The sequence below is a fragment of the Ruegeria sp. CDSB029 genome, from assembly GCF_059611125.1.
Map to the genome: position 1 here is coordinate 230,686 of NZ_JBXWOX010000005.1, position 57,412 is coordinate 288,097.

The window sequence follows — 57,412 nt, forward strand, 5'->3', positions numbered from 1 at the left end:
TCGGATGCTGGCACAGGCGGTTACCGGAACGCCGGGCCACATCAACACGATGGCCGAAGCCGTGATGCACCTGCGGGGCCATTTCCCGGTTCAGCACATGAAGCCCGGCGATATCTACATGACCAATGATCCTTGGCTGGCTTCGGGACACCTCAACGACTTTCTGCTGATGATGCCCGCATTCAAAAACGGCAAAGTCGTCGGCTTTACTTCATGCACATCCCATCTTGTAGATCTGGGCGGCCTTGGAATGGGCCCCGAAGGGTCGGATATCTATGATGAGGGCCTGCTGATCCCACCCTGCAAACTGGTCGAACAAGGCGTCCCGAACGCCTTGCTTTTGGACATTGTCCGCGCCAACAGCCGCGAGCCTATTGCTAATGACGGCGACATATATGCACTGATCGCTTGCTGCGAAGCGGGCGCGAATCGCCTGCTCAATATGATGGATGAGTTCGGGATCGACGATCTGGATCAACTGGGCGGCTACATCATTGACACCTCGCGCCGAGGTACGCTTGAAGCCATCGCTGAAGTGCCCGCAGGCACCTATAGAAACGTTCTGAGGATGGACGGCTATGAAAAAGAACTGGAACTGCATGCGACCCTGACGGTCAGCAAAACGGGCATGCATGTGGATTTCACGGGAACGTCGGGTTGTTCGGGCAAGGGTATCAATGTGCCGCTGAACTATGCGACCGCCTATACAGTTTTCGCCCTGCGCTGCATCGTCGGGTCTGACATCCCCAACAACGCCGGATCGCTGGAGCCGTTTACAGTGGACGGCCCAAAAGGCTGCATCCTCAATGCACAACGCCCCGCCCCGGTGGCAATGCGGCACACGCTAGGACAGGTAACACCAGATCTGGTGCTTGGATGCCTGCATCGGGCCCTACCAGATCAGGTCCCCGCCGAGGGCGCATCCTGCATGTTCGATCTGCCGATGCGGCACGCACCCGAAGTGGCGCGTGACGGAGGTCGGGAATTCGCGGTTGAACCTGTACATAATGGCGGCACCGGTGCCCGGCCACACGCGGATGGCTTGTCTGCCACAGCCTACCCTTCGGGTGTGTTCGGATCACAGGTCGAAATCACGGAAAGCGTGGCCCCGGTCACAATCTGGAAACGCGAACTACGCCAGGATTCTGGAGGTGCAGGCAAGTATCGCGGCGGTCTCGGCCAACGGATCGAGATGACCTCGGCCAATGGCGCACCCTTCCTCGTTTTCCTGTCGGTTGAGCGCCTCAAATTCCCCGCCCTCGGACGCATGGGTGGAAAACCCGGCGCACCCGGTCGTATTCGTTTCCGCGATGGCGAAAATGATATCCCGGGCAAAGGAGAACTGCGCGTTGAAGCTGACGACTACCTGATCTTTGAGACACCCGGAGGCGGTGGTTTTGGTGACCCAGCCGAGCGAGACCCACAGGCAATCTCCCTAGACCTCAAGCGCGGTCTGATCAGCGCAGAAGGCGCAAAATCCTATGGGGCCACATCATGATCCGCCCGGTTCCCCACATAAGTGCAATGGCGGCCTATGCGTTGGCCGACCTTGGCGGCGAAAACACTATCTCCTTGGCCCAGAACGAAAGCGCCTTTCCCGCAAGTCCCGCAGCCATCAAGGCGGGTCGTGACGCACTGGCCGATCTGCAATTGTATCCTGATCCGGAATGGTCGGAGCTGCGCACAGCAATTGCAGATGTGCATGGGCTCAATCCGGCACGGGTGCTGTGCGGAGCAGGCTCGATGGAGCTGATCGGCTGTTTGACCCGCGCCTATGCCGGGCGCGGTGATCGGGTCCTTGGCACGGATTACGGATATGCGTTTATCGCCTCAGCAGCAGCTCAGGTTCAGGCCGATTACGTCAAGGCGCGTGAAGTGGATCTGACCGTATCCGTCGACGATATCATCGCCGTGGTCACACCTGAAACGCGGATCGTCTTTGTCTGCAACCCTGGCAACCCGACCGGCACCCTGATCCCCAATTCCGAAATCCTTCGTCTGCGCGATGAACTGCCCACCGATGTTCTACTGGTCGTCGATCAGGCTTATGCTGAGTTTTCCGATCACATACATGATCCGGACGACATCTTCGCGCTGACCGATCGAGGGGACACTGTGATCATGCGCACCTTTTCCAAGGCCTATGGCCTGGCGGGAGCGCGTGCAGGATGGGGGTACTTCCCGCCCGAGATTGCGGCTGAACTGCGCAAATTGCTTAATCCAAACAATATTTCCATCGCTTCACAGGCGGCTGCAGTTGCAGCGATCCGCGATCAGGCGCATATGCAAAATGTGGTTGCCCGCACGACTGAAATCCGTGAACAATTTGCCGTGGAATGTCGTGCGTTGGGCCTAATCGTTCCTCAAAGCCACACAAACTTTGTGCTATTGCGCTTTGCCTCAACGCTGGATGCGCAACGGGCAGACGCGGCGCTGCGGGCGGACGACCTACTAATGCGCGGCATGGGAGGATACGGCTTAACCGACTGCCTGCGCGCCACAATCTGCGAGACGCCGATCATGGATCGGTGCCTGACCGCCCTGAAGGGAGCATTGAAGTGACCGAAACACGAACCGCAGCCAAAATCGGTGTTCTGGTACCTTTCACCAACACCAACCTCGAACCGGATATGGAGTTGTTGAGGCCGCCCAACACCACAGTCCATTTTCAACGCATGGGCGGGTATGACGTGGATGAAATTCCCGGCTCGGATCAGATGGCGGGGTTGGGTGCATCGGATATCACTCACGACCTGCGAATGATCTCAGGTATACGCCCCGATGTGGTGCTGTATGGCTGCACCTCGGCGACGCTGACCCACGGACCGTCCTTTGATGCAGAGCTGGCCCAGCAAATCAAGGCAGGCTCGGGTGCAGTTTCGCTGACCGCTGCGGGTGCGCTGATCGCTGGGGTCAAAGCCGTCGGCGCGACAAAGGTCGGCTTTTCATCACCCTATTTGGGCGAGATCAATGCACAAGCGATGGATTTCATGGCCCTAAACGGCATTGAAACCGTCAAATGTGCCGACGTGGGACGCGAACTTGGCAATTATGGGCAAGGTGAGCTGACCCCGGACGAAGTGTTCGATCTGGCGTGCAGGGCCGATCACCCGGAGGCGCAGGCAATCGTCCTAAGCTGCACAGACATGCGCTCGGTCGAGGCGATTGAACGGATTGAGGCCGCGCTGAACAAACCCGTCATTACCTCCAACCAAGCGATGGTCTTTGGACTGCTGAAAGCGCTGAATCTACCGCGTCACGAAACGTTACCTGGGCGTCTGTTCGACACTCTGTGATCAACAGCGAAGGCAAGTGGCACTTCTACGCCCCGATTACATAAGCTGCAGTTCCCCGGCGACTGTCAGGAGTTGGTATGACGCTGCCAACCAAGCAAGCTGAAACAGGCAAACAAAATGGCGGCGACACAGACAATCGAGGGCCCGGCCGGCGTGTCGAAGACATAAGCCGCCCTCAACCCAGCCACAGCAGACGTCGCCCCAATTGCCGCTGCAATCAGGGCCATCGTTTCCGGTGACCGCGCCAGATTGCGCGCCGCAGCGGCTGGTATGATGAGCATCGCCGCTATCAACAGAACACCCACAACTTTGATGGCGACTGCCACCGTGATGGCCAGTGCAAGCGTCAATATCAGTTGTTCGCGCTTGGGATCGAACCCGCTGGCATAGGCCAGTTCCTCGTTCAACGTCGCCGTCAACAGCTGGGACCAACGCCAGGCAATCAAAATTACGACCAGTGCAGCGCCGCCCCAGATGACGGCCAGATCCGAACGGGAAACGGCCAGAATGTCGCCAAACAGATAGGCCATCAAATCAATCCGAACACCGGAGAGGAATGAAACCGCCACAAGACCAAATGCCAAAGCCGAATGTGCCATGACACCCAGCAACGTATCCATTGCGTACCCTCGACCTGCCAACAGCGTCACGGTCAGCGCCATCAACAAGGCGACGGCCAGCGCACCTGTAAAAACCGACATCTGAAACGTCAGCGACAAGGCCACGCCAAGAATGGCTGCGTGCGCGGTGGCATCGCCGAAATAGGCCATACGGCGCCACACCACAAAACACCCCAACGGCGCCGCAGCAAAGGCCACGCCCACTCCGGCCAGTGTGGCCCGGGTCATGAAATCATCAAGCATTATTCTGCGGCTTCCTGTGAGTCTTTTCCATGATTATGATGATGATCGTGGTTGTGATCATGATCATGGCGGTAAAGGGCAAGCGCTCCACCTGTTCCGGTTCCGAACAACGCGCGGTATTCGGGGGCCGAGGCCACCACCGCCGGAGACCCCTCGCAACAGACATGGCCGTTGAGGCAGATCACTCGGTCGGAGGCACTCATCACCACGTGGAGCTCGTGGCTTATCATGATGATAGCGCACCCTGTTTCCTGACGCACGTCTTCGATCTGACGATAGAAAGCAGCCGACCCGGGCTGATCCAACCCTTGCGTGGCCTCATCCAGCAACAGGAGTTCGGGTCGGTTGATCAAGGCCCGCGCCAGCAGCACGCGCTGGAATTGTCCGCCCGAAAGCTGTGACATCTGGCGCTTGAGCAGATCGGGCACACCGGCCGTTTCCAGCGCAGTCGCGCAATCCTTCTTTGACGCGCGATGGGTCAGCCGCATGAACCGTTCGACGGTGATCGGCAAGGTCGGGTCGATATGCAGCTTTTGCGGGACGTAACCAATTCTCAGCCCCAGCTTTCGCTTTACCCGCCCGGCAGACGGTTTGATTGCACCGATTATAGCGCGCAGCAGGCTTGTCTTACCCGAACCGTTAGGGCCGACGATGGTCACGATTTCACCAGGTTCGACCCCCATGTGAATGTGCCGTAACACGGTATTGGCCCCATAGCTAACGCTGAGGTCTTCTACGGTAATCAGGTTCATTTCTACGCCTTTTCGGTGCAGTCGGGGCAAACGCCTTCGGCTTCTACAACGGTCCGCTCAATCTCGAAACCCACCGCCCGCGCGGCTGCGCCCAGCTCTCCTTTCGCGGGTGTTGAATGTGCTTCGGCCACGGCATCACATTTCCTACAAATCATGAAGGCCGGGGAATGCGTTGCCCCGGGATGCGCGCAGGCGACAAATGCGTTCAACCGTTCGATTTTGTGGACAAACCCGTTCTCAACAAGAAAATCGAGGGCGCGATAAGCCACCGGCGGCTGCGATCCGAAGCCTTCGTCGCGCAATCGATCAAGGATTGTATAGGCACCCAAGGCCCGATGTTCCTGCAGCAGCATTTCCAAAACCTTGCGCCGCACGGGAGTCAGCCGCAAACCTTCTTCTTTGCACCGGGTCTCGGCAACGGTCAGGCTGCTTTCGACGCAGTGCGCGTGGTCGTGCTTTTGGAATCCGACAAGGGCGGAGTCTTCGGCAGGTGCAGGTCTCGTCTCACTTGTCATGTTATTCCATATCATATATGCCACTCGCAACGTTATAAAATCACATAGAGGGTTTGATGTCCAGAAAGCTTCTTCCTGTTTCGATCACGGCTGCGTTGATGGGGGGCACAGCAATGGCCGATGTCCCAAATGTTGCAGTTGATATTGCACCGGTGCACTCGTTGGTGGCGCGCGTGATGGAAGGTGTTGGGACACCTAACCTGATCGTACAAACCGGCGCGTCCCCGCATGAATACAACCTGCGCCCTTCTGAGGCGGCTGCCCTGCAAAATGCGGATCTGGTATTCTGGATGGGCGAGGACCTGACCCCATGGATGGAAGGCGCGGTAGAGACCCTGGCCAACGGCGCGACAGTCACCCCCCTGCAGGAAGTGGATGGCACCGTCCTTCTGGATTTCCGCGAGGATGCGCTGTTTGAGGCGCACGATCATGACGATCATGACCACGAAGAGCATGCTGAGGGTGAAGACCACGATCACGAGGCTCATGCTGAACACGACGACCACCATGACCACGCGCATGGCGATCATGATCCGCATGCCTGGCTTTCGCCCAAAAACGCCGACACCTGGCTGAACGTGATTGCCGCGCAGCTTTCCGCAGCGGACCCGGACAATGCGGGCGCATATTTCGCAAACGCGGCGGCTGCGCGCGAAGAGATGGCAGCCCTCTCTGCTGAAGTAAGTGCAACTCTGGAACCTGTACGCGGAAGAAACTTCATCGTTTTCCACGATGCCTATCAGTACTTCGAGAACGCCTTCGACATCCCCGCGTCGGGTGCGATTTCGCTCAGCGATGCGTCGGATCCAAGCCCGGCGCGGATTTCAGAAATTCAGGTGCGCATTCGCGAAGAACGGATCAATTGTGTTCTGTCAGAGCCGCAATTCAACCCCGGCATCGTCGCCACTGTTTTGGACGGAACCGAAGCAAATACAGGTGTGATAGATCCGCTAGGTTCTGATCTTGAACCTGGGGCCGAACTGTACCCGCAAATGATCCGGAACATCGCAAAAACTTTGGCGGAATGTCTATGACCTGACCGGGCAGCCCGTTTTGGCATGAAAACCCAGAACGGGCTGAACATAGCCGGGGACACCAAAGCATCTCGGACACTTGCTTTTTTTTGCGTTTCAGTGCCCGGGGTATTCGCCCGTTTGGGAACGCACCCAGATGTCTTATTGAGTTCCCAACAGAACGACGCAGTCAGAGGCTTTAGCGGTGTCCGGATTAACGATTATGACACTGGCTAGGGTCAGGCATGTGCCATCTCAGATCACGACGCGCGCCCGTAAAACCCGATGCGTTCTTCGTCTGTGAACTGAACATTTGGCCGATCATAAAAGGAAAACACGGCGATCATGCGGTCGCGGTCGCCTTGAACAGGCGAAACGCGGTGCGCCGTGTTTTTGCCTTTGAAGATGTTCAAAGTCCCCGGTTGCAGATTCATGAGCGTGGGCTCGCGCCGACCTTCCAGCAATTCAGCCACCCCGTCATAATTAGGGTTGTCATCACTACGCAGGTCCTTTTCGTACTCGAATTCACCGCCCGCTAACGGCGCTTGCAACAGCAGCGTTGTGGTGAATTCGGACCTGTCGAAATGCCAGTTCAGGGCCTGCCCGGCTGAGTAAGCCATAACATTCACGCGGGCCAGCGGATCATCCATGACAAAAAGCTTAGGCTTTTCCATGACCGCAGCCAGAAACAGCGCAAATGGCGGCCATTCATACAGGCGGATGACAAAGGCCTGCCCCAACTGATCGGCGCAAATCGTCCTGTTAGACGTTTCAAATTGGGTCAGGGCCGGATGGTCGCTACCGAGGCCCTCGATAGACGTCCTGAAATAGATGTTGTGCCGCCGTGCATGGACAAAAGCCTCTTCAGCCAAAACCGGTTGCAGCTCAGACACCGCCGATTCCAGCGCACTGTCGCGAACAAAGCCAGGCAGGTTGAAAAGTCCATTCTCAGAAAGATCGGCTTTGAAGCGTTCGATCAGGCTGTGCCAGGCCATGCTGCCCGGCTGGTCCAGTGGATACAAATCCAAGTTTATGACATCACGCATCTTCGACCCTCCCTTCCTGTTATCCTGAGCAGGGCTTGAAACAGGGTTTTATCAATGGATAGTCTTTTTGGGGAGCATAAGAAATTCAAAAGCTCTGACCGGAAACGGATTGCCGCGCGGAAAGCGCCTGTTCCTGGGGGCGCTTGTTTAGTAGAAATGGCGGCGATGGATTTACAGTCGGAGACCCTCATCAGGATGAGCATGTCGCCGATCCCTTTGCGGCAGGATTACCGGATAGCTTACGCAAAAAGACGTAGATCTCCTCCAGATGTAAAAATAGTCGTAGCTGCGCTTCATAGTTAAGGCGCCACTGAATTCAACAGTGGGGATCAATCTGGCACACTCGCCCAACGACGTGAGGTAACTGCCCTGATTTGTTGACGCAGGCTATTTGCCCGCATACGAACTTGCCCACATGCAGGAAACCCACAGCCGACGCGACACAAATTCCGCCGGGCATCCAAGGAATAACGCCATGAGCGAACATATCATCGTCAGCACTCAGGATCGCGTCACCACAGTCACGATTTCTCGCGCAGACAAGAAAAACGCGATCACTTTTGCCATGTATACCGCGATAGCTGAAGCCATCGAAGAATACGGTCAAACCGATCAAGCCCGGGCGCTGGTCATCACTGGTGAAGGCGATATGTTCACAGCCGGGAATGACCTGCAGGACTTTATGACAGGCGGGCTTCCGGCGGGTGACGTTGAAAATCCGATTATTCGGTTCCTGAATACGATCCGGGATTGTCCGAAACCCCTGATCGCCGCAGTAAACGGTCCTGCAATTGGCGTTGGCCTGACCATGCTGCTGCACTGCGATCTAGTCTATTCCGCGGACAGCGCTACATTCAGCGCGCCATTTGTCCAACTGGGCCTGGTGCCCGAGGCCGGTTCTTCGATGCTGCTGCCTGCGTCCCTCGGCATGGCTGTCGCCAATGACGTCTTGCTGGCCGGGCGGGTTTTGACGGCATCCGAGGCCCTGAATCATGGGTTGGTCGCGCGCGTCTTTGGCGACGGCGAGTTGATAAGCAAAGTCCAAGAGATTGCACAAGCCATTGCGGCCTCATCCCCGGTAGCGCTCAAACAGTCTAAGGCCCTGATCCGCAATCAGCGTGACGAAGTGGCCGGACACATGGCCGCAGAAATCAAGATCTTTGCTACGCAACTACAGTCCCCCGATTTTGCCGAGAGTATTGCGGCCAAACTGCAAAAACGCGCACCGAATTACAGCTGACCCGCGCCTTTGAGCGATTACGGCTTTCCACGCCCCGACGGCAATCCGGGCTAGATGTAACGGCAACTGAGGCACAAAGCACCGCTGAAGCAAACCCAAGCTGGAACCAACCTTCCGTCATCGACTTACGTCGCCAATGACGGAAGGATATCAACTTAATTTCATTACCGGGCTGGTCAATTCCGCCCGGCAATGGAATCAGTGCGCATCAACAAATTTTGATTCGCCCTGACACGCTTTTACAAGCCGAAATAGGGCGTGCCCTGTGGCTGTTGGATGGCGTTTCACCCGATAGCCGCGTGAAGTCAGAGGAAAAGCATGGGCCTAACCTGCTATGACGTGATGGTACCGCCTGAGGTACAAAAGACCATTCTGCCGGATGAAAGCATCGCCACGGCTTTCAACATCATCAGGGGCAGCCGGGCACGGTTTCTGCCTGTCGTGGCTGAAGACGGGACTTATGTTGGCGTCTTTACCGCCCCAACGCTGCTGAAACTGATTCTGCCGAAGGCGGCGACAATCGGTCTAAATGATGATGCGTCGCGCGTCGCGATCGACTCGCTCAGCTTCATGAACCTGACGCGGGAAGATTTCGAACAACAGATGGAGCGGCTGAAGACCGAAAAGGTTCGCGACAACATGTCGAGGCCCTCGAACATCCCCGTTGCTGCACCCGACACGCCGGTGATGGAAGGTATCTTCCTGATCTACAAATACAAACGGCACGTGATCCTTGTTGAGCCCGAAACCAACCGTTTTGTTGGCACCGTAAGCGCCAACTCGCTTTTGGATCGCGCACTCAGCTAACCCTATACAAACCGGACTAAAACTTTGGCTACGCATTCGACGTCACACGGAGAGGCCGCTCTCTCTGTTCCACAACTATTGGGCATTGATCCGCTTTGGGTCGCGACCGGAATTCTGATTTTGGTGTATGCGGTCCTGATCACGGAAAAGGTCAACCGCGCCATTCTGACGATGCTGGGCGCGTCCCTTATGGTCTTGTTTGGCATCATCAATCAGGAACAAGCTGTGGCAGGTGTGGACGCCAACACGCTGGCACTGCTTATCGGCATGATGGTCATCGTGGGGATCACCAGCAAATGCGGATTGTTCCAATATGTAGCGATTAAGGCTGCAAAAGCGGTGAAAGCCAATCCAACCGGCATCCTGATCATGCTGACGCTGATTACGGCGGTGTTCTCGGCCCTGCTGGACAACGTGACAACCGTTTTGCTGATCGCCCCGATTACGCTGCTGATCACTGAAGCCCTGGAAACGCGTGTGTTCCCGTTCTTTGTCGCCGAGATCCTGGCCTCGAACGTGGGGGGAACAGCGACGCTGATCGGTGACCCGCCCAACATCATCATTGGCTCGGCCGCAGGGCTGAGCTTCAACGATTTCGTGGTGAACCTGGCGCCTATCTCGGCCATATGTCTGGTTGTCCTGACCGGCATTATTTACCTTATGAATCGCAAGGAACTGGCCCGCATTCCGAAATCGGCCAGCGATCGGATTATGGGTTTCAACGAATCCGAAGCGGTCACTGATGTTTTCTTGATGATCAAGTCTCTGGCCGTTTTGGCTCTGGTTTTGCTGGGGTTCACGCTGGGACACAGCTACGGCATTCAGCCGGGTACGTCAGCGTTGGCCGGAGCAGGCCTGTTGATGCTGCTGGCCTACGGCCACCAAAGCGGTGAAGAACAATCCGAGTCGGTTCACCACATCTTTGGTGAAGTTGAATGGGTCACAATCTTTTTCTTCGGTGGGCTGTTCGTCATTGTTGCCGGTGTTGAACATGTTGGGCTGCTGGCATTCTTTGGTGAGAAAGTGCTGGAGCTGACCCAAGGCGACATGATGTGGACCGCGTTCTTCATCTTCTGGGCCTCTGGCATCCTGTCGGCCATTCTGGACAACATCCCGTTTGTGGCAACGATGATCCCTCTGATCGAATCCACCGCGGATACATTTGGCGGTGAAGACGCGATTGAACCCCTTTGGTGGTCGCTGGCGCTTGGGGCCTGTCTGGGCGGCAACGGCACATTGTTGGGGGCAAGCGCCAACCTTACGGTGGCTGCTTTTGCGGAAAAGGCCAAGCAGCCCATCGGCTTCATCGCCTTCGCCAAAATTGCATTCCCGATCATGATCCTGACCCTGATGATCGCGAACGTCTATATTTGGCTGCGTTACTTCTGACCTATGGCCCTTTGAACCAAACGTATTACAGGTTCAAAGGGCGTCCGACTCCGGACAGGTTTACTTGCCCGCATGTGACACGCACCGCGCTGAGGCACCGAATTTGGTTGTCTTTCTAGCCAATCCCCCCTAGTGACGGCCTCACCTCGGGGAGCACGGCCTGCCGCGCTGAGATGCTTATCAAGCGAACCCGTAGAACCTGAACCGGCTAGAACCGGCGGAGGGAAGGGTTTCGGTTTCATCCATCCTTGCCCTCTCGCCGCAATGGAGGATGACATGAAACATCTGCTAATTGCTGCGGGACTTCTGAGTGCAACTACGGCCATCGCCGCCGACAAGCCTCAGCTAACCGTTTACACCTATGACAGCTTTGTATCCGATTGGGGCCCCGGCCCGCAGGTCAAAGAAGCCTTTGAGGCAACCTGCGACTGCGAGCTGAACCTCGTGGGCGTCGAAGATGGTGCCGCACTTTTGTCGCGTGTCCGGCTTGAGGGTGAAAACTCTGACGCCGACGTCGTGCTTGGTCTGGATACCAACCTGATTGCAGCGGCCCGGGAAACCGGCCTGTTTGCGCCCAATTCCGTTTCTGCCGACTTCGCGCTGCCGATCGAATGGACCGATGACACGTTCACACCGTATGACTGGGGCTACTTCGCCTTCGTTCACAAAGCGGATGCGACCGCGCCTGCGAACTTCCGGGAGCTGGCGGACAGCGACACCAAAATCATCATCCAGGACCCTCGCTCGTCCACGCCCGGTCTGGGTCTGCTGATGTGGGTTAAAGCGGCGTATGGTGATGATGCACCCGAAATCTGGACTGGTCTTTCCGACAATATCGTGACGGTCACAAAAGGCTGGTCCGAAGCGTACGGCCTGTTCCTTGAGGGCGAGTCGGACATGGTTCTCAGCTACACGACATCTCCGGCCTATCACCTGATTGCCGAGGACGATGGCAGCAAGGCTGCGTCCGCTTTTGACGAGGGCAACTATCTGCAAGTTGAGGTTGCGGCAAAGCTGGCCGCGACGGATCAGGCCGAATTGGCGGATCAGTTTTTGCAGTTCATGGTCTCGGATGCGTTCCAGCAAATTATACCGACAACCAACTGGATGTACCCGGCCGTAACCCCGGCAGAAGGTTTGCCTGCAGGGTTCGACACCCTGACAGTGCCGGCAAAGTCGCTGCTGTTCTCCCCCGATGAAGCCGCCGCCGTGCGGGATCAGGCCCTGGCAGAATGGCAGAACGCGCTCAGCCAGTAAGCCCATGGCCCGGTATCGGTGCGGCAGCTCTGGTCGCCGCGCTGATCCTGGGCACTCTTGCGGCGGTTGCACTGCGTGCTGAAACCAGCGGCGGGTTCACTCCCGCCGACTGGGCTGCGCTGCGGTTCACGCTGACCCAAGCCACACTGTCCGCATTGTTCAGCGTGGTGTTGGCCGTGCCGGTCGCGCGGGCTTTGGCACGTCGGAGGTTCCCCGGCCGACGGGCTTTAATTGCGCTTTTGGGCGCGCCCTTCATCCTGCCGGTCATCGTTGCCATTCTGGGCCTGCTGCAAGTTTTTGGCCGGTCGGGGTGGATCTCGGACTTCCTTGGCATTTTCGGCCTGCCGCCCATACGCATCTACGGCTTGCATGGCGTCGTACTGGCGCATGTGTTCTTCAATCTGCCCCTGGCCACTCGCCTTGTTTTGCAAGCCTGGCAAGAAATTCCTGCCGAACGGTTTCGCCTGGCCGCACAACTGGGCTGCAACGGCATGGCCATGTTTCGACTGATCGAGATGCCCATGCTCAAACGGACCCTGCCCGGGGTTCTTGCAGTAATCTTCGCCATCTGCCTGACCAGTTTCGCCGTCGCCCTCACCTTGGGCGGAGGACCACGGGCCACAACGATCGAACTGGCAATCTATCAGGCTTTTACCTACGATTTCGACCTGGGCCGCGCCGCCCTGTTATCCGCCCTGCAACTTGCCCTGACAGCAGCGACCGCTTTAGCGGCGTTGAAGTTTTCGCGCGGGGACGGTTTCGGAACAGGTCTCGATCGCGCCTTGCGCCGCTGGGACGGGGGTGCGCCGACGATAGATGTATTCTGGATCGTCGCAGCGGCCGTCTTTTTGCTACTGCCTTTGGCATCGGTCGTAATTTCGGGAGCTGCCGGGTTGTTTGACATGCCCGCAATCGTTTTTCGGGCCGCGCTGATCTCGGTCCTTGTTGCCACTGCAAGCACCGCTGTCCTGCTTTTGCTTGCTTTGCCTATGGCCACCGCCGTCGCAAGCGGCCGGCACGGGCTTGTGGAACTCAGCGGCATTTTGGGTTTGGCGGCTTCACCACTGGTCATCGGTACGGGCCTGTTCATCCTAATCCGGCCTTTGGCAAACCCGACGACATTGGCTCTGCCTGTCACTGCTTTGGTGAATGCTGCGATGGCCCTGCCCTTTGCTTTACGCATTCTGGTCCCCGCGGCGCGCGACATAACCGCTAGGCACGGACGTCTCGCGCTTTCATTGGATATGACAAAATGGACGTTTTTCACGCGCATCTTGCTACCACGCATGCGTCCGCAGATCGGGTTCGCCGCTGGTCTTGGGGCGGCTCTGTCAATGGGTGATCTGGGCGTGATCGCACTGTTCGCCGATCCGCTGATCGCGACCCTGCCCTTGCAAATCTACCGCCTGATGGGCGCCTATCAGATGCAGGCGGCTGCCGGCGGGGCATTAATGCTGTTGCTGCTGTCCATGGGCGCATTCTGGCTATTGGACCGAGGAGGGCGCTGGCATGCTGAAGCTTGATGACTGTGTGATCGAAAACGGGAATTTCACCCTAAACGCCGATATTCAGATCGGGGTTGGCGCGCGCGTTGCCATTGTCGGCCCGTCCGGCGCGGGCAAGTCCACATTGCTGGAGACTATCGCCGGATTTCGGGATCTGAAAAAGGGCCAGATTTTTTGGGGTGGGCGACAGATTTCCAACCTGCATCCCGGCAAGCGCCCTATGGCGATGCTGTTTCAAGACGGAAACCTGTTTCCGCATCTGACGGCTGAACAAAACATCGCCCTGGGCCTGCGCCCAAATGGTCGGCTGTCAAGGGACGAGGATGCACAGGTTCAGTCCGCACTGGACCGGGTTTCATTGCAGGGTATGGGCGCGCGTAGACCCTCGGAACTGTCCGGAGGACAGCAAAGCCGGGTTGCCCTGGCCCGCGTACTTGTGCAGCGGCGCGAACTGTTGCTTTTGGACGAACCGTTTGCCGCCCTTGGGCCAGCCTTGAAAACCGAAATGCTGGATTTGGTGGCCGATCTGGTGGCCGAAACCCAAACGACCCTGTTGATGGTCAGCCACGATCCGCAGGATGCACGCCGTATTGCCGACCAAACCGTACTTGTTGCAGACGAAACGGTGCATGCCCCCGTTCAGACAGCGGAACTCTTTGACAACCCGCCGCCAAGCCTGCGTGCCTATCTTGGCTAGCGGTGATCCCGCCTCAGAAGTCAACGAGGCGTTGTAACGGGTCGCCAAGCTAAATATCGTTCAAAGATGGTCAACGAAGACAAGCATACGCAGCACACTGGCGTGATCGACAAAAGCGCCCAGGCGCAAAGCAACCGCCAAACAAGGTTGAAAATCCGAATTTCCACTCTGCTGGCGCTGACCATTGGCGGACTGGTGGCAATATCGGCTGGCGCAGTTCTGTTGGTTTCGACTTATGCCAATTTTCAGAACACGACGGAACTGTTGAATACGTCTGCCGCGATGATCGTCGAATCCATCGAAGACGATATCTTTAGCCTGACGACACCGATCGAGGAACTGGCACAGTCCCTGCAAGAAGACGCAAGCACGGGTGAAGTCGATCTGCACGACACCGATTTTCTGAAAGCCTACTTCAAAGGCGTGGTGGCTTCGGTCCCGTATCTGACAGATCTTGCCATCGTGTATCCTGACGGCAGTCTGTTCATTTCAACACATATCACCGATGTTGAGGGGCCACGGTTAATAACGTCATACGAGCCTCCGGCTGCAGGCACGCTTCAGTATCTTAAAGATGTTAAAGGCTATGATGGTTTGTTCTGGAACGAACCCTTCTTTGACCAGGGCCGGACACATATCTCAGCGACTGTACCTGCCTATAAAGACGGTATTTTCCTCGGGGCCGTGCTCGTTTCTTCTACCGTTCACCATTTCTCGGGCCTGGTCGACGAGTTAAGCGGGAAATACGGGGCAACCGGTTTTGTTCTGTACGGTGACAACCGCGTTCTGGCCCATCCCAAATTGCTGAACCTGTCTGCAAACACGTTAAGCTCAAACGCCCCCTTGCATTCGGTCGCAGCACTTGATGACGCGGTCATCTCACAAATGCTGATGCAGCCACCCGAGTTTCAGGGCAACGATGGAACATTTGTCGGATATGTGGTCGAGGCGCTGGACGGAGAACACCTGGTTTTGACAAGCATCGTCAGCGGCTTCGGATCTGAGCCGTGGGTGATCGGGCAGTATTCTCCACTGAGCGATTGGAGCAACCAGTGGTCCCGGCTGAGTGATGCCGCCCTGGTCAGTCTTGGTTTACTGATCGCTTCGGTCATTGCGGCGCTTGTGTTGGCCAGACGATTGGCGGCACCCATTCACAGGTCGACTGAAGAAGCCATCAAAATCAGCGAGCTGAATCTGAACCAGATCGACCACCTGCCCCCCTCTCGGGTCTCAGAACTGAACCTTCAGGCTGTTGCCTTCAACAAGATGCTCGACGGGCTGCGCTGGTTTCAAACTTATTTGCCCCGAACCCTTGTACGGCAAATGTTAAAGACCGGAGACCCTAACCTTGTGTTGCCGCGCGAAGTCGAACTGACCGTCATGTTCGCCGACATCGTGGGATTCACACCCGCATCCGAGGCCATGACGCCACAAGCCACGGCAGCAATGCTGAATCGGCATTTCGAGATCCTGAACCGATGTATCGAAGCCGAGGGCGGAACGCTCGACAAATACATCGGCGACGCGGCGATGGCGTTCTGGGGCGCGCCCCAGGACCAGACGGACCATGCCGAACGCGCCTGCCGGGCTGCAATGGCAATCAAGCGATCTCTGGCTGAGGCTGGCGTCGAGTACGGCGTCAAAATCGCGGTGCACACCGGACCGCTAATTGTCGGCAATATCGGGGCCGTCGACAGGATGAATTACACGGTGATCGGCGACACAGTGAACACCTGTGCCCGGATCGAGACCCTGGTAGGCGAGCTGCCAAGTGACGAGCAAACCACGATTTTGATCAGCGATGCCACAGCCCGACTGATCAGCCCGGCTTTTCATCTGATCGACTGCGGCGAATTCACGGTCAAAGGACGTTCAAGGAAAGTGAATGTCTACCGCCTTTGCGATGCAGATAAGACCCTTCGCCCCTCAGCATAACCTGCCAGGAATTCCAGTGGCCGTATAATGGTCACTCCGTGCGCCGCAGTTGTTTTGGTGTTTTGCCGTATTCGGCCTTGAATGTCTGGGCAAGCGTAGAGGTTGACGCAAAACCGCAGGCTATGGCGATGTCAATAATCGGCATTTGCGAGTTCGAGACCAGAGTAAACGCTTTTTTCAACCTGATCTTTCTATAAAATTTTCCGGGCGATGTGCTCAGGTGCAGCATGAACTGACGCTCTAACTGCCGGGTAGATACGCCCACGCGGCGGGCAAGGCTGGCCGTTGGCAACGGGTGTTCGGTGTTTTCTTCCATGATGCGGATCGCGTTTTGCAGCCGCTTTTCCAGGAAATTCGGGTTCGCGCTCAGACCTTTGGGTTGCTCTTGCGCGTGGCCCCGAACGTCGTTCAGCATCAATTGACAGGCCAGTTCCGCCCTGTCCTGAGGTTCCAGCACATCTGCCAAAATGCCGATGATCGCCTCGGCAGTATGCCCGTGCCCGGCGCATGTCATCACAGATCCGTTGCGGGCGACAAGGTTTTCAGAAAGCATGGGGTAATCCCCTATCTCACGCAGCAAACCAATGTCGCGCCAATGTGCCGTGACCGGCCCGGATTGTTGCACTGTCGCCTTGATGTATTCGCGTGCTGCATCCGAAAACAAGGCAACCGGTCGTTTGTGTTTTTGCATTGCCCGGACGCGTCGCAGCCATGTGCTGACATTTCCCAATTGACCGCCCACGACGCACAGGCAATCGCTCAGATACTGGTCAGAGATGGCAGGCGTTGCACGCACAATCAGGTCTGAACAGCTGGTCACCAGACCGGGCGTGTCCGACGTAATCTGCCACCGAAAAAGATCGCGGTTGAGAACATCGTTTGCCGTCTGCAAAACGGCAATGATGGATGACAGCTCCAGATAGGCAAATTCCGCCTGAACAAAAATCTCGAAAGTTATCTGCTGTTCGGTCTTCGATTTGTCTGTGGGTGCTAACATTCGACGAGATCTTGTGGTTCTTTATCAGCGTGATAGCCCCTTAAATGACCCGATCAATCTTTGGGGCAGCCGAACATCAATTGGCGAGGACCTAGTTTGAACCGATCGTGGGGTTGAAAGCAAGGAACAAGTCCGCAGGGGTTGTCGCGGCCATGCGTTTCCGATCGTAGTCGTAAAATCGAAACGCAGGGTCTGAACGACCCCGCGCCAAGTGATGCCTGGTCTACCTTGGTTTATGCCGCTGCTATCTGGCCTGCCTTTTCGACCAATACTTCTGCCTGACGGATCGAGGCATAGTCGATCAATCGTCCATCCAGCGACACGGCACCTTTCCCGGATGCCTCGGCCTCGGACATGGCGATAAGGATACGCTGCGCTTTGTTCACCTCAGCGTCAGATGGGGACATGACCTCGTTGGCCAATGCAATCTGGCTGGGATGGATGGCCCATTTGCCTTCGCAGCCCAGAACGGCCGCACGTTTTGCCGCAGCCTTGTAGCCGTCAGGATCCTGAAAGTCTCCGAAAGGCCCGTCGATTGGGCGCAGACCGTTAGCACGGGCAGCAACGACCATGCGGGCTAGTGCATAGTGCCACATGTCGCCCCAATGAGTCAGACGGCCACCATCAGCATCCGCGTCTGTCAGAACCGAATAATCCGGGTTCACCCCACCGATGATCGTCGTCCGCGCGCGGGTAGAAGCGGCATAATCGGCAACCCCAAAATGCAGGCTTTCATTGCGTTTTGAGGCGGCCGCGATCTCGCTGACGTTCTGCATGCCCAATGCAGTTTCGATAATGTGTTCAAAACCGATCCGCTTCTTGTATCCTTTGGCATCCTCGATCTGAGTGACAAGCATATCAACAGCATAGACGTCTGCGGCGGTGCCTACCTTTGGGACCATGATAAGGTCCAGCCGCTCACCAGCCTGTTCGACCACATCGACCACGTCGCGATACATGTAATGGGTATCCAGCCCGTTGATCCGAACCGACATGGTTTTGGAACCCCAATCGATATCATTCAGTGCCTCGATGATATTCTTACGCGCCTGTTCCTTTTCGTCCGGGGCAACAGCGTCTTCGAGGTCAAGAAAAATGACGTCCACATCTGATTTCGCGGCCTTTTCGAACATACCAGGCTGGCTGCCCGGAACGGCAAGTTCGCTGCGGTTCAGGCGGGCGGGTGCCTGGTCGATGGAATGAAAGCTCATGGTTTGGGTCCTTCGTCTTTTGGTTCAGAGTGATCGGGGTTGGCCTCAGATCACGCGATCTCGGGGCGCGCGTCCGGCGAAAAAGTCGTTGAGGTTATCGAGAACGCGAAACCCCATCGCTTCGCGCGCCTCGCGCGTGGCGCTGCCCAGATGCGGCAGCATCACGAGGTTGTCGCATTGCAACAGGTCCGGGCTGATGCGGGGTTCGCCATCGAAAACATCCAGCGCCGCTCCGCCGATCATGTCAAACATCAGCGCCTGGATCAGTGCCCATTCGTCGATCACCTCACCGCGCGCGGTGTTGATCAGAAAGGCGTCGGGTTTCATCAGGCTTAACCGGCGCGAGTTGATCAGGTGCCGGTTCGCAACACCACCAGGGCAATGCAACGAAACGAAGTCACACTGCGGCAACAGATCGTCAATCGTATCTACCTGAGTTGCGTTGCATCGGGCCAGTACATCCGGCGCCACCTTGCTGCGGTTGTAGACAATGATATCCATCCCGAACCCGTGGTGCGCCCGGCGGGCCATCTCTTGTCCGATGCGGCCGTAGCCGATGATGCCCAGAGTTTTGCCACTGACCTTGGTGCCCACCAGATGTGTAGGCCGCCATCCGGTCCAGTTGCCCGAGCGCAACTCACGCTCTCCCTCACCTGCACGGCGCGCCACCATCAGCAGCAACGTCATCGCAATATCAGCAGTGCATTCGGACAGAACGTCAGGCGTGTTTGTCACCGTCATGCCCAATTCGCGGGCTGCGGGTTCGCAGATGTGGCTGTAGCCGACCCCGTAATTTGCAAGGATCCTGGTTTGCGCCGCTGAAACGTCCAGTGCCTCGGCGTTCAGCGTATCTGTGACAGTGGGCAACACCGCATCATAGCGTTTCAAGGAATCCCGTATTTCAGCCGGGGACATGGGCTTGTCCCCGGTATTCAAAACGACGTTGTAATTCTCGGCCAACTGCGCCTCGACGGCAGCAGGCCAGCGACGGGTAACAAGAACCGAAGGTTTAGCCATTACGCAGCCTTTCCCATGACGCGGGCGATGGTTTCGCCGATAACAGCGGGATTTTCAGCGACCGTGACGCCGGCTGCCGAAAGGATTTCGACTTTCTCGGACGCGCTTTCGCCAAAGGCCGAGATGATCGCGCCCGCGTGGCCCATCGTACGGCCTTTGGGTGCGGTCAAGCCTGCGACATAGGCGACGACGGGTTTGGTCACATGATCGCGGATGTATTCCGCGGCCTCGGCCTCCTGTGGGCCACCGATCTCGCCGATCATGGCGATGACTTCGGTGCTTTCGTCCTGTTCGAACCGTTCAAGGATATCGCGGAACGAAGATCCATTGATCGGATCACCACCGATACCCACGCTGGTCGAAACGCCAATACCACGTTCCTTGAGTTGGGCCGCAGCCTCGTACCCAAGCGTCCCCGAGCGGCCAATGATCCCAACGTTGCCCGGCAGATAGATGTGTCCGGGCATGATCCCCAACAGCGCTTTACCTGGGCTGATTGTACCCGCGCAGTTTGGTCCGGTCAGAACCATGCGTTTGTCTTTGGGATAGCGATACATGTAGCGCTTGACCCGGATCATATCCTGCGCCGGGATGCCATCGGTGATGCACACGCAATAGCGAATACCTGCGTCGGCGGCCTCCATGATGGAATCCGCGGCGAACGGTGGGGGTACGAAAACAAGGCTGGCATCAGCGCCAGTGGCTTCGACGGCCTGTTTGACGGTGTCAAAAACCGGCACACCCTCGACGGTTTCGCCGCCTTTGCCGGGGACAACACCGCCAACGACGTTTGTGCCATAGGCCAGCATGTCCTTTGTATGAAAGCGCGCCATGCGTCCGGTGATGCCCTGAACGATAACCCGTGTGTCGCGATCGAGAAGAATGCTCATTACACAGCCCTCATCTTGGTGTTTTGGGACAGATCGTTGCGCCACGCGCCGACAGCGCGTTCTGCGGCTTCCATCAAAGTAGTGGCGCGGATGATCGGAAGGCCGGATTTGGCCAGAATTTTCTGACCCTCTTCGACATTCGTTCCAGCAAGGCGCACAACGACCGGAATGTCGATCTCGATCTCGCGCAGTGCCTGCACGACGCCTTCGGCAACCCAGTCACAACGGTTGATCCCGGCGAAGATGTTGACCAGCACCGCCTGAACATTGTTGTCCGACAGAACCAGCCTGAACGCCTTTGCTACTCGTTCTGGAGACGCTCCACCACCGATGTCGAGGAAGTTTGCGGGCTCTCCTCCGGCCAGCTTGATCGTATCCATCGTGGCCATAGCCAAACCAGCGCCGTTCACGATGCAACCGATATTGCCTTCCAGCCCAACATAGGAAAGACCACGATCCGCCGCGCGGCTTTCGCGCGGGTCTTCCTGGCTTTTGTCGCGCAGTTCAGAAATCTGGGGATGCCGGAACAGGGCGTTGTCGTCAAAGCTCATCTTGGCATCCAATGCCAACACGCGGTCGTCACCTGTGACGACCAGCGGGTTGATTTCAACCATCGTGGCGTCCAGTTCGCTGAACGCGGCATAGCAGCCCTGCAATGTCCGCACCATTTGCTGAACCAGACGCGGTTCCAGCCCAAGGTTGAACGCGATCTCGCGCGCCTGAAACTCTTGCAGGCCCACAGCGGGTTCCACAATAGACCGCACGATGCTGTCGGGGCGCTCGGCCGAGATATCTTCGATCTCCATCCCACCTTCAGACGACGCGACGATCATCACCCGCTGGCTGGAGCGATCCAGCACGAAGCCCAGGTAAATCTCGCGGTCGATTGGTACGGCGGATTCGACATAAACGCGGTAGATACCCTTGCCCTCGGGGCCTGTCTGATGTGTCACAAGCTTGCGGCCAAACAGGTCGTCACAGGCTTGGTAGATCTCATTTTCGGTGTTGCACAGCTTGACGCCACCCGCCTTGCCGCGGCCGCCGGCATGAACCTGCGCTTTGACAATCCACTTGTCTCCGCCCAGTTCACGCGCGCGGTAGGCCGCCTGTTCAGGGCTGTAAGCCAAAGCGCCCGACGGCACGGCAACACCGAAATTCGAAAGAACCTCTTTCGCCTGATATTCATGAATATCCATCTGCAATCCTCCCGTTCATGCAGTGTAATTAAGCCGCGATCGACGTGCCGTACCGGCTTTCGAGCAGCGCCTCGATCTCTTCGAAATCGACCTGACAGCCCAGTTCCCGGATGGCCTCGGCAAATAGACGCACGATGCGGCTGACGGCCTGTCGGTTGAGCTGATTGAGAATGCCAATACGAACCTGAACCGGCGCGCTCAGCGTCGGCCAGATGCCAAAGCCCTGTGCCCGGCAATTCTGCACCAATTCCATTTCGCGACCGGCCAGTTCCGACGGCAGGTTGAGCACAACAAGGCTGGGCATATCCGAGGTCACCTCGCACCCCATGGCTGTCACGGCGTCGCGCAGCACGCGCTCGTGGGTCTTGTAGGATGCCGACCGTCTGGCCAGACCTTCCTGCAATGTCAGACGCAGGGACTCATGGAACGCGGCGACGGCGTATCCGGAATGCGTTCTGTGATATGTCCCTTTTTCAACATCCTGACCGTCTACAATGCCCCAGTGCCGGGCTTCGAAAATCGGATTGTGTACGTAAGTGTAAGCGCCATTGGTCCTGAGGGCTTCGATATAGGTGTCCGTAAAACTGACGGGCGCATATGTCAGAGGCAGGCAACAAAGACCCTTTTGTGGGCATGAGGCCCAACCAGCGATCCCCGGATAGTCGTCAATCGAAAAGTCCTCGACGCCCATCGACGAAACCGCATCGATCAAACCCATGACGCCGTGGCGTTCACACGCCTCCGAAAACCCGCGCAGGTCGTTAACACGGCCAGACCCGGTTTCCCAATGCGCCATGAAAGCCCATTTGGGCTTGTGTTCCGCCAACGCGTCCTCGGCCATTTCACCAGTCACCGGCTGACCATGCGGAACATCAATCACTGTGACACTTGCTGCCTGAGGATCCAGCGGATTGGCGGCATGTTCCTCTGGTGTGGCCGCCTTGATCCGCAAAGTCAGCGCGTCGATCCCGGAGAAGGTTCCGTTGGCAAAGGCCACGACCTTGTCACCGGGCATGACGGCAGAGAACATGGTGTCCAGCGCGCTCCAACCTGTCCCAGCGACGGCGAAAGTATATGCGTTTTGGGTGCCCCAGACCTTGCGAAGCATGTGTTTGCATTCAACCATGCCCCTGAGAACATCGCCCTGCATGTGATCGGCCACGCCCGCGTTGGTGAAAGCTTGCAGAACACGTGCATCCGTATTGCCCGGCCCGGGACCGGCGGCCAAGGTCTCGGGGATCTCAAGCGGAGGGAAAATCTGAAATGTCATCGGTTGACGTCCTCGGCATTTGAAGGGGCATCTGGGCCCAATGGGTTGCATTGCCAATTAGGAAACGCGGACTTGCCTCGTGACACAACGTAACTTACTACTGCTTTAGGATGGCTATTTGTGTGGGTAATTTCCCACCCTTTTAGGTAAAAATACAAAGGTATACTAAAATTTCACCTACCTATACGGGTAGTTTTTGCGGAAATTGGACAGAAATCAGATGGTTGAAACCGTACAGACACCGATTGACGTCATGCTGGCCGACAGCAATCCTCTGGTCCTGTCGGCCATGTCGGAGATCTTTGAACGCGACTCACGATTCTCGCTTGTTGCGACCTCGGCGACGGCCGAAGGCTTTTTGGGGACGGTGATGCGGGTTCCCGTGAAAGTCGGAGTTATCGACTGGAATCTTCCCGTTTTGGGTGCAGCCAAACTGATTGAGGTGCTGCGCGAACAGGCCAATGCACCACGGTTTGTCGTTTACGGCGATACGTCCGGTGACGTTCCAAGACTGGCAATGCAAGCGGGGGCCGCCGGGTTTGCTGCGCGATCTGGCGAGGTCGAAGGCTTGCTGAAAACCTGTGCAGACGTCGCCGATGGCAAGATGGTGTTTCCCTTCGTTGACGTTCGCAAAATGCAGCAGGACCCCATCCAAAGCCTGTCCCGCAAAGAGCGCGCGATTCTCGAGGCTCTGGCACAGGGTATGTCCAACCGGGATTTATCGAAGGAGCTTCAGATTTCCACCAACACGGTCAAATTTCACTTGTCCAACATTTATGAGAAACTGGCCGTAAAGAACCGAACCCAAGCGATTGCATACTACTATTCATCTCGGTTGTCGCGCGAGTAAGCCAAGCGTTTCCCGGCTTAGCCGGCCATGAAAGTGCTGTTCAGATCACCGCCGAGGCAAACGATCGGGTTCGTCGCCAGTCTCTTGCACCTGATCGGGTTGAAAAGATATATTCCGGATTTCAACACACAGTGTCGACGTCTAAAGACGCTGAACGTGAGAATACTGTGTCATTGTTCCAAAGGTCCATTGAAACCCGCGGTCGATCGAGCTGCAGCAACGTCAAAGATGCTCGCACGTTGCCGAAGTTTCTGGATCAAATTCCACCAGAATAGCCAATCGGCTCTGTCACGACCGAACTGTGCGCGGGTAATCTGGACTGAGACACAGCCTCAATGGTTGTCACTGTACATGAGGCACTTTGCGAGAAACGCCAATAGATCGGATTGGTGATGTCCGGCAAAAACCGAAAGGTGGTCGCTGAAACTTTGAAATTGCAATCCTGTCAAGCCGGGCCTTTGCAATGGCCCTGCGCCGCAGGCATAGTCCTGACAAAGCCAGTCGCCAAAGGCCGAAAAGAATGGACAGGATCAAAGTAAATCTGATCGGAGCGGGCCGGGTCGGTCAGACATTTCTGAGCCTTCTCAGCTCTTTGACGGATTGCGAAATACAGGATGTCCTTAGTGCAAGTCGGAACTCGGCAGAAAACGCTGTTCAACGCGTCGGCGCAGGTCGGGCCGAAACTGACCTATCAGATATGCGGCCAGCCGATCTCTGGGTTATCGCAGTACCAGACACGCAAATCTCTCGCGTCGCCTCCGACCTTGCCGCGACGCAGACAGCGATAAAACAACGTCCCACAGTCTTTCACTGCAGCGGATTCTTCCCGGCTGATGAACTGGCCGCGTTGCGTAGGCTGGGCTGGCGTTTAGCCAGTGTGCATCCGGTCCTGTCCTTCGCTGACCCTGATACAGCGATAAAACAGTTCACGGGCACCCTGTGCGGCCTTGAAGGTGACGCCGATGCATTAGCTATCCTTCAACCTATTTTGGAAAGAATGGGGGCCGAGTGCTTTTCGATCCGCTCTGATGGCAAGAGCCTTTATCACGCGGCGGCCGTGATCTCGAACAACTTTGCCGTCGTGCTTCAAGCCATCGCGCGCGAAGCCTGGGCCGAAGCCGGGGTCAGGGCTGATGTGGTCCCACTGCTGAACGCAAGGCTTCTTGAAAGTACTGCGGAAAATGTCGTTGCATTGGGACCGCAACAGGCATTGACGGGCCCGGCTGCGCGCGGAGATGAACGAGTCGTGACCACTCAGGGACGCGACTTGGCAAACTGGCACCCCCAGGCCGGAGAGGTTTATCGCGCCTTAAGTGACATGGCCGGGTCTTTAAAAAAGACCGGTTCGACCGATGCCACCCTTAAGTTGTCAAAAGAATAAGCCGCATCGCTCGCGTACTGAGGCCCGCGCAATTCAGTTGGCACCAGTTCGGGGTGTCTTCAACACAGAGATCCCCCTCTCCTTGGGTTGCCAGCTCGGCACGAGCACGTTGACACCCGACATCTAAATCGGCCGTCACCTGTCGCAAAGGTGTGTAGGTTACAGTCAACTGGCTGCGAGGCTGATCAGAACAAACAGGCACAACTGAAGGAGCACATTTCCCCCGTCTTCAGTGCTCGACAAACCCCGCTAAATCGCTTTGAACAGCAGCGTTTTCCCAGTTTCGTCGTCTCTTATTTGGCCCGAGGCGATTTGGTGGCAATGCCGACGGAGTGGCATTCTAGGGGGCACTAAGATCTGCGCATAACCTGACCGATACATTCGATGCCGCTTCGGAATTCCTGTGATAGCCTCACAGCGCTCAGGGTCTTGAAACGGCACCGTACGCCATTTCATGAAGCCGTTCCAGGAAGGATGCATTCAGAATAATGATTGAGCGATCCTGGATTCGAATTGCGTCGGCGCGCTCCCACTCTTTCAGGCCTCGATTCACGTTGCTGCGGGTACTGCGGACCATACTCCCGATATCGGATTGCGTAGCAAACGCCCCGATCCTGATCGCCTGCCGTCCGTCGACCGAGATCGGCTCGCCGATCTGACTGGCAACGCGCAACAAAGCTTCCGCAAGGCGCGCCGACAGGCTGTTCATTGTCAGACAACGCATGGCGTCAACGAATATTCGGAACCTTTCCGCGACCAGATCGCTCAGGGCCAGACAGGTCGACATATTGGAGCGGCTGAGCATGTTCAGAACATCTCTGCGAATGCGGTAGACAGTGACAGAATTCAGCGCGGTTGCGGTGCCTGCATATTGGCTTTTTTGGAATACACCCAACTCACCAAACGTGTCACCGGGGCGCAGAATAGCATAGGTAAACTCGGAACCGTTCCGTGTCAGGCTGCTCAGGCGGACATAACCATCGGCCAGAAAGTAAAGGTAGTTCGCGTCGTCTTATCGCTTTCAACGATCAAAAAACGACTTGCGTTGGTCTGTAATCAACTTAAACAGAAAAAATGAAATGCCACCAAAACCCCACCTTGCTTGAACTAGGAAACAGCCCTGTTATCGCGAAGGGAAACAGGCAATTCGTGTATGAACACCCATTTGATAAGGGGTTGCTGTTAAAGGTCCCACAACCTCATACGATGGATGCAGGTTCGAGGCTTGTAACCGACAAATGGTATGACCGGCTGTTTCGTAGAGCTACCGCTTTTAAAGGTTTCATGCGTGAGTTTGATGAATCCTTTTTTCTGATGGTCCGCCATCAGGAAAGCCCGGATGTTATGCCCGTTTGCAGGGTGTTTGGCACTGCACCGACAGACAAGGGTCTGGCGCTGGTCTATGAACGCATTTCTGATCCGGATGGGCAGCTTTCCCCAAGTCTGTCTCAGTTAATAGCCGAAGATCGTCTCACCCCTCAGCATTTGAGCGATCTCAATAGACATTTTGACCAACTGTCAGATGAACGTGTCATCATTAGCAACAAAAACACTGGCAATCTTGTCTATCAAACATGGTCCGACGGATCCGGGCGATGGGTTTGGATTGACAGCTTTGGGTCTAAACAAGTCATTCCTCTGCGAAGATGGGTTCGCAGTTACAATGACCGCAAGCTCGGCCAAGTTCGAAAAAAGTTCTTTGATTTGATTGGCGCCGCAAAAGGCTAATCGTCTGGCTAACCCAGTTGATCGGAGTCAACAGGTCCTTGTTTGGTTCGGGCGGGAAGGCGCCTATTCGGTTGGTGGCTTATGAAGCGAAGCCAAATCGACGCCAGTAGTTGGTCGCAGAGCGGGTGTTACTAGCTCAGACCAAATGCCTGGCCCATGCGCGTCCGACGACGCTCGATGGACTTGCGGAATGCTAAATCAGAAACCAGCGTCAGCGGAAACAGCACTCGTTCGCCCAAACCATCGATAACGACCAGTTTCCCATCGCGTTCTTGCGCCCGCACAATGTTTTCAAAACTCAGGTCGCCCACGATAATCCGGCCACGTTCAAGGTCGTCCATGAGTTCCATAAACTCACCGTGCAGCTGTTTGCGCTCTGACAAATCATCGCCCAATGCGGCCCGTTCAGACTCCAGCGTTGGTGCCAAATCACCATCTGGGCCGGTCATCTTTTCGACCACCAGTGCTGGTCCTTGAGATGTCGCAGCATACCCCATAAAATCCGCAAGGCGTTCAATCTCGGGGCAGCCTCGAGTCAGCGCGGCTAAGTATTCGTTTGCTTCCCGGTTCCACTGGCGGAGGTTGCCATAGCGTCTCTCGGCATAACGAGGAATCACGTGGTTGCGCACCGGTTCATCCACTCTGACTTTCAACAGCGCGCGCTCAACAAACGGATGCTGATAAATCTCGTAGTTGCGGCTTCTTCGCATTGGCCGAATTTTACTTAAGTCTATCATGTTGTTTTGCCGATCCTAATAAAGAAGATCACTGATTACAGCGATCCTCTCAAACCAAAACCTCCAATTAGTCCTTTTCATTATTGAGGACAACCAGATGTCGAAGCCAATTGTTTAGTACCGGCATCCGGTGGACCGAATCGAGAATGAATCGATACGGTTCTTAAGTCCAGATTTTGCAGATTTTTCGTATGGAGCGAGGCGACTTGGTGTCTTCAATCGGTGGCGCAAGTGTAGGCATCATGGATTTCAGTCAAGTTCGAGCGAAGCTGGTTGTTGCAGCTGGCTGCCATTGACGGTCAAGGTGGTGTTGATATGGCAGGGAACCGTTTCGAGTAGGTGCTCCAGAAAAGCCTAAACTTCCTTTGTGTTTACGATTTCCACCAGTTGAGCCGCAGCAAAGACGCAGGTCCGGTCAATGGCCAAATGTTTGTAACAGATCTCTTAACGATACCGTTCGACCGGTTCCTGAGAAGATTTGCGATTGGCCTCTAAATTCATTGTACCGCCTCTCATTCCAATGAAAATTCCCCGCCATCACACCGTGGGATCAAACACCTAGACAAATCCCCCTGCGCATAAGAACCTGTGACCAAACAAAAACAGGGAGAAGATTGATGAAACTGATTGCTGGCCCAGCTCTGGCCTTACTTTTCTCAACAACCTCGGTGCTTGCTGCGGACGATGGGACCTGCGCCAAAGGCAAGACCCTAACAGAGGGCACCCTGACAATCGCAACAGGTAATCCGGCCTACTATCCTTGGGTAATGAATGACGCGCCCGATAGCGGCGAAGGATTTGAAGCTGCCGTTGCTTATGCCATCGCCGAAAAAATGGGCTTTGGCCAGGAAAATGTCACCTGGGTTCGCACAAGTTTTGACGAGGCGATTCAGCCCGGCGCAAAGAACTTTGATTTCAACATGCAGCAGTACTCGATCACGCCCGAGCGCGAAGAAATGGTTGATTTCAGCCTGCCATATTACACCTCGGCCATGGCGGTTTTGACAACCCAGAACGTTGTCGATTCCGGTGCAGAAGCGACGTTGGACGGCCTTAAGGATTTGAAGTGGGGCGCTGTGGCCACGACAACCGCGATCCCGATGCTGAACGACGTGATCCAACCGTCGAGTGAACCGCTGCTTTACAATGACAATGCTGATGTGAATGCGGCCATCATGGCTGGCCAGATCGATGCCGCAATTTATGACCTGCCTACGGCACTCTATCTGTCGGCTGTCGTGGTCGAAAACGGTGCATTGCTTGGCCAGTTCCCTCCGGAGCAATCCGAAAGTCCTGATCAGTTCGGCCTTTTGATGGAAGAGGGCAACGCCTTGAAGGAATGCGTCAACGCGGCCATCACAGAATTGACCGAAAGCGGCGAGCTCGCGGCGATTGAAACCCAATGGCTGTCCGAGGCTACAGGTGTGCCGGTCATCGAGTAGATGGAAGAAACGTCATTGCAAAAAGACTCGGTTGAGCACTCTGCCGCGACGCCAACGCGTCGCGAGGTTTATGAAGCCGAGGTACGGCGTCGCTCAAATCGCATCGCGCTGATTTCAGTGGTCAGCGTGGCTCTTGCCATCGTCGTCCTCGTCCCGCTCGCCCCAGGTTGGGAGGCCGTACAACGCTCGTTTTTCAACGGCCGGGTCTTCGCCGAGACGTTTCCCGGATTGCTCGAAGCCTTTCTGATGAACGTGATGATTTTTGCCTGGTCTGCACCGCTGATCGCGATCACGGGACTGGTTATCGCGCTGTGTCGGGACACGCGCGCACCTGCGCTTTTTCCGCTGCGGCTGTTCGGCATTGCATATACGGACATCTTCCGTGGCCTGCCAGTGGTTCTTGTAATCTACATTATTGGCTTTGGCGTGCCCGGGTTGGGCCTGCCGAGACCCTGGAACAGCCCCTACATTTGGGGCACGCTGGCGCTGGTTTTGGTCTATTCAGCCTATGTGGCCGAGGTGATCCGCTCGGGCATTGACTCGATCCATCAGTCGCAGCGATCCGCCGCGGCCTCGTTGGGGCTAAGTGATCAGGACACCATGCGCTATGTGGTCCTGCCGCAGGCCATACGAAACGTCGTTCCTGCCAATATGAACCTGTTCATCGCTTTGCAGAAGGACGTAGCGCTATTGTCCTTTATCGGCCCGGTTGAGATTTTCCGACAGGCTGGTGTTTACAAATCGCTCTATGCCAATTTTACGCCTTATGTGGGCGCAGCGCTTATCTTTCTTGCGCTGACCATACCAGCCACGCGGTATGCGGACTACCTTATGAATAAACAGAACAGGGCCCGTACATGACAGCAAAGTTATCCTTGCGAGGGGTGCGGAAACGGTTCGATGATCACGAGGTATGCAAGGGCATTGACCTGGACGTAGCTGAGGGCGAGATGGTGTGCCTGATTGGCGCCTCAGGCTCTGGCAAATCCACACTCTTGCGCTGCATGAACCTGCTCGAACCCATCGATGACGGGGAGATCTGGCTGGATGGAAAGGACATCTCTGAACCGGGGCTGGACCCACAGCCGGTGCGTCAACAGATCGGCATAGTCTTCCAAAGCTATAACCTCTTTCCTCACATGACAGCGGCAGAGAACGTAATGCTCGCGCCACGCCGTGTACGCGGGCTGAGCAGAGATGACCTGCGCCCGCGGGTGACCCAGCTTTTCACGCGCTTTGGGCTGGGTGAACGGATGGAGCACTATCCAGACCAACTATCGGGCGGTCAGCAGCAGCGGGTGGCTATCATCCGTGCGCTGGCGATGGAGCCGCAGATCATGCTGTTTGACGAGATTACAAGCGCACTGGATCCCGAGCTGGTAGGCGAGGTTCTGGACGTGCTGAGGGACCTGCGAAAGCAGGGTATGACCATGGTACTTGCCACCCACGAAATGGGCTTTGCACGCGAGCTGGCGGACAAAGTGTGTTTCCTGGACGCCGGACGCATCCTGGAGCAAGGCCCGCCAGAGGTGCTCTTTTCCCAACCAAGCGAACCGCGCACCAAGGCATTCCTGTCGCGCGTGTTGTGATACCGCGGATATCGTGCAGCGTCACGCCTGGGGCCTATGTTAAACAATGTACCGGTATTCCAAACCGATGCTCATCTGCGTTTCCCACCCACGTCCAATTCGTAGGTTCTGCCAAGGCAGGCGGCTTAAATTACATGAATGAAAAGCCTATTTTGCGTGACACAATATCGACACGCTATCGATCAGCGACAGCGGATTGTTAGCCAGTGCTTGCACTAGGATTTCACGTTCACCAGACAAGGCATAGTTTCGAGGCAGAGGCATGCACAATGGAAACCGACCGACGCGCGCCAGTCCTTCATTCTTGATTGTGGAACCAAATTCTCAGATTGGCAGCGTCTAAGTGACGGGATCGGCGCGGATGACTGGTTTTGCGACCCACAAGCGGCTTATCAAAATGCACCGTCGAAACCACTCACGATAGGCTACGAAAATAGTTTCGAAGGTCAAATGACCCGTCGGCGCTGAAAAATCGATACCTTGTCATCCCATCATTTCTAAGCCGTGCAAATGTTTCGGTTACGGAACATCTGCAGAAGTCTTCGAAAGCAACCCGATGGAAACACTGAACTGGATGACCCGACAAGATACGTCCGAGATCGCGCTTCAACGTGGGTTCACGTGAATTTATCTGAATGAATTGGGGTTTTCACCCTGCCGACCGGGCAATTCGCAGTTTGTTCAGCGGCTACAGTGCAGCTGTCCAGACCCGGTAACGCCCCTGCCCCGTTACCTCTCGGATCAAACCCCGGTTCATAAAACGGTCGATATTGCGTTGCACCGCAGCGCGCGAAGCCTGTGTCAGGTCCTCGGCCAGCGGTGCCGACACCATGGGCCATGCGGTCAGCGCGTCGATCAGGCGCGGTGGCGTGCGGCCGCTCAGGTCACTTGTCGCCTCGCGGGCGCGCTGATCCCAGGCGCTGACCCGATCCAGGTGCAACAAAGCCGCTAATATCGACTGCCCTGCCCCCCTGATCCAGGCCGCGAGTTTTTCTTGCGGCTCACCAACCCCACGCAACGCCCCCGGACCCGACAACGCCAACGGCATGAAGATCGCCCCACCCCGCCCCATCGACGCAGCATGTCGGGCTGCAATGATCGCTGCCTCAGTGTCCTGACCAGGGCTTTCCGAAAGGGCGCGCCAAGCATGAAACCCGATGGCTGCCTGCGTGACGGGATGCAAGCCTTCCACATTCTGCATAATCTCAGCCAAATCGGCGACGGCCTCTGGCATGTCTTCGATGCCCTGTGCCATGCGATCAAGAAAAGCGGTCAGGCCAGTGGCCCAGCCGCCCTCTGATGGCCCAGCCCCTGCAGTTAGTCTGCGCACAGCCCAGCCTGCCCGGAACATCGCCTGGACATCATCGCCGGTTGCGCCAATCCGTAATCCCACCCACAACGCAAGCCGGTCGACACCGATCCTATCCCCTGTCCACCAACCCAGATCAGACACATCCATCAGCGCCAGCCGGTGTCCCCACCCGGTCGGGCCTGCGCGCAAACGTTCGTCCAACGCCCCGAACGTGGCTGCCAGTTCGGCCAGTTCATAAGACAGCTCGGCCTGGGCCGCACGCCAGTCCCTTGGATCAAACAGCAGGCGGCGATCGACCACCGGACCGGGCGGCAGAAAAACATCCTGCGCCAGGTCCTCATCCGGGGGGAGGAACCAAAGATCATCATCCTCAGGCGGATCTGTGTCATAGATGCTGGGAGGACCAACCACATCGTCGTCTTCCGGGTCCGGCATCACAGGTTTCGTCGTCATGCCCGCTATATTTCGGACATTTCGTGCGGTTCACAAGACGTATTTCGCCCTGCCCCCGGTTAGCCGGCGAATGTTGTCGTCAGAATGTCCAGTTGCTGGTCAAGATCGGTCTGCTCGCTGCTGCCGATCAGCATATATCCATATCCATCCTGCGCCCATGTCGCAGTGGCAACACCACTTATCGCCGCAAGTTTGACATCCTTTGCTGGCGCGCCCTCACCCTGGCGGATCACACAAAACGCCAACGGCTGACCCTGATCATCCGCAAAGACAACCTGAATCAGAGGTTTCCCCTTAAAAGACAGAACCTGAGCGCGTTTCAATTCCAATCCAGGCAGCGTTTCAAGCGCATCCCGGTTAAGCGACCGGCCCAGCTGTGCCTCAGCCCGCGCAAACTGCGCATCAAGCGCAACCGGAGAATTGTCCAATGATGCAATCGTGTCCGGTGAATAAAGTGACTGGTAGATTGCCGCCTGTTCGGCCCACCCCATCGGCTCGGGGCGTGTGGCCCAGAACGTTGCGGACACGGCCACGACCGCCACTGACGCCGCAACTGCCATCAAGCGCCAGGGGCCGCCCGAGGTGCGGGCCGTACTGACCGGCATTGGTTGCGGCAATTCAATCTGTGGCGCGTCTGCAGGAATGTTTTCGAACACTGATTGAACCACAGGTGCCAGCAGGTCCAGTGTCATCAGGCGTTGTTCCAGCGCAAGATCGGTCTCGATCGCCGCTTCGATTGCGGCGGCCTCGGCTGCATCCGCATTGCCTTCCAGATACGCCTTCAGCGTCTCGTCGGAAAACTTCATTTGCCACTCCGTCGAACGGTGTCTGCCGCATCATGCTGCATCACGTTTTTCAGTTTCTGCCGGGCGTTAGACAACCGGCTCATAATAGTCCCTATCGGAACCTCCAGCAACGCGGCGGCCTCGCGGTAGCTATATCCCTCAACAAACACAAGCATGACTGTCTCCCGCTGCGCTTCTGGCAACTGCATCACTTGTGTAAACACCTCAGCGGCGAAAATATTCGTTTCTGAATCCGGTCCGACCGAAATTAATTCGGCTTCGGGCGTCACGGACAGCGCTTGGGCCTTGCGCACCGAGCGTGCGCGCACCTCGTTCAGCCAGATCGAGCGGCAGATCGTCATCAGCCAACTGTCCAACCGATCATGCGATGTGACCTGATGATGACGCTCCAACGCGCGCAAACACGTCGATTGCAAAAGATCATCTGCAACGTCCGACGCCCCCGATAGTGCAAGACCAAACCGCCAGACCCGCTTGGAATGCGTCTGGATTGCGCCGCGCACGGCCTGTTCGGAGTTAATTTCGGGACTCATCGAATAAATCGCGACCTGTGTGTGTTTGTCATTCACGGACCGGGCCCGCGAGGTCAGGACTGACATAACCCGAGGAGGAAAGAAATGAAACTTCTGTTGAAGGCAGTCACAATCGCGTCGGCAATTGTTGCAACCCCGGTTCTTGCGCAAACTTGGACGCTGGACCCTGAAGGCTCGCATCTGGCCTATGGTTCGATCAAAAAAGACACCGTGGGTGAGGTAAACTCTTTCACAGGTCTCTCCGGTCAGGTTGGACCCGACGGAAAAGCCGATATTGAAATTGACCTGTCATCGGTGGAAACCAATATCGACATTCGCAATGAACGTATGGTCGAATACGTGTTCCAAAAAGCGGGTACAGCATCACTGACGGCGCAGTTCGACATGGCAGATGTAACGGCCCTGAGCGTTGGCCAAACCACGATTGTCGATGTCGATGCGATGCTTTCGCTGGCAGGCACAGATGTAGCGTTTGATGCCGAGATGTTTGTGGCGCGCCTGTCTGAAACATCAGTCATGGTTTCAACAAATGACATGGTGTTCATCAATACAGAAGATGCAGGCGTCGATGCGGGTGTGGATAAGTTGATGGAATTGGCCGACCTGCCCGGCATCACACGGACCGTACCCATTACAGCGCGTCTGATATTCAACCTGGACGAAAAGAAAGCCCAAGCCGAACCTGCCGCCACAGCCGTAACTGCTGCGGTTGCTATCGAAGGTGACGTCAAAGCAGGTAAGAAGGTGTTCCGCAAATGCAGCGCTTGCCACAAGTTGGACGAAAACCGCCATACGGTGGGCCCATCGCTTCACCGCATTATCGGCGCTACGGCGGGTCAGGCTGACGGATTTAAGTTCTCGGAACCTCTAAAGGGGTCGGGTATCGTATGGACAACCGACACCCTGACCGCCTTTCTAGCGGATCCCAAAGGCACAGTTCCGGGCAACAAGATGCAGTTTCGCGGCCTGAAAAAGGAATCCGATATCGTGAATGTGATCGCCTATTTGCAAGCCGAAGCACAGGGTTAAACCTGAACCAATCTAATAAAGCGGGTTCCCTTTACACGCATCGCCACGCTATCCCTTGTCTGACCTCAGACAAGGGAGACGCGCGGCATGAGCGACACGGTCAAACTGACACTGGACGAGATCCGGAACCTCAGCCTGTCCATCCTGACCAAGTCGGGGTTTGGCCCGGAACACGCGGCCGCAATTGCCGATGTATTGACGACCTGCCAGGTCGACGATTGCCAATCTCATGGGTTGTTCCGCCTGTTCATGTGCAATGACACCATGAAGACCGGCAAGATTGACGGGCATGTGGCCCCGGCTCTTGCGCCTTCGGATAATGCCATTGTTCGTGTTGATGCGCGCGGCGGCATGTCTTTGCTGGCTTTCCGTGAAGCGTTGCCTGTGCTTATCGAAAAGACCCGCACCCACGGCATTGCTGCAATGGCAATCAACCGCTGTTTTCACTTCTCGGCCCTTTGGCCCGAAGTGGAAAGTCTGTCTTCAGAAGGTCTGGCCGCGATGGCGATGGTGCCCAGCCATAGCTGGGTCGCACCGGCTGGGGGAACTCGGGGCAGTCTGGGTACGAACCCATTGGCTTTCAGCTGGCCGCGCCAGGGCAAAGATCCGTTTACTTTTGATTTTGCGACCAGCGCCTTTGCCCGTGGTGAGATCGAGCTCTATCGCCGGGCAGGCAAGCCCCTGCCCGAAGGCGTGGCCATAGACAAGGACGGCAATCCGACCACCGATCCGCAAACTGCGATGGAGGGCGCGATGCTGACTTTCGGCAGCTACAAAGGGTCTGCCCTGTCGATCATGATCGAACTGTTGGCTGGTCCGTTGATCGACGACCTGACCAGCCTCGAAAGCATGGAATTTGCGGAAGGCCAAGGCGGAGCGCCCTATCATGGCGAGGTCATTCTGGCCTTTGACCCCGCACAGTTCAGCGGTGGTCGTGCTGCAGCAAATGATGAGCGCGCCGAACGCTTGTTTGCCGACATCGTCGATCAAGGCGCGCGTCTGCCGTCGCAAAGACGTTTCGAGGCGCGAGCGCGCAACACGACCCGCGGTTACGTTGAGATCGCAAAAACCCTGCACAAAGATTTGCTGGTTTTGGCCGAACAGGCTTAACAACTTCGATCGTCTCTTTCCCTTGGCGGAGCGGCTGGCCAAGAAGTGCCTCCCAAATGAATTCAGGGGGCATCCTTGGACCGCATCGCCCGCACCATCGCCACCGAAATCAACGCCCGCCCTGAACAGGTCGATGCAGCGAATGGCGGAAAATCGGGCTGCGCCCTCAGCATCACGGTTGGCCGCTGGATATCGGCTTTATTCACCAAGCATTACTCTTCTAAAAGTTCACGAATATTGGTATCTAACTGCGCCGTGAAACCTTTGTCATTGCCTGGGTTGGCAGCGCAATGGCCCCAAGGGGATTTGTAAGGGCGGAAGATGGCGCGAGGTATGTGGTGGGCCTCAATTTCATTGTCCTCTGGAGGGAAATAGAGGTCCTGAGTACAGGGCATCAGAATGGCACGAGCCTTGATGGCGCTCAGCGCCAGTTTGTAATCCCCATTGTAAAGCGGCCCGGCTGAGATGTCGCCTGCCTGCCAAGTGGCAAGCTTGGCCAGCAGATTGTTGGCATCCCAGCCCTGCACATGGTCCTGCTCCCAATCCTGCATCAGTTCTTCAATGGATTGAAATCCCAGCTGCCGATATAGCCCCTCGCGATAGAAGGTCTGAGAGAAGGCCCAGCCTGCGTAAACCCGGCCAAAGGCTCTAAGCCCGGCCTCTGGTGGGCTGTCATAATTACCGCCGTTCCAATTCTGATCCGCGCAAAGGGCGGCCTTGACCCCCTCGAGGAAGACAAAATTATGCGGTGAGGTTTTGGCTGAGGCGCAGAAAGGCAGGATCGCCTGCACTATGTCCGGGTATTGCGCCGCCCACTGGTAGGATTGGCAGCCCGCCATTGACCAGCCCGCGACAAGGGCGATTTTATCGATCCCCAGGTGATCATGGATCAACCGATGCTGGGCAGTGATGTTGTCCCACATCTGCACCAAGGGAAAACGCGGGCCGTCCTGCGGCGCAGGCGCATTCGATGGCGACGACGAACGACCATTGCCGAACAGGTTCGGGCTGACGATGAAATGGCGGCTTGGATCAATCGCGCGACCCGGGCCAAAGAACCCCTCGTTACGGGAATTAGTGCCGGTATAAAACGTGGGCAGAACGATGACGTTGTCACGGGCGGCCGACAATGTGCCGTAGGTCTGATAGGCAAGCCTGGCATCCTTCAATACCTCGCCCGACAAAAGTGGAAGGTCGCCAAGCTCGTATATCTCAAAGTCCGACACCATCTGGTCATCTCCTGCCTCAGTAGAGTCGCAAATATTCCTGCACTTCCCAATCGGTGACCGATTGGTGATACCGCTCCCACTCGTCGTTTTTGTATTCGAGATATGAATTACGCATCACCGGGCCCATCACATGTTCCGCCATGGCATCGCCACGCAAGGCCTCGATCGCGTTAAACAGGGTCCGCGGCAATCGGCGGATTCCGAGCTCGGCAAGTTCAGCTTCGGTCTTAGAATAAAGATCAAAATCCGTTGGTTCGCCCGGATCGGTCTTTTCTTTGATCCCCTTCACACTGCAGCTCAGATGCATCGCCATTGCCAGATAGACGTTCATGGTCATGTCGCAGGCACGGTTTTCGATGCAGTGACGGCTTTGCGGCAGGCGGAACTGGGCCGAGCGGTTGTTGAAGCCATATGTGATATTGGTCGGAGCCCAGGTGACGGTGCCGCCTTCAAAACCGCCAACGCGCGGCACCAACCCGTTATAGGAATTCACGGTCGGACAGGTGATCGCCGTGATTGCTTCGGCATGCTGCATCAGCCCGCCTACGGCCCAGCGGCTTTCGTCGCTCCAGTTGCCATCGGGTGTCTCAAAAATGTTTTCGCCGGGGCGACTTTCATGCTGCATCGACATGTTGATATGCGCCCCGGACCGCCAGTCCCCCACAGTTGGCTTGGGCATGAAGGTCACAAACAACCCATGCTGTTTGGCCACCTCTTTCAACGTGATGCGCAGAAAAGCCAACCGGTCGGACATTTCCAGCAGGTTGGTATAGTGGAAATCAAGCTCAAACTGGGAATATGCACCCTCGGCCACCACGTCATGCAGGTTCCATCCCAAACCTTCGATGATGTCGATCAGGGTTTTAAGGAATGGCATCGAGTCGATGGAATACTCAACATCATAGCCAAATGCCTGACGACGCGGACGAAGCCCATCTGCAGGGTCATCGTCAAATGCCTTTACCGGCTGCCCGCCGTCGTCATATTTCATCACGATAAACTCGGGTTCTACCCCGGCGTAACCAGTGTACCCTTCCAGCGCGGCCTCGTGCATGGCGCGTTTCAGGGCCTGACGCGGACAAACGTTGTAAGGAGCGTATTCCCAGTAGAGATCCGAGAAGATGATCGCCATCGATGTGTCCCACGGACAGACGTAGACGGCATCGAGATCCGGAACCACCACCTGATCGCTGTCGGCGGGGCTTAGCTCGGGCACGTAAGAAATCGAATGCACCGCGAACTGTGGCCCTTTCCCAAGGCATAGCAGTTCAAAATCACTCATTGGTACGGGTTTGGTTTTTGGAATACCGTGCAGGTCAATCCAGGCGGCCATCACGTATTTGACACCAGCCTCCTCCAGACGTTGCCGTACCTCTGCGATACGCGGGCGGTTACGCTCGACAGCGTCATGGAAAGTCTCGTAGTAGATGCGGGTGCTGGCATTATCTTTGGGCATTCGGCGTCCTCCCATCGAATGGCAATCAGATTTGGTTCACCGAGGGTGACCCCTCAGTGTTGGTGCTGGTTTCGGTTGTTCTGTCGCTCAGCGAAAAGGTGTTCAGCCGGGGACAAAATCGTCTGGGTCGATGCCCGGAACCTGCGTGATCCCGGCAAGCTGTTTCCAGTTGTGAGGGTAGGCGGCATAGAAGATCACGCATTTGCCGTCCGACTCGTAGGAAATGTGGTTGTCCTTGGGGACAAACAGCACGTCACCACGATTGCAAACATAGCTTTTGCCATCGCAAACAAGTCGGAACGTGCCCTCAAGGCAATAAATGATCTCGTCGCAGGTCAGATCCCAAGGCACCTTGATGTTGTTCAGGACGTTGATGCCACCGCACATGGACTTGCTGAATTCGCTGGTGACCATCGGTTTGATGTAGGTGTCGCTGTCGCCCATCGAGTCGTAGCGATTTTGAACCAGATCGAATTTGAAAAGTTGAGGTGTGTCACCCATTTGGTCAGCCTTCCTGTGCCAGGTGTTTCAGTATGGATTCGTTCAATTCGACCTTGTAACCATCGGGGTCCTCGCAAAAGGCGATGACCCTTGTGCCGTTTTTCATTGGCCCCGGTGGGCGTGTGATGTTTACCCCCGCCGCAGCCAGCTGTTCACACGCGGCATAAACATCCGGCGTTTCGATGCAGATGTGACCCCAGCCGTCGCCTTTGTCATACGGCGTGCCCTGATCCCAATTGGCGGTCAGCTCCAGCGTAGGAAACTCGGCCTCAGGCCCATAGCCGATAAAGGTATTGGTGAATTTGCCTTCGGGATAATCCGTGCGCCGCTGCACTTTCATACCCAGAATTCCGCAATAGAAGTCCAGTGACTTCTCCATGTCTGTGACCCGCATCATCGTATGGGCCAGACGAAACCCTTTGGATATGGACTTGTTCATCGTTATTGTTCCTTCTTGCTTAGGCACCAGCTACGTCGCGCTCGATCAGATCCTGAAAGGCGCGCACGCTGTCTTCCCAAGCGGGCGACAACAGGCCTCCATCCTCGGCGACTGGTGACTTGCGGCCCTCAAACATGCGTTCAACCATCTCGTGATCTTCCTTGTGGACATCCCACCATAGGTTTCTGAGGGCTTGTATTTCATCAGCGCTCAGTTCCTGGCCTTCTGTCGTGTAAAGTGCTCGGTACTGGCGCATTTTTCCGGGGCCGATGGGCACGTTCAGATAGACGCCCAGTTGGTCCGGGAAATAGCGGCCCAGAATGAAATTGGGGTACAGGGTCAGATAGCGAGAGCTGACACCCAGACTGCCGGATGTGCCCAACTCTTCGTTCAGGTCCACGGCGCTGCCAATGCAGGTGCCATCGGTGATGGTATAATGGTTCTCCAATGGTTGATCAGTGGTTGAGGCATGGACAAACTGAACGTGGTAGGGCTCGATAAAGTTCTCCATGATCAGCTTCCAGTTGGTGCCAATCTCACCAAAGTCGAGCAGGCCAATTGGTTCCACTCTGGTGAAATCCATCCCCTCCAGCCGGCTAATCAAAGGCGCAGCATAGTCTTCGAATTCAGGCGCGTTCCCATCCAGATTGACGAAAATCCAATCATGCCAGACATGGGTGCGTACAGGCTTGAGGCGATGATTTTTGATGTCAAAGCCGTCGAACTCCTGCTTACCGGTTCCGGCAAAATGAGGTGCGGCCCGCAGGCGGCCATCCAGGTCATAAGCCCAAGCGTGATAAGGGCAGCGGATCAGCTTGCCGACGTTCTTAGGCTTGTCGACCAATGTCATGCAGCGGTGCAGGCAAACATTGTGAAACACCTGAATATCGCCATCACGACCGCGCACCGCCAGCAGTGGCAAGTCTGCGCAGGTGATTGGATGTGCATCACCGGGGTTGGCCATCTGATGGGCAAAGGCGATGAACACCCAGTTCTTGGCCAGGACAGTCTGGCATTCCCTCTGCCAGAACTCTTCGCTGCGATACGCCCCGGCGGTCAGCCCGTGCTGAGGCCCTCCAATGGCCTGGGCTCTATCCTCGGCAATTGTCATTTGTCCTCCCTTCGACACTGCCACCTGTACCCGTCAGTCCAACGACAGGCGCATGGTTTTTCCGTTTCTCGCGGTCTTCCTACTTGCCGGCTCTGTCTCGCCGCGCCGGGACTTGAGGTTTTGACTGCGAATATCGAATTTCTCGTCCAGTTTTTTCCGTTTTTCGCGACTAATTGGAATTTTGAGGCAAGAATCAGAAATGATCTGGTCAAAAAACGGCATAGTGGTGCGAATTTCGCATAGCGGGATCGTGTGGATTGCGAAAGGCGCAATTCCAACGGAATTTTACAGAAAATCTGGCAATCGACTCGCGTCACCGTCCTTGGAATCTACGGTGTCGAGGGCAATGGATGTCGTTTTCCGCACTTCCCGCCACAGAATTCACAGGGGAGAATTGCGGATTTCGATGTCCTCACCTAGTCTCAGCTACGAATGCAGCAATCGAGCATCGGGTATATGGCAGTCAAAAAGCAATCAAACATGCGCGCCACCGCACAGAGCATTAGGTCCCCAAAGGATGACTTGAACCAACAGATCATCCGGCTACTGCAGCAAGATGGCCGGATGGCCTTTTCTGAGATTGCGCAGCAGTTGAACGTGTCCGAAGGAACCATCCGCAACAGGGTGAGCGGTCTGCGAGACAATAACATGTTGCGGATCGTCGCGATGTCCGATCCTGTGGCCACAGAGTACACAACCGACGCGATGATCGGGTTGAATGTGGCTGTTGGTGTGACCCCACGCCAGGTGGCGGAGCGGCTTGAAAAGAACCCGAGGGTAGTTTTCATCCTGTGGGTCGCGGGCCGTTATGACCTGATTATCGAACTCGTCAGCGACGACGGTGACGCACTAAAGGAATTTCTTGAACATGAAATCCACGCGAGTGACGATATTGCCAAGGCCGACGTTATGCCGGGGCTGCAAAATTTCAAGAACCAGTTCCTGCTGAAGCAGGGTGTGAGGGAATGACTAGGGAGCTGTCCACAGATGGAAATGCCGGCGACACATAGTTCTGCCTCCAGCGAATGAACTCATCCATTTTCGCAGCGCGTCCTTCATCCAGCATCTAAACCGATTTCTTTGATCCTGACCTCGATTTGGCAAAATTGGCGCTGATTTGTAGATCAGACGCCGAAGACGACTGTTCCTGTTGATCTGCCACGTGGCGGTCGCGGATACCGTTCATCGCCACGATGCGAGGGCCGGATTTCGGAGCCCCCGCGAGATTGTTCGCACCCGAAAAAAGCGGATCGGTGAACCAAGCGGAAAGGCGACGACCGGAAAAAACCGCTGTCGCAAGTTCGTATCGAATCGCAAAATATGTTAGGATTTCTCATCAAGAACGCCGGTCTATTAACCTCAATTCTTCAACCAGTATTAGTTTATCGTCGCATCTCTCCACTTGTTCTTGGAGGTCATATGTCAGCCGATTCAACACTTTACAACTTTGCCGTAGAATTCTTGCGAAACCAGGACGAGCGGCCCAACACACCAGATACCGTTCCCGATTCCAATGCCCTGGACGTGCGGCGTGCAGCGCTGGCAGGGTCGAGCGAAGCCTTCGCTGCGGCGCTTTCAGGGGCTGCTCCGGCGGAAATCAGCGTAACCGAAGCTGAGGAAGCGGCTGCGGGCCTTCGAACACTTTACGTCGATAGCGCCCAGGATCGCGATACGCTTGCAAGTCTTGCAGAGCACGGGCTTTCTTGGGACCGGATCGACGGCGCGGAGAGAGTACTGCGCTCCGGCTCCGACCGTGTGGTGGCGGTGCGCCGGGTTCCGATCTTCAGTACGCAACTGAATGACGCTCTTCCGGCCTGGACCAGTGGCTTGGCGGCCGAAGCGGTCATCGGGCCAGTACGTGATGCTTTCGGTCGTGACATTTGGATCCATATATTCCGGATCGTCCGCCAGGTCCGATTTGTCCGTGCCCCCGGCGGTGTCCCGTTCCTAAGCGTCCCGCACGTCCAGTTTGCCTCAGTGTTCCATTCCGCCGCACAAGTCGATCACGACCTCGCGGGCGGCAGCTTTTGGATGGCAACGAACCTATTTGCGACTGTGGCTGGCGACACCTACACTGGCATCCGGATCAAAGGCGGCTCGCTGTCTTTTTCTTCGCCGATTGCGGTCAATGGCGACGAGGTCGTCGTCCCGACCAATGTCACCTGCAAGCTCGATATCTTGCTGGATCCGCCCGCGCGGGGCACTTCGGGCGCCCCATTGGACCACGCCGGCGCCGACGCGCGCGCCTCGATCTTCGATCCACCAGAAGCCCTACAGATCGTCATTGGCTCTGGCGGCAATCAGATTGAAGCGACGGCAAACGCCACCATTGGTGCCTTCGGTGAAGAGGTGGAATTAACGCCTGCGCAATCCGCAGCACTGTACCTGCCGGAATTCAACCGCCTGTTGGTGCCAATGACCCCGACCGAAACGGAGTTCACGGTCACCGCCTCTGATGCCAAGGACTTTGCGATCGCGGGCGAGGCCCCGATCATCGGCGGTGGCCTTGCACTGCCGGCCGCGCGGATTGCCCCCGCGCTTTTGGGCGAGGCCGCGGGAGTCGGCGCATTGATGCTCCAGATCGACCCCGGACTTTCGGCTCAAATCTCTTCTGAAACCGCGCCCGGACAGCTTGGGCTAACCACTTTGATGGTCGATCAGGAGCGACTTGCACTCACCGCCCTGCAAGCCGAACAGGATGGTCGCCGCACACTGATCGAGATTGGCGACGTGACACCTGCGTCACGCGCTGAAATCGAGCGCGCGACCCAAGGTTCGGTGCGTTACTTCGCCCAGACTGGCGGGCAGGAGGCCGTCCAGTATGTGGCCGATGTCAGCCTGCGCCCGGACCTTCCGCGCGATGTCGCAGGCGATCGTGTGCCGCTACGCTTACTGGATGCGGTCGTCATCATCGCTCAGATGGGGAATATCGGCGCGCTCGCAATCTATGGTCGAAACCGCGGGGACAGGCGACGGTGCTTTCAGATAAAGAATGGTCTCCTGCGCACCAACGACCCGATCAACGCCCTTCTATACGGCTTTTTCGATGGCGAGCGCATAAACTCCGGTGCCCTTTGGGCAGGCTACAGACTGGAGGGGATCGTACCGACATTGCCTGACCCTTATGCCGCCAACGTCGGTATCCGCGACACGTCCGAGAAACGGGGCGCTCAGCTTCTGATCAGCCGGTTCGCCGTCCAGCCAGGCAGCCGGACACTGGACTTTTTCCTCCCGGGCCCAGCGCCTGTAGCGGCCCCCAACGATGGCGACACCGGCGCATCCATGAACCTACTGTCGAACTCCGTTGCGGCTGTTGCCTCGGTCACCGACATCTCCATCGCCGCGCGTCCCAACACCGCCGCGGCCGCCGCTGATCCGAGTTGGGGGAAAGCGCTTGGCGATGCGCTAGACTTCGAATTTGTCCCTAAGATCACCCTTCTCGATGTCTCCAGTGGCGCGGGCCAGTTTGGTGTCGCGCTGCGCCCACCACGTGGCCCGCGCGATCCTATCGGAGTTTCCAGCACTGCACCGACGACTGCAGTCAACCAGGTCGTCGCCATTGAGGACCTGGCTTTCGAGGTGGATCCCAATTGGATGGTGCTGCTGACCCTTCCTGCGGTTCAATGGGAACCCGCGGTCGTCGTTCCGCCGGAGCCTGCGGACGCCATCGCCTTTCCCGAACGTGTGGTGTTTCTCAATTCCGGCGTCCCTGCGGTCATCGACCTGCCCGACGGAGACCGCGTACCGTTCGCACCGGTGCCCGCCTATGACGCGATCCTCGACCGACTTCGCGGCGACACCCACCCGTCTAGCCGGGCGCGAGTCACCCTCCCCTTTGGAATGATCGCCTCCGCTCGATTGACGGCGCCGACCGATACCGAACGCGGTGTGCGGGTGCAGGAAACCCGCCCGGAGGCGCCCGATGACATGCAAGGCGCCCACCAGCTTTCGCTGCGCGCGCGGGACCGCACGCTCGCAGATCGACAGACCCCGGCCATGCCCGGCCATACGGTGCAACTTCCCGTGGCCGTGCCTGCGAATGTACCCGGTGCGCCGGTCAGCATCCTGGGAACCAGCGCGACGAGCATCTTCAACTCTAGCCTTGGTGCTGGCTCACCCAGCACTGCGCTCGTCCCCGTCACGCGGCTCGACCTTTCGGGCTATGGCGAAAGCATCTTCAGCAAGTGGAACAACCCACTGAACGCCACAACTCAGGTCGAGAAGGTCGAACTGGACGTGCCCGTCGGACGCACCGCGCGGGAAGTCGTCACCGTCAAATCGGTTCTGGTTCCCTACGGCGTGCCTGTTGTGCGCACGATCACGCTTCAGCGTAAGGCAGACGCCATTGTCGGTCGCAGCGACACCGGCTGGGTTGCGGGCGGCGATGGCCTGTATGACTTCCCAGGTCTCGGCCTGATCACTCATCCCGGAGTCGTAAGCCGGATCACAAATGTCACCGAGATCGCCGAGACCGGCCAAATCGTCACCGCCAATGGGCAGGATTTCATGGCCGTCTACTTCCAAGGCGATCTGGTCATGGATGGCGCCGACGCTCCTGTACCGGTCAAACAGCACCTGGGCTACGTGCGCATTACCGCCGACCCGCCGGCCTTCGACGTCGCCACCTACACCGACCTGATCAATCAGGTCGGGCCGATGTGCGGCCCTGTCGAAGCGGTTTGTGCCGTCGCAGGCGGAGAGCAGAAGATGCGTATGAACCGCGTCGGCATTGCTGTCGCGGGAACCGAGTTCGCGATGACTGCATGGGGCAGCCTCGTCTTTCCCGGCGGCGAATGGTCTGTGCTCGAGACGCTCGACGCCAGCGGCGCCCCTTCGCCGGTGCCTGAGGATGAAGGCTTGCCGCTGATCCGGCGCGGCGCAGCTGGCCTGCCGACAGGAGAACCTTACCGCTTTGCCGACGCCGAGGATCTCTTCGCCGTCAACCCGGCCAAGGATTACGGCATCCTGCACTCCATGGGGATGCAGCGTGCCTTCTTTCGCCGACCCCGGATCGAGCCGACCGAACCCAATCGCATCGTCTCGACCGAACGCCCGATCATCGCCGATCCTTTCGTCCTCGCCGACTCGTTGTCCATGTTCCCCGAGCAGTCCGACTGCATCCCCTTCCCGAGTGCCAATTTCGCATTGGTGGCTGATAGCGGCAGCTTCCGCCTTGACGGTCCCGGCACTTTCAATGCGGGGATCGGGCGACGCACGACCGCGTCTGCCGGAAGCGTGCAAAGCGACGTTGATTACACCAACTCAGAGGTCACATACGAAGTCGACACCAGTCAGCCAACTCCGTGGGAGTTCCGCCTAACCAACGCCACCCGCATCATGGCGCATACTGATATGGGCGATGTGATCACCACGGTTGCGCAGGTCAGCGCCCTTGGTGACCCCGACACCCGTTTCGAAGCGCCCGAACTCCGAATGGGCGGACCCGTACAGATCGTGCAGGACCTTCTGACAATCCTGCAGGAACTGGGTATCTCCGGCGAACCGGATGTCCGGATGGAGAATAAATGGAAATTCACGTTCGGAATGAAAGTTCCCTTCAAAACCAGTAGCGGCGCCGATCTTCAGATCCCGCCCTCACCGCTGCCGGGAGACATCATCTTTGCGGACACCGGCGTAGAAGTTCTGGTTACCTTGGCGAAGGAAAAGACCAAAGCGAAGTTCTCGCTGGGCGGCAAACCGATGTTCGCGATCAAGGCGGTTCCCGGCCTATACGCCGTTGCGATCATCAAGTTCTCACTCATCATGTCTGTGAAGGACGGCACGACCTTCGTGGTCACTATCGGCTTTGGGATTGCCTACATGAAAAAGGTCGGACCGGGCGACTTCCTCAAGCTTAAGGGTATGGTTGGGTTCACCTTCATCGCCATTATCGGTGAAACCGTAATGGGTTGGGGCGGAGGGATTCTGCTACAGGCCGAGGCAGCCATCAAACCAATCATATCCGTCGCCATCCGGTTCGAGGCAATGGGGGCCCGACTACTCGCGCAACCGGGCACCGGCAACGAGACCGTGTTCTTCGTCTCGAAAGTTACCGTATCGATCGACATCTCGGTCTTTCTGGTCCTGAGCTTTTCCGCCTCCTGGGACGCAAAGATGGTTGAAATCACGCGCGGCCCCCTCGGCAAAGAGGATGCTCCAGATGTACTGTAATGATCAAAAGCGGAGGATCGCCCGATGACTGCCGCGTCCCGCCTTGTGCTGCTGCCGTTCCTCCAGAATTGGGATGGCGCAAATCTCTCGCTACGTCTGATGGTGACCCCCCAGACCGATCCGACCTCGGCCCCCGCACCGGGCCTGCCACCCTATGCGACAACGGATTTCGACGTTGTTGTTCGCACCATCGCGGACCCGACGGTGCTGCCGTCACCGGCCAGCGCCGCCGCCGGCGAGACTGCGATCACTTTGCCCGCAATGCCTCAGGCCGAAACGCTGTTTCTATCACTGGCGTCCGAGCTCCCCATCGACAACTCCGTCACGCCTACCGACCCACGCACCGCCTCGATCCGGATCATGAAGTACGCGCCACCGCCCTATCGCGAGGCCACAGGCTATGGCCAAGGTGCCAATCCCTTCCTTCTGACCGATGACACGTATCGCTGCGCGCTCAAGGCCGTTCCGCCCGCAGGCACGTCCATCGCCGATACGGCCCCACCGTTGTCGTGGGGCCAGGTTCTGGCCGGCGTACTTCGCCAGCCTTTACTTGCCGAAGCGGTAGGTCTCATTCGCACAATCGACATCCCTCTTCCTGCAGACGTCGTCTCACAAGGGGGCTGGGTCTATGTCGATCTCGCCCCCGGCAGTCCGTGGCAGTCGCTTGCCGGCATTCCCGGAGCGCTGCGTCTCTACGCCGCGCGGCTGTCCCCGCTATCGGGGCCACGCCCGCTGTTCACGGCCGTACAGTTCCCCGTCACAGCAGCACCCATCCCGGGCTACGACGATATCTTCGCCGAGGCCGTACGTTATGACGACGGCTTCGCCAAAGAGGTCTATGGCGCGCAACCGGCCTGGGCCGACCCCTTCGACGAGGACGGTGAGGACGAAGCGGAGCGTCCCGCGACAGAACGCGGCCTGCATGTCGGGTGCGACGACTCGCAGCTAGTCACCTGGTTCAACCGTCAGATTAGCCCCGGTGCTGCGCCGTTGGATGCGCCGATGGGCGTACGCGGCTATCGCATCGACGCCCGGGAAACCGGCAATTCCGACTGGGTTCCCTTGACGATGGGGGAAACCGCTCTTGTTCTCGGCGGCAATGACCTTGGTAGTGTTCAGGCCAACTTCCCCGTCGAGGTCGGACCGAACAAGATCCTCGGCGATCCCACTGCCAACATGTGGCTTCCCTCGTACTTTGCTGCCTGGAACGGCCGGCCGCTTGTGGGGGTCGACCGCTTCGCCGACCGGCTGATGGGCGGCGACGATGAACCTGAACCTGTCATAGGCGTGCCCCCCGATATCCCGTTGCGCTATGGCACCACATACGATCTGCGCATTCGACTTTGCGATCTTTCCGGCGGTGGCCCCGGCATCGAAACCGAGGCCCTGAACCCTGGCGCACAGCCTGTCTACACCGCAACGATGAAGCGCTACGTCCGGCCCGCTGGACTGCGTACGACGCCCGCCCTGCCTTCGGCAGCCGATCCCACCGACCCTCCAGCCTCGCTCACAGTTACCAAACCCCGACTGCACTACCCCGCGTGCCTCGTGGCCGGCGGAACCGAGGCCGAGCTTGAGGCAGATATGCCCCAGGCCGCCGCCGAGCAGCGCGCACCTGGCCTTCCGGACCCAGATGTGGACATCCTCGAGATCTCGGTTGAAGTGCTGCGTCCAGACGTGAACCCGGAAGACGATGAGCCGGTCTACGAACAGCTCTACACTATAGAGCGCGCCTTCGATGCCGATGGTCAGGCCCTGCTAGATCTCGAATACGTTGACACCGCCGACATCGGGACCATGGCAATCCCCACAGACGGCGCGATCACTATTCCGACTTCGCGTAATGTGCGGCTGAACCTGACCCCTATCTGCTCGGACAAACCCAACTACTTCGGTGCCGATGACGTGCGCCGCGGCGAAACTGCGCGGCGCTACCTACGCAGCCCGGCCCAGGACGAACGCGGCCTCATTAGCCTGCCACGCGGATGGGTAGCCGAGGGTTTCTACCTGCAACCTACGGAACCGGGAAGTCGGGCGCTTGTCAGAGCCAACCGTGCCGGAGGTCGTACCGGTCAGGGGGCCGAGAACCCGATCGCGCGGCTTGCCTCCGCGCTCGACCTCGATCATGTGGGCGCAAGCCTGCGCGCTCGCCCGGGACAGCGATGCCTATTCGGGCTGCACTCAAGTCTGAACGCAGTTATCGGTCCCGACGGCGGTTCAGTCCGCTTCGCAACCAAATCCGAAGTGACCAGCCAGTGGATCGTCGCGGTCATTGTCAACATCGAAAGGGACTGGACATGGGATGGGCTAAGTGGGTTGCGCATCGAGCGTGACGGCAACCAAGTGGGCCGCGTGAGCTGGCGGCAGTCCGCCCCCCACGAGGTCGCCCGTGCCGCCGCCAATGGAGAAACGACGCTGATCTTCCTCGATGCGATCGACCCCGACCCCGCGGACGGCAGCTTCCCGCGTCCTTTGCAGTTAAAATACACCGCCATCCCCGAATACAAAGTTGACCCCGCACAAGAGGACGGTGCCGAAGAGGTCGATCTGACCTTGCCCGTCGCCCGGCCTCCGCGCCAGGTGCCCAAAATTGTCTCGGCTGGCATTGCATTATCACCCTACTTGCGCGACCCAGCGTATTCCCACTCCGAGGAACGAACCCGGCTGGTCTGGCTCGAGTTCGACCGCCCGCCCGACGATCCGAATGATAGCCTGTTCGCGCGCATGCTCGCCACCAGTCCGGATCCGGTACTCACGGGGGATCTTACCGGCGATCCGACGCTGGGTAACACGCCCCTGCCCATCGACCTTGAACTGATCCGCACGATCATACCCGAGCAGGCCGATGACCGCAGCGGACTGGGCGCGATGCAGAAGCTTTTGCCCACGAACAGTCCCCGGCACTTCATGCTACCGCTGCCCCAAGGGCTGCCGCCCGAAGCGCCCGAACTCTTCGGTTTCTTCCTTTACGAATTCCGTGTCGGTCACGCCGAGATGTGGAGTACTGCGCAAGGCAGATACGGGCGGCCCCTGCAAGTCGCAGGCATCCAGCACGCGCCTCCTCCGCTTACCTGCGGCGTCACCCGCTCGACCCAGCGGTTGACCGTCAGCGCCGAATTCGCCGACCCGGTCAAGAATGGTCGCTCCGTGCAACCTGTGGTGCCACGCACCGACCTTTGGGTGCTGCTTTACGTACAAGCGGTGCAAGCTGATGACGAAGACCGGCGCAACGTGCTTCTGGGTCGTCGCCAGCTTGCAGCTCCGCGCCGCCCGCGCCAGCCCTTCGATGACAGAAGCTTTGGATTTACCGCCACAACCGAGCCCGCCGGCCAGACAAGCTGGTCGGCCGCAGAGATCACGAGTCTTCTGGCCGACATAACGCTCGGCCCCGATGCACCGCTCAGCTGCCTCGTTGTCGAGACCCTGCCCGGCGAGGTGCCACACAAAGATCCGCTAGGTGCGCATCTTGGTTACGAACGCATTCTGCGCGCATCACCTCTGACGAAGGTGCCCGAGGTCTGTTAGGCCCAAATTTTTCTGCCTGCGACTAATCGCACGGTTTGGCGACGTATACTGGGGTCCCGGTCGGATCGGATACCTGCGGTAAGAGGACTGTTGCGTTAATTGGTTGAAGCTGGGTCAAGTGCAGCGCATGCGGCCGGACTATACGCGCTCGAACAGTTTGAGATGAAGCCGGTCTCTCCTCGAACACCGGTCTATTTGTGTCAAATGTGACCGCGCTTGTTGGTCCGGATCGTCTCTATCCCACTCAGTGTTGCCCTCACGGTTCGCAAGGCTCGAATGCTCTGACGGTACCTAAGTAGGCGCTTCATTGCGACATGGTCACTTTCGACCAAATTGTTCCGCCACTTTCGATCAATTTGCCTGTGCAGTCAAAATCCGGATCGTATCGGTGGTTGATTTCGCAGATGATACGCCGATAAGCGTAGGCCTTGGGAGCCTTAACGTCTCGCGAACCGAGAGCCGGAAAGCGGACCGTGGTTGGGCTCAGGACACATTGATTTTTGGTTTCAGCGTGATTCACGTTGCCGAAAACAAGCGGTTACCATGCCTGATCTTTTCTGGCTGAGCGACGAGCAGATGGCGCGCCTTGAGCCCTTCTTTCCTAAGTCTCATGGCAAGCCACGTGTAGATGATCGACGTGTTCAGAGTAGGATTATCTTCATCAATAGCAATGGGTTGCGCTGGTGCGATGCGCCAAGGAATACGGGTCGCACAAGGCGCTATATAATCCCGATCGCGGCTCTCGTCATTTTTGGGTTACGAGGCCCGACCCTAACTGCACATAACCTAAATCAACAATTCAAAATTTTTGACTTCCGATACTGGACAGACGCAATTTAATCGCGTCTATCAGACCATCCTCTCCGGAAAGAAGTTGGCGCCTCGCCGTAGCGTTTCTTGAATCGTACGGTCAGCTGAGTAGCGCTGCTAAAGCCAGTGGCTGCCGCAATTTCGGCGACCGACATCTCGGTTTCGCTGAGCAATGCGTATGCCCTCGCGACGCGCAGTTCGATATAGAACTGGACCGGCGAAGTTTCGACATATTTTTGAAAAAGCCGTTCCAACTGACGACGCGAAATCTGCACGGCCTCCGCAATTTCAAAGATATCCAGCGGCTCTTCCAGGTTTTCATGCATGATCTGCATAGCATTGATCAGGTATTGATTGCGGCTGCCCAAGGCCACCGAGAAGGCCGATTTCTGAAGCGTTTTGCTATTGTTGGATCGAAAGTGGATGCACATGTCTGATACGATGACCGCCAGATCGTTTCCGAAATCGGATTCGATCATGTCCAGCATCATGTCGGTTGCGGCATTTCCACCACCACATGTCATAAGCTCGTTGTCAATCTCGTACAGGTTTGCCGATGGCTCCAAATCGACAAAATTTTCAATGAAAGCCGGGTGGTTTTCCCAGTGCAACGTAAACCTTTTTCCCGGCAGAACCCCGGCCTTAGCCAGGGCAAAAGCGCCGGTGCAAATTCCACCCAGATTGCAGCCAAAGGTTCTCTGTCTACTGATCCAGGACAGGACTTTGGGGTTCGTACTTTCGGCTGGTTCAATGCCTGAGCAAACAAACAACCGCGAGGATCGCGGAAGATTGAGCAATGCAAAGTCCGGCGTAATTTCAATCCCGTTGGAACAGGAAACCGGTGTCCCGTCTTCGGTGATCAGAAACCACTTATAAAGCTCTTTGTTGGTGACCTGATTGGCGATCCTCAGTGGCTCTACCGCAGCACTAAAGGCCAGCATGGTCAGTTTCGGCAATAGCAAGAAGTAGATTTCTTTGGCCGACCCTTCATGGTCTATGCGATAGCTGGCCGCACCTTTTGGAACAAAGTTTCTCGGGTTCATTGTCTCTCCTCCCAGTATCGACCAAGGCGGATGAAGTGCACCAACACCTGTTGCGGTGTTGGTGCGGTACGGTCAGGCGCTCATCTGGGCAACAGGCTCGCCGCTTTCCTCCCACGAGCGGATCTCATCTTCGCTCGCCTTTGGTGAGAAGAGCCCGGTCATGGCATAGATGATACCGATGACCGGTGACAGCCAGCAAGCAAATGCGAGCGGGATGTACAGCAGGTTCTCAAAGTTCCCATCCGCGATCCCCAGGCCCAGTGCCGTGATGACAAAGGCGCCACCCGCATTCCATGGGATCAGAGGGGACACCAGCGTTCCGCCCTCCTCGACGGCGCGGGACAGGTTCAGCGGGGAATAGCCCATCGCGCGATAGACAGGCGCATACATTCGGCCCGGCAGTGCGATGGATAAGTATGGATCGCCTGCAACGGTATTGGTGGCGACAGACGTCATGATAGCGGAAATCTGAATGCCGGCAAACGACTTCACCTTCGATATGACGACTTTGATGATAGCCTGAAGGCAACCCACGCGTTCAAGCGCTCCGCCGAAACCCAGGGCAAGCAGCACCAGTGAGATGGTCCACATCATCGACTGAATGCCCCCGCGGTTTAGCAAAGGGTCTATCTCCGGAACCCCGGTATCGATTGAATAGCCGCTGTTGGCAAAAGTGAACATTTCATGAAGCCCGGCCCCCTGACAAAAGATTGCCATAACACCGCCCGCAACAGCCCCCGCAAACAGCGACGGGATCGGAGGTTGCTTCATGACAGCCAAAACGATGACCAGAACCGCCGGAAACAGCATGATCGGTGAAATCCAAAATGCGTCGTCCAGCGCGGTTGTGATCGCGTGAATACGATCAAACGAAACCTGCGACGTGTCGATCAGTGTGAAACCGACGACAAAGTAAATCACCAGCGCGATCAGCATCGAAGGAACAGTGGTCGGAAGCATGTTCCGAATGTGATCGAAAAGATTGGTCCCCGTCACGGCTGGGGCAAGGTTAGTTGTGTCCGACAAAGGCGAGATCTTGTCGCCGAAGAACGCGCCAGAGACCACCGCCCCTGCCGTCCAATACATTGGAATACCAAACCCGGCACCAATCCCCATCAGCGCCAAACCAACTGTACCGGTTGTTCCCCACGATGTGCCCAATGAAACAGAGACAATGGAGCAAAGGACCATTCCTGCGGCAAGGAAAAGCTCGGGCGACAATATCTTGAGGCCGTAATAGATCAGCGTCGGGACGGTGCCGCTTGCGATCCACACGCCAATGATCATACCTACCGTGATCAGTATCGAGACCGACGGCAGGGATATACTAATGACGTGGAACACGCCTTCTTCGATGCTGGGCCATTTGTGACCCAACATAAGGCCAACGATGCCGGTGATCGCGATCCCGAAGGCCAAAGGGATGTGCGGGGTAAAATCGCCGAAATAGAATAGCTGCAGCCCAAGCACACACAGGGTCAGCACGATTGGCACAAGCGCCAGCACTAAGCCGGGTTGACGTATGTTGTCTTCATTCGCAGACATATGGGTCTCCTCCATTGGAATGATCCAGAAGCGGTATGATCTGCGGAAGAAACCAAGTTTAGCAGTGTGGGACCGTCGGTCAGAGCGCACATCCTATTAGAATTTGCGACACAGATGCGTCGGGGTTCGGCTTCTTCGGGTGAACTGAAGGCCGACCAACGCGATCAAGCGCAACAAATTGGCTCCAATTACTGCGCACTCCCAAGCCCCAAACGACAGCAGGCTGTACTACGGGTATTGGCAACAACCTTTGGCAGACGTCCGCCTCATTGATCGTTGCTGCGGTACGGCAGCCGTAAGCCTGACGTTTTTCTGCAAAGCAGGCTTGGAAGGTGGTTTTGCGGATAGCTTACAAACGTGACTTTGTCGTTTCATGTAAATGCGCCCTTCGAAATTCCGAAGGTGTCATTCCAGTTTGAGCGCGAAAGGCGCGGTTGAATGGCCCCAGTGAGGAAAACCCCACATCGTAAGCGATGCTCAAGACCGAGCGCTCTGCCAGCTCGGGCGATGATAACATGGATTGCGCCTCTTGAATGCGGAACGCGTTCACGAAGCTCGCAAAATTCCGGTGCCCCAAGCCTTGATTGATTGCGGACCTAATGCGGTGTTCCTGTGTCCCAAGATGTTCGGCCACTTGGGCAACGGTCAGCCTTTCGCTGCGCCACAGACCCTCAGACATCGCGGCTTCAATACGCGTTATGAGCGCGGACTGCGCCGGGTTGTCTTGGTCATCCCGCTTTGGAGTGCTCGGTATCCAGATGTCTGGAACCACGCGAACCGACCACAGCAGGAACGCGCTTGCAGACAGGAAAAACGCACTTGCCTGTAGTGCAAATACCCAGACAGGAAGCGCTTTATCCAGATGGGTGATTTCAAATCCGGTAATGAGAATTCCCAAACTGAGGATCCAGACCAGAAACCAACGCCGAAACCGGCGACGGGCCTCGATCAGATCCCCTGCCTGACCTGAAACTACGATCCACAGGCCATGGAAAAAGAAGATCAGTACGCAGATACCGCGAACTGCACCAAGTTGCAGCTGTAGTTGAGAAAGCCATGCCAACCCGACTATCAACGCAGCGGTCAAGATCTGCCAAGGTCGAACAAAAACGTCATCCTGGAACAGCTCAATCACGGCCCAATAGAGCAAGACAGGGATCACACCTGCGATCATCACAAGCACAATCCGAACCGGGCTGTCGGTTAGATCAATGCTTGGTGAGGACACAATCAAGTAGGGGCCAAAACTGAGGCACAGCAAGACTACTGCCATGCTTTTGCGCTGGAATCCCCCGTTTCTCATGAAGACAGCGGCGCATAACGCGAGTGTGCCGATGGCACTGCCGCGCAGGAAGATATCCAAAATCATTGGGTCTGACATAACAGGCGCAATCGAAGTCGGATTTACCCCGCCGGTCAACGGTATAGCCATACTGAAACTGAAAAATCCTCGCCGATTTTGCAAGAAACGGATCGGTTTTCAAATTCAGCGCGCTCTGATTTGCGTCGCCAGCCAGTGTCCGCCACATGTCAATTCGCATTCGGAGCAGACAATGACTCAGTTAGCCACACTCTTATCCATCTACACGGATGTCTTCGGCGGAGACCTCTTACGGTATATTCTTGGCGCCGGCGGCACGTATCTATTGATCAATATCATGCTGGCACGGCGTCTTGGTGCGCAGAAAATTAGACCCTCTGCAGTGCCACAAGGTCAAATCCTGCGCGAGATTCTAACGAGCCTGCGCACAGTGCTTATCTTTACTGCCGCAGGGACATCCATCGCGCTAGGCGCGAGGGCAGGTGTCATCACAATCTACCAAGACATAGCCGCATATGGCTGGACCTATTTCGCGTTCAGTATCGCGGTGCTGATTACCCTTCATGATGCGTGGTTCTATTGGACGCACCGTGCCCTGCACTACCCGCCCCTGTTTCGCCGGTTTCACCGCTTGCATCACAAGTCACACCAACCGACTCCCTTCACCTCCTACAGCTTTGACGTTGGCGAGGCCGTGGTGAACGCCGTCTACTTGCCTTTGGTTCTTATCATTCTGCCAACACACCCTGTCGCGCTTTTCATCTTTGTGACCCATATGATGTTGCGCAATGCAATCGGGCACTGCGGGATCGAAATCTTCCCTGCCAATGCAAAAGGCAGGCCGGTCTTTGGCTGGCTCACGAGCGTTACTCATCACGATATGCACCATGCACATGCGGGCTATAACCACGGGCTCTATTTTTCGTGGTGGGATCGGTTCATGAAGACCGAGCATCCAAGATACTTGACCGAATTCGCCCGCGTCGCGCCGCGATTGCGCATCCGAATGGTCAAAACAGCTCTTTTGGTGATTGCGGTTATCGTGGGTATGTTGGCCACCCAAGGACATGCCTTTGACCTAAAAGGCCACTACGCGTCCCCCGGACTCGGCGTGATCGTCGCGTTTGAAGATTGCACATCGAATAAAGCAATAAAGTGTGGACGTCTTGTTTGGGTTTGGAACAAGGACGATACGCCCCATGCGCAGGTTGGTGATATGATCCTGACCGAATTGGTCTTTGACGGCACGGTATGGAAAGGCGCGCTACGCGATCCAGAAACTGGACGGACATATCGTGGATCCATCCAGCAATCGGCCAAGCATCAGTTGACACTTAAAGGCTGCGCCGGGGTATTCTGTGCATATCAAACCTGGCATTCGACCGAGTACCTCAGAACTGTGCTCAGGCGTCATGGAAATTAGGTGCAAGGCCATCCCTAAAGATGGCCCATTCCGGACCTTCACACTGCCTTAACAATTCTGCGCTCGCAGTTCGCTTACCGGTCATTCGCTGCAGTCGCGAAGACACAGCCCAGTGTGGATGTTTGGGTCGTTAAGGTCGTTCTGCCGGACCACCCTGATACGCTTGTTTTCTCCGCAACCGGACCTCGCGGTCACCAGCTGCTTGATCAAGAATCCAGTCAATCCCGCGCAGAAAGTCATCTGTTGTCAGGGGATTGTTTTCTCCGCTGGAGGCAGAGAGTACAAACCCATGTGCATAGTCTATTAGCACGTGAACAAGGACGTCGCCACCATCGCTGTTTTCAAGCTGGTCCGTGCTGGCCTTTAATTCCCCGGACACGTTTATGAGATCCACGCTCATCAGCGTCACATCCTCAAGGATCGCGCGCAGAAGGTTGGCGTTCTTCAAGGCGTATCCATAGTAGGTCATCATGATGCTTTGGGCGCGTTCAACCGGAGTATCTCCGTCCACGCCATCCAGAACGCCGGCGAAAGCATTTTCCACCAGACCGGATAAAAGCTGTCTCTTGGTGCCAGCGTGATAGGTCACCGCCATCGGGGTGACCCCAAGCTGATTGGCGAGCATGCGAAACGATAGCGCGTCAACGCCTTTGCTTTGGACAATCGGCAAGGCAGTCTTCAGGATCAGCTGTTTCGAAAGGCGCTGCTCAGCCTTTGGCGGCCGCCCTGGTGGGGAAGTTTTCGTCATCCGATTTTCAATCTGTAATCGAGATCCACCAGACCGGAGGGAAAGCTGCTAACCGACACCAGTTCCAGATCAACGTCACCTTGTGTCTCGCCGAATATCCGAATGCCTTCCCCGATTAGGATGGGAATCAAGGTGATCCGCATGTCTTCAATCAGCCCGGCTTTGAGGAAAGAGCGAACGATTGCTCCGCCATCCACATAAACTCGACTGAAACCACGCGCGTC

General features: G+C 56.8%; 50 protein-coding genes, 3 pseudogenes and 1 riboswitch (2 of these 54 running past the window's edge). Of the genes and pseudogenes, 25 read left to right on the forward strand and 28 right to left on the reverse strand.

Features of this window, described 5'->3' with window-relative positions; translation table 11 throughout:
- The 3 genes in view from AC2FI8_RS08440 to AC2FI8_RS08450 are tightly spaced (each overlapping or abutting the next) and all read left to right on the forward strand, a layout consistent with a single transcriptional unit that may run on beyond the window.
- A protein-coding gene (locus tag AC2FI8_RS08440) for a hydantoinase B/oxoprolinase family protein (RefSeq protein ID WP_496778442.1) crosses the window boundary here: on the forward strand, positions 1–1,498 show its 3' portion. The gene continues 155 nt to the left of window position 1, outside the view; only the last 1,498 of its 1,653 coding nucleotides appear in the window; the start codon falls outside the window, past its left edge; the stop codon is at positions 1,496–1,498.
- Complete coding sequence (locus AC2FI8_RS08445) at positions 1,495–2,562, forward strand: pyridoxal phosphate-dependent aminotransferase (RefSeq protein ID WP_496778444.1); 1,068 nt, start codon at positions 1,495–1,497, stop codon at positions 2,560–2,562. The genes AC2FI8_RS08440 and AC2FI8_RS08445 overlap by 4 nt, the downstream gene beginning before the upstream one ends.
- A complete protein-coding gene (locus AC2FI8_RS08450; RefSeq protein ID WP_496778446.1) occupies positions 2,559–3,296 on the forward strand; it encodes a maleate cis-trans isomerase family protein in 738 nt (245 codons plus the stop codon). The genes AC2FI8_RS08445 and AC2FI8_RS08450 overlap by 4 nt, the downstream gene beginning before the upstream one ends.
- Positions 3,297–3,361: 65 nt before the next feature.
- On the opposite strand, the gene AC2FI8_RS08455 is transcribed toward AC2FI8_RS08450, so the two are convergent.
- Genes AC2FI8_RS08455 through AC2FI8_RS08465 form a run of 3 tightly spaced genes read right to left on the reverse strand, consistent with a single transcriptional unit; the run spans position 3,362 to position 5,426 of the window.
- Entirely contained in the window at positions 3,362–4,159 is a 798-nt protein-coding gene (locus AC2FI8_RS08455; RefSeq protein WP_058272042.1) for an iron chelate uptake ABC transporter family permease subunit, read from the reverse strand.
- Complete coding sequence (locus tag AC2FI8_RS08460; protein WP_496778448.1) at positions 4,159–4,911, reverse strand: metal ABC transporter ATP-binding protein; 753 nt, start codon at positions 4,909–4,911, stop codon at positions 4,159–4,161. The genes AC2FI8_RS08455 and AC2FI8_RS08460 overlap by 1 nt, the downstream gene beginning before the upstream one ends.
- 2 nt (positions 4,912–4,913) lie before the next feature.
- Positions 4,914–5,426, reverse strand: a complete 513-nt coding sequence (locus AC2FI8_RS08465; RefSeq protein ID WP_496734856.1) for a Fur family transcriptional regulator — start codon at positions 5,424–5,426, stop codon at positions 4,914–4,916.
- Between the two features lie 56 nt (positions 5,427–5,482).
- Between AC2FI8_RS08465 and AC2FI8_RS08470 the strand changes: the two genes are divergently transcribed.
- Positions 5,483–6,460, forward strand: coding sequence for a zinc ABC transporter substrate-binding protein (locus AC2FI8_RS08470; RefSeq protein ID WP_496778450.1), 978 nt, complete (start codon positions 5,483–5,485; stop codon positions 6,458–6,460).
- A gap of 239 nt (positions 6,461–6,699) precedes the next feature.
- On the opposite strand, the gene AC2FI8_RS08475 is transcribed toward AC2FI8_RS08470, so the two are convergent.
- Positions 6,700–7,485 (reverse strand): HalD/BesD family halogenase, encoded by a 786-nt coding sequence (locus AC2FI8_RS08475; RefSeq protein WP_496778452.1) that lies wholly within the window; start codon positions 7,483–7,485, stop codon positions 6,700–6,702.
- A 475-nt stretch (positions 7,486–7,960) separates the two neighbouring features.
- On the opposite strand from AC2FI8_RS08475, the gene AC2FI8_RS08480 reads away from it, so the two are divergent.
- From AC2FI8_RS08480 to AC2FI8_RS08510, 7 genes are all read left to right on the forward strand, one after another.
- A complete protein-coding gene (locus AC2FI8_RS08480) occupies positions 7,961–8,725 on the forward strand; it encodes an enoyl-CoA hydratase (protein WP_496778454.1) in 765 nt (254 codons plus the stop codon).
- Positions 8,726–9,043: 318 nt separating this feature from the next.
- The gene (locus tag AC2FI8_RS08485; RefSeq protein ID WP_496706134.1) at positions 9,044–9,532 is read left to right on the forward strand and encodes a CBS domain-containing protein; all 489 of its coding nucleotides are present in this window, start codon (positions 9,044–9,046) and stop codon (positions 9,530–9,532) included.
- Between the two features lie 24 nt (positions 9,533–9,556).
- On the forward strand, positions 9,557–10,921 hold the full coding sequence (locus AC2FI8_RS08490; RefSeq protein ID WP_496778457.1) for an ArsB/NhaD family transporter: 1,365 nt from the start codon (positions 9,557–9,559) through the stop codon (positions 10,919–10,921).
- A gap of 137 nt (positions 10,922–11,058) precedes the next feature.
- A riboswitch (TPP riboswitch) is annotated at positions 11,059–11,164 on the forward strand.
- A 33-nt stretch (positions 11,165–11,197) separates the two neighbouring features.
- Positions 11,198–12,178 (forward strand): thiamine ABC transporter substrate binding subunit, encoded by a 981-nt coding sequence (gene thiB / locus AC2FI8_RS08495; RefSeq protein ID WP_282119270.1) that lies wholly within the window; start codon positions 11,198–11,200, stop codon positions 12,176–12,178.
- Positions 12,154–13,701, forward strand: a complete 1,548-nt coding sequence (locus AC2FI8_RS08500; RefSeq protein ID WP_496778459.1) for a thiamine/thiamine pyrophosphate ABC transporter permease ThiP — start codon at positions 12,154–12,156, stop codon at positions 13,699–13,701. Before thiB ends, AC2FI8_RS08500 begins: the two co-directional genes overlap by 25 nt.
- Positions 13,688–14,380 carry a thiamine ABC transporter ATP-binding protein gene (locus AC2FI8_RS08505; RefSeq protein WP_496778460.1) on the forward strand — a complete coding sequence of 231 codons (693 nt, stop codon included), beginning with the start codon at positions 13,688–13,690 and terminating at the stop codon, positions 14,378–14,380. The genes AC2FI8_RS08500 and AC2FI8_RS08505 overlap by 14 nt, the downstream gene beginning before the upstream one ends.
- 102 nt (positions 14,381–14,482) lie before the next feature.
- Positions 14,483–16,315: an adenylate/guanylate cyclase domain-containing protein gene (locus tag AC2FI8_RS08510; protein ID WP_496778462.1), complete on the forward strand. Its 1,833-nt coding sequence runs from the start codon at positions 14,483–14,485 to the stop codon at positions 16,313–16,315.
- Positions 16,316–16,346: 31 nt separating this feature from the next.
- On the opposite strand, the gene AC2FI8_RS08515 is transcribed toward AC2FI8_RS08510, so the two are convergent.
- From AC2FI8_RS08515 to AC2FI8_RS08540, 6 genes are all read right to left on the reverse strand, one after another.
- A complete protein-coding gene (locus tag AC2FI8_RS08515; RefSeq protein WP_496778464.1) occupies positions 16,347–17,312 on the reverse strand; it encodes a GlxA family transcriptional regulator in 966 nt (321 codons plus the stop codon).
- A 233-nt stretch (positions 17,313–17,545) separates the two neighbouring features.
- The gene (locus tag AC2FI8_RS08520; protein WP_496724917.1) at positions 17,546–18,523 is read right to left on the reverse strand and encodes an HpcH/HpaI aldolase/citrate lyase family protein; all 978 of its coding nucleotides are present in this window, start codon (positions 18,521–18,523) and stop codon (positions 17,546–17,548) included.
- Between the two features lie 45 nt (positions 18,524–18,568).
- Positions 18,569–19,540, reverse strand: a complete 972-nt coding sequence (locus AC2FI8_RS08525; protein ID WP_496724919.1) for a 2-hydroxyacid dehydrogenase — start codon at positions 19,538–19,540, stop codon at positions 18,569–18,571.
- On the reverse strand, positions 19,540–20,430 hold the full coding sequence (gene sucD, locus AC2FI8_RS08530; protein ID WP_496766196.1) for a succinate--CoA ligase subunit alpha: 891 nt from the start codon (positions 20,428–20,430) through the stop codon (positions 19,540–19,542). Before sucD ends, AC2FI8_RS08525 begins: the two co-directional genes overlap by 1 nt.
- The gene (locus AC2FI8_RS08535) at positions 20,430–21,626 is read right to left on the reverse strand and encodes a malate--CoA ligase subunit beta (RefSeq protein WP_170559666.1); all 1,197 of its coding nucleotides are present in this window, start codon (positions 21,624–21,626) and stop codon (positions 20,430–20,432) included. The genes sucD and AC2FI8_RS08535 overlap by 1 nt, the downstream gene beginning before the upstream one ends.
- A gap of 28 nt (positions 21,627–21,654) precedes the next feature.
- Entirely contained in the window at positions 21,655–22,896 is a 1,242-nt protein-coding gene (locus tag AC2FI8_RS08540) for a pyridoxal-phosphate-dependent aminotransferase family protein (RefSeq protein WP_496778466.1), read from the reverse strand.
- Between the two features lie 220 nt (positions 22,897–23,116).
- On the opposite strand from AC2FI8_RS08540, the gene AC2FI8_RS08545 reads away from it, so the two are divergent.
- The 3 genes from AC2FI8_RS08545 (at position 23,117) to AC2FI8_RS08555 (ending at position 25,127) form a co-directional block, all read left to right on the forward strand.
- Positions 23,117–23,746: a response regulator transcription factor gene (locus tag AC2FI8_RS08545; protein WP_496739152.1), complete on the forward strand. Its 630-nt coding sequence runs from the start codon at positions 23,117–23,119 to the stop codon at positions 23,744–23,746.
- A 27-nt stretch (positions 23,747–23,773) separates the two neighbouring features.
- Positions 23,774–24,139, forward strand: a complete 366-nt coding sequence (locus AC2FI8_RS08550; RefSeq protein ID WP_496778468.1) for a transposase — start codon at positions 23,774–23,776, stop codon at positions 24,137–24,139.
- 127 nt (positions 24,140–24,266) lie between these two features.
- Complete coding sequence (locus tag AC2FI8_RS08555; protein ID WP_496778470.1) at positions 24,267–25,127, forward strand: Rossmann-like and DUF2520 domain-containing protein; 861 nt, start codon at positions 24,267–24,269, stop codon at positions 25,125–25,127.
- A 421-nt stretch (positions 25,128–25,548) separates the two neighbouring features.
- Here AC2FI8_RS08555 and AC2FI8_RS08560 read toward each other — a convergent pair whose 3' ends face one another.
- On the reverse strand, positions 25,549–25,932 hold the full coding sequence (locus AC2FI8_RS08560) for a Crp/Fnr family transcriptional regulator (protein ID WP_496778526.1): 384 nt from the start codon (positions 25,930–25,932) through the stop codon (positions 25,549–25,551).
- Positions 25,933–26,127 (reverse strand): annotated as a pseudogene (locus tag AC2FI8_RS08565) (cyclic nucleotide-binding domain-containing protein); the annotation flags it as partial.
- Positions 26,128–26,201: 74 nt separating this feature from the next.
- Here AC2FI8_RS08565 and AC2FI8_RS08570 point away from each other — a divergent pair.
- Entirely contained in the window at positions 26,202–26,855 is a 654-nt protein-coding gene (locus tag AC2FI8_RS08570; RefSeq protein WP_496778472.1) for a YrbL family protein, read from the forward strand.
- A gap of 131 nt (positions 26,856–26,986) precedes the next feature.
- Here the strand turns inward: AC2FI8_RS08570 and AC2FI8_RS08575 are convergent, their stop codons facing one another.
- A complete protein-coding gene (locus tag AC2FI8_RS08575; protein WP_496724932.1) occupies positions 26,987–27,592 on the reverse strand; it encodes a YrbL family protein in 606 nt (201 codons plus the stop codon).
- Between the two features lie 614 nt (positions 27,593–28,206).
- Between AC2FI8_RS08575 and AC2FI8_RS08580 the strand changes: the two genes are divergently transcribed.
- Genes AC2FI8_RS08580 through AC2FI8_RS08590 form a run of 3 tightly spaced genes read left to right on the forward strand, consistent with a single transcriptional unit; the run spans position 28,207 to position 30,623 of the window.
- A complete protein-coding gene (locus AC2FI8_RS08580) occupies positions 28,207–29,034 on the forward strand; it encodes an ABC transporter substrate-binding protein (RefSeq protein WP_496778474.1) in 828 nt (275 codons plus the stop codon).
- Complete coding sequence (locus AC2FI8_RS08585) at positions 29,035–29,895, forward strand: amino acid ABC transporter permease (RefSeq protein WP_058273739.1); 861 nt, start codon at positions 29,035–29,037, stop codon at positions 29,893–29,895.
- Positions 29,892–30,623: an amino acid ABC transporter ATP-binding protein gene (locus AC2FI8_RS08590; RefSeq protein WP_496778476.1), complete on the forward strand. Its 732-nt coding sequence runs from the start codon at positions 29,892–29,894 to the stop codon at positions 30,621–30,623. Before AC2FI8_RS08585 ends, AC2FI8_RS08590 begins: the two co-directional genes overlap by 4 nt.
- A 688-nt stretch (positions 30,624–31,311) precedes the next feature.
- Here AC2FI8_RS08590 and AC2FI8_RS08595 read toward each other — a convergent pair.
- Genes AC2FI8_RS08595 through AC2FI8_RS08605 form a run of 3 tightly spaced genes read right to left on the reverse strand, consistent with a single transcriptional unit; the run spans position 31,312 to position 33,727 of the window.
- Positions 31,312–32,388, reverse strand: coding sequence for a helix-turn-helix domain-containing protein (locus AC2FI8_RS08595; RefSeq protein ID WP_496778478.1), 1,077 nt, complete (start codon positions 32,386–32,388; stop codon positions 31,312–31,314).
- 59 nt (positions 32,389–32,447) lie between these two features.
- Positions 32,448–33,194 (reverse strand): anti-sigma factor, encoded by a 747-nt coding sequence (locus AC2FI8_RS08600; RefSeq protein WP_496741138.1) that lies wholly within the window; start codon positions 33,192–33,194, stop codon positions 32,448–32,450.
- Positions 33,191–33,727, reverse strand: coding sequence for an RNA polymerase sigma factor (locus AC2FI8_RS08605; RefSeq protein WP_496724944.1), 537 nt, complete (start codon positions 33,725–33,727; stop codon positions 33,191–33,193). The genes AC2FI8_RS08600 and AC2FI8_RS08605 overlap by 4 nt, the downstream gene beginning before the upstream one ends.
- 84 nt (positions 33,728–33,811) lie before the next feature.
- Between AC2FI8_RS08605 and AC2FI8_RS08610 the strand changes: the two genes are divergently transcribed.
- The gene (locus tag AC2FI8_RS08610; protein WP_496778480.1) at positions 33,812–34,756 is read left to right on the forward strand and encodes a c-type cytochrome; all 945 of its coding nucleotides are present in this window, start codon (positions 33,812–33,814) and stop codon (positions 34,754–34,756) included.
- Between the two features lie 87 nt (positions 34,757–34,843).
- The gene (locus AC2FI8_RS08615) at positions 34,844–35,866 is read left to right on the forward strand and encodes an Ldh family oxidoreductase (RefSeq protein WP_496778483.1); all 1,023 of its coding nucleotides are present in this window, start codon (positions 34,844–34,846) and stop codon (positions 35,864–35,866) included.
- A 62-nt stretch (positions 35,867–35,928) separates the two neighbouring features.
- On the opposite strand, the gene AC2FI8_RS08620 is transcribed toward AC2FI8_RS08615, so the two are convergent.
- The 6 genes from AC2FI8_RS08620 to AC2FI8_RS08645 all read right to left on the reverse strand — a co-directional run bounded on the left by AC2FI8_RS08620 (position 35,929) and on the right by AC2FI8_RS08645 (position 40,602).
- The gene (locus AC2FI8_RS08620) at positions 35,929–36,072 is read right to left on the reverse strand and encodes a hypothetical protein (protein ID WP_496778485.1); all 144 of its coding nucleotides are present in this window, start codon (positions 36,070–36,072) and stop codon (positions 35,929–35,931) included.
- 6 nt (positions 36,073–36,078) lie between these two features.
- Complete coding sequence (locus tag AC2FI8_RS08625; protein WP_496778487.1) at positions 36,079–37,095, reverse strand: alpha/beta fold hydrolase; 1,017 nt, start codon at positions 37,093–37,095, stop codon at positions 36,079–36,081.
- A gap of 16 nt (positions 37,096–37,111) precedes the next feature.
- Positions 37,112–38,551, reverse strand: a complete 1,440-nt coding sequence (locus AC2FI8_RS08630) for a glutamine synthetase family protein (protein ID WP_496778489.1) — start codon at positions 38,549–38,551, stop codon at positions 37,112–37,114.
- 102 nt (positions 38,552–38,653) lie between these two features.
- Positions 38,654–39,052 (reverse strand): cupin domain-containing protein, encoded by a 399-nt coding sequence (locus tag AC2FI8_RS08635; RefSeq protein ID WP_108859955.1) that lies wholly within the window; start codon positions 39,050–39,052, stop codon positions 38,654–38,656.
- Between the two features lie 4 nt (positions 39,053–39,056).
- Complete coding sequence (gene gloA / locus AC2FI8_RS08640; RefSeq protein ID WP_496778491.1) at positions 39,057–39,491, reverse strand: lactoylglutathione lyase; 435 nt, start codon at positions 39,489–39,491, stop codon at positions 39,057–39,059.
- Positions 39,492–39,510: 19 nt separating this feature from the next.
- The gene (locus tag AC2FI8_RS08645; RefSeq protein ID WP_496778493.1) at positions 39,511–40,602 is read right to left on the reverse strand and encodes an aromatic ring-hydroxylating oxygenase subunit alpha; all 1,092 of its coding nucleotides are present in this window, start codon (positions 40,600–40,602) and stop codon (positions 39,511–39,513) included.
- 522 nt (positions 40,603–41,124) lie between these two features.
- Here AC2FI8_RS08645 and AC2FI8_RS08650 point away from each other — a divergent pair.
- From AC2FI8_RS08650 to AC2FI8_RS08660, 3 genes are all read left to right on the forward strand, one after another.
- A complete protein-coding gene (locus tag AC2FI8_RS08650) occupies positions 41,125–41,571 on the forward strand; it encodes an Lrp/AsnC family transcriptional regulator (protein ID WP_496741150.1) in 447 nt (148 codons plus the stop codon).
- 450 nt (positions 41,572–42,021) lie between these two features.
- Entirely contained in the window at positions 42,022–46,773 is a 4,752-nt protein-coding gene (locus tag AC2FI8_RS08655; protein ID WP_496778495.1) for a hypothetical protein, read from the forward strand.
- Positions 46,774–46,797: 24 nt separating this feature from the next.
- Positions 46,798–50,298: a hypothetical protein gene (locus tag AC2FI8_RS08660; protein WP_496778497.1), complete on the forward strand. Its 3,501-nt coding sequence runs from the start codon at positions 46,798–46,800 to the stop codon at positions 50,296–50,298.
- A 203-nt stretch (positions 50,299–50,501) separates the two neighbouring features.
- Here AC2FI8_RS08660 and AC2FI8_RS08665 read toward each other — a convergent pair.
- Positions 50,502–50,728 (reverse strand): annotated as a pseudogene (locus AC2FI8_RS08665) (DDE-type integrase/transposase/recombinase); the annotation flags it as partial.
- A gap of 113 nt (positions 50,729–50,841) precedes the next feature.
- Between AC2FI8_RS08665 and AC2FI8_RS08670 the strand changes: the two are divergent.
- Positions 50,842–51,026, forward strand: a pseudogene (locus AC2FI8_RS08670) (transposase); the annotation flags it as partial.
- Between the two features lie 108 nt (positions 51,027–51,134).
- Here the strand turns inward: AC2FI8_RS08670 and AC2FI8_RS08675 are convergent.
- The 3 genes from AC2FI8_RS08675 to AC2FI8_RS08685 form a co-directional block, all read right to left on the reverse strand.
- Complete coding sequence (locus AC2FI8_RS08675) at positions 51,135–52,151, reverse strand: GlxA family transcriptional regulator (protein WP_496778499.1); 1,017 nt, start codon at positions 52,149–52,151, stop codon at positions 51,135–51,137.
- Positions 52,152–52,223: 72 nt separating this feature from the next.
- The gene (nhaC, locus tag AC2FI8_RS08680; RefSeq protein WP_496778501.1) at positions 52,224–53,696 is read right to left on the reverse strand and encodes a Na+/H+ antiporter NhaC; all 1,473 of its coding nucleotides are present in this window, start codon (positions 53,694–53,696) and stop codon (positions 52,224–52,226) included.
- Between the two features lie 349 nt (positions 53,697–54,045).
- Positions 54,046–55,128 (reverse strand): helix-turn-helix domain-containing protein, encoded by a 1,083-nt coding sequence (locus AC2FI8_RS08685; RefSeq protein WP_496778503.1) that lies wholly within the window; start codon positions 55,126–55,128, stop codon positions 54,046–54,048.
- A gap of 121 nt (positions 55,129–55,249) precedes the next feature.
- On the opposite strand from AC2FI8_RS08685, the gene AC2FI8_RS08690 reads away from it, so the two are divergent.
- Positions 55,250–56,440, forward strand: coding sequence for a sterol desaturase family protein (locus tag AC2FI8_RS08690; RefSeq protein WP_496778505.1), 1,191 nt, complete (start codon positions 55,250–55,252; stop codon positions 56,438–56,440).
- A gap of 130 nt (positions 56,441–56,570) precedes the next feature.
- Here AC2FI8_RS08690 and AC2FI8_RS08695 read toward each other — a convergent pair whose 3' ends face one another.
- Both AC2FI8_RS08695 and AC2FI8_RS08700 read right to left on the reverse strand, forming a co-directional pair.
- A complete protein-coding gene (locus AC2FI8_RS08695; protein WP_496778506.1) occupies positions 56,571–57,188 on the reverse strand; it encodes a TetR/AcrR family transcriptional regulator in 618 nt (205 codons plus the stop codon).
- Positions 57,185–57,412: the 3' portion of a dihydrofolate reductase family protein gene (locus tag AC2FI8_RS08700; RefSeq protein WP_496778508.1), read on the reverse strand. 291 nt of this gene lie beyond the right edge of the window; 228 of the gene's 519 nt are visible here — the last part of the coding sequence; the start codon falls outside the window, past its right edge — the gene reads right to left on this strand; its stop codon occupies positions 57,185–57,187. Before AC2FI8_RS08700 ends, AC2FI8_RS08695 begins: the two co-directional genes overlap by 4 nt.

Excerpts from the sequence above, each read along its gene's own strand:
- AC2FI8_RS08445 (WP_496778444.1), top strand. The coding sequence starts at position 1,495 with ATGATCCGCCCGGTTCCCCACATAAGTGCAATGGCGGCCTATGCGTTG.
- AC2FI8_RS08455 (WP_058272042.1), bottom strand. The coding sequence starts at position 4,159 with ATGCTTGATGATTTCATGACCCGGGCCACACTGGCCGGAGTGGGCGTG.
- AC2FI8_RS08460 (WP_496778448.1), bottom strand. The coding sequence starts at position 4,911 with ATGAACCTGATTACCGTAGAAGACCTCAGCGTTAGCTATGGGGCCAAT.
- AC2FI8_RS08465 (WP_496734856.1), bottom strand. The coding sequence starts at position 5,426 with ATGACAAGTGAGACGAGACCTGCACCTGCCGAAGACTCCGCCCTTGTC.
- AC2FI8_RS08470 (WP_496778450.1), top strand. The coding sequence starts at position 5,483 with ATGTCCAGAAAGCTTCTTCCTGTTTCGATCACGGCTGCGTTGATGGGG.
- AC2FI8_RS08475 (WP_496778452.1), bottom strand. The coding sequence starts at position 7,485 with ATGCGTGATGTCATAAACTTGGATTTGTATCCACTGGACCAGCCGGGC.
- AC2FI8_RS08480 (WP_496778454.1), top strand. The coding sequence starts at position 7,961 with ATGAGCGAACATATCATCGTCAGCACTCAGGATCGCGTCACCACAGTC.
- AC2FI8_RS08485 (WP_496706134.1), top strand. The coding sequence starts at position 9,044 with ATGGGCCTAACCTGCTATGACGTGATGGTACCGCCTGAGGTACAAAAG.
- thiB (WP_282119270.1), top strand. The coding sequence starts at position 11,198 with ATGAAACATCTGCTAATTGCTGCGGGACTTCTGAGTGCAACTACGGCC.
- AC2FI8_RS08500 (WP_496778459.1), top strand. The coding sequence starts at position 12,154 with ATGGCAGAACGCGCTCAGCCAGTAAGCCCATGGCCCGGTATCGGTGCG.
- AC2FI8_RS08505 (WP_496778460.1), top strand. The coding sequence starts at position 13,688 with ATGCTGAAGCTTGATGACTGTGTGATCGAAAACGGGAATTTCACCCTA.
- AC2FI8_RS08515 (WP_496778464.1), bottom strand. The coding sequence starts at position 17,312 with ATGTTAGCACCCACAGACAAATCGAAGACCGAACAGCAGATAACTTTC.
- AC2FI8_RS08520 (WP_496724917.1), bottom strand. The coding sequence starts at position 18,523 with ATGAGCTTTCATTCCATCGACCAGGCACCCGCCCGCCTGAACCGCAGC.
- AC2FI8_RS08525 (WP_496724919.1), bottom strand. The coding sequence starts at position 19,540 with ATGGCTAAACCTTCGGTTCTTGTTACCCGTCGCTGGCCTGCTGCCGTC.
- sucD (WP_496766196.1), bottom strand. The coding sequence starts at position 20,430 with ATGAGCATTCTTCTCGATCGCGACACACGGGTTATCGTTCAGGGCATC.
- AC2FI8_RS08535 (WP_170559666.1), bottom strand. The coding sequence starts at position 21,626 with ATGGATATTCATGAATATCAGGCGAAAGAGGTTCTTTCGAATTTCGGT.
- AC2FI8_RS08540 (WP_496778466.1), bottom strand. The coding sequence starts at position 22,896 with ATGACATTTCAGATTTTCCCTCCGCTTGAGATCCCCGAGACCTTGGCC.
- AC2FI8_RS08545 (WP_496739152.1), top strand. The coding sequence starts at position 23,117 with ATGGTTGAAACCGTACAGACACCGATTGACGTCATGCTGGCCGACAGC.
- AC2FI8_RS08550 (WP_496778468.1), top strand. The coding sequence starts at position 23,774 with ATGAAAGTGCTGTTCAGATCACCGCCGAGGCAAACGATCGGGTTCGTC.
- AC2FI8_RS08555 (WP_496778470.1), top strand. The coding sequence starts at position 24,267 with ATGGACAGGATCAAAGTAAATCTGATCGGAGCGGGCCGGGTCGGTCAG.
- AC2FI8_RS08560 (WP_496778526.1), bottom strand. The coding sequence starts at position 25,932 with ATGCTCAGCCGCTCCAATATGTCGACCTGTCTGGCCCTGAGCGATCTG.
- AC2FI8_RS08570 (WP_496778472.1), top strand. The coding sequence starts at position 26,202 with ATGAAATGCCACCAAAACCCCACCTTGCTTGAACTAGGAAACAGCCCT.
- AC2FI8_RS08575 (WP_496724932.1), bottom strand. The coding sequence starts at position 27,592 with ATGATAGACTTAAGTAAAATTCGGCCAATGCGAAGAAGCCGCAACTAC.
- AC2FI8_RS08585 (WP_058273739.1), top strand. The coding sequence starts at position 29,035 with ATGGAAGAAACGTCATTGCAAAAAGACTCGGTTGAGCACTCTGCCGCG.
- AC2FI8_RS08590 (WP_496778476.1), top strand. The coding sequence starts at position 29,892 with ATGACAGCAAAGTTATCCTTGCGAGGGGTGCGGAAACGGTTCGATGAT.
- AC2FI8_RS08595 (WP_496778478.1), bottom strand. The coding sequence starts at position 32,388 with ATGACGACGAAACCTGTGATGCCGGACCCGGAAGACGACGATGTGGTT.
- AC2FI8_RS08600 (WP_496741138.1), bottom strand. The coding sequence starts at position 33,194 with ATGAAGTTTTCCGACGAGACGCTGAAGGCGTATCTGGAAGGCAATGCG.
- AC2FI8_RS08605 (WP_496724944.1), bottom strand. The coding sequence starts at position 33,727 with ATGAGTCCCGAAATTAACTCCGAACAGGCCGTGCGCGGCGCAATCCAG.
- AC2FI8_RS08610 (WP_496778480.1), top strand. The coding sequence starts at position 33,812 with ATGAAACTTCTGTTGAAGGCAGTCACAATCGCGTCGGCAATTGTTGCA.
- AC2FI8_RS08615 (WP_496778483.1), top strand. The coding sequence starts at position 34,844 with ATGAGCGACACGGTCAAACTGACACTGGACGAGATCCGGAACCTCAGC.
- AC2FI8_RS08625 (WP_496778487.1), bottom strand. The coding sequence starts at position 37,095 with ATGGTGTCGGACTTTGAGATATACGAGCTTGGCGACCTTCCACTTTTG.
- AC2FI8_RS08630 (WP_496778489.1), bottom strand. The coding sequence starts at position 38,551 with ATGCCCAAAGATAATGCCAGCACCCGCATCTACTACGAGACTTTCCAT.
- AC2FI8_RS08635 (WP_108859955.1), bottom strand. The coding sequence starts at position 39,052 with ATGGGTGACACACCTCAACTTTTCAAATTCGATCTGGTTCAAAATCGC.
- gloA (WP_496778491.1), bottom strand. The coding sequence starts at position 39,491 with ATGAACAAGTCCATATCCAAAGGGTTTCGTCTGGCCCATACGATGATG.
- AC2FI8_RS08645 (WP_496778493.1), bottom strand. The coding sequence starts at position 40,602 with ATGACAATTGCCGAGGATAGAGCCCAGGCCATTGGAGGGCCTCAGCAC.
- AC2FI8_RS08655 (WP_496778495.1), top strand. The coding sequence starts at position 42,022 with ATGTCAGCCGATTCAACACTTTACAACTTTGCCGTAGAATTCTTGCGA.
- AC2FI8_RS08660 (WP_496778497.1), top strand. The coding sequence starts at position 46,798 with ATGACTGCCGCGTCCCGCCTTGTGCTGCTGCCGTTCCTCCAGAATTGG.
- AC2FI8_RS08675 (WP_496778499.1), bottom strand. The coding sequence starts at position 52,151 with ATGAACCCGAGAAACTTTGTTCCAAAAGGTGCGGCCAGCTATCGCATA.
- nhaC (WP_496778501.1), bottom strand. The coding sequence starts at position 53,696 with ATGTCTGCGAATGAAGACAACATACGTCAACCCGGCTTAGTGCTGGCG.
- AC2FI8_RS08685 (WP_496778503.1), bottom strand. The coding sequence starts at position 55,128 with ATGGCTATACCGTTGACCGGCGGGGTAAATCCGACTTCGATTGCGCCT.
- AC2FI8_RS08690 (WP_496778505.1), top strand. The coding sequence starts at position 55,250 with ATGACTCAGTTAGCCACACTCTTATCCATCTACACGGATGTCTTCGGC.
- AC2FI8_RS08695 (WP_496778506.1), bottom strand. The coding sequence starts at position 57,188 with ATGACGAAAACTTCCCCACCAGGGCGGCCGCCAAAGGCTGAGCAGCGC.